The following is a 57,671-nucleotide window of genomic DNA, read 5'->3' as shown; positions in this document are numbered from 1 at the left end:
TCTGCCGCCTTGCGCACCGACAGGCGCTGGCTGCGCAGATCATCGGCCACGCGATCCGCAAGGTCCGGAAAATCCAGTGATTTCCCCTTCGCTTCGATCCCCTTGCGGATGTTCGAATCCTGATAGAGCGTGAACTTGTCTGCAGTGCCGAAGTAGGCGTTGCGCACCACGTGAGTGGTCGCATCGGGAAACGTCGCGCCGAACTCGCGCAGCAGTTCCAGACTGTCGCGCTGCCGGTTGATGACCCAGAACACAACGAGCCGCCGCGCCAGTTCATCGAGTGTGCTTGCCAGCGTTGCGCCATAGCGCGCCACGCCCGCCTGATTGCGTGCCGCCGTATTGACTATCACCACTGCATCGCGCTTCGCATCGCAGTAGTTGACGAGTCCAATCCAGCCATCCGCCTCGTCAAGGTCGAACGCCGCACATTCGATCTCTGCGTGGATCGCCTTCATGACATCCGGATTTGACGTGTCCGTCTCGATCAGTACGAGGCTCGCATCGCGCCGTTGCAGGTGATCGGCCAGCGCCAGCGCAACGATGCTTTTGCCCACGCCGCCTTTGCTGCCGCCTACCAGATAGATGGGGTTGAGGGTCGTTGTCATTGCCGTCCTTTACAGATCGTCGGTATCGGGTTTGATCGCGAATGCGAGCGAACCCTGTACCGGCATGGGTTGCGGTTTGACTTCTGCTTTCCCCCCATGCGGACGCCCTTCAGCGCGTCCGTCTGTACGCCCCTCAGGGCGAAGGCTGTTCGCGCGTGACGCGCCGCCCTGCGCTGCCGCATGCGCGCGGGACAGTGTTGCGACAGTTCCCGTTGCTGGCGCTCCGGTCAACGGACGTGCCGTGTTGCCTGCGCTGTTTCTCTTCCCGGTGCTGTTTCTCTTCCCTTCAGGACGCAGTGCATACCGGATCGTGCCAGCCGTAATATCGATGCCTGCCCGTTTTGCCTGCTCCGCGATCTGCTCCAGCGTGTACCCCTTGCCTTGCGCATGGCGGATAGGGGCACGCACCTCCTTCATCGCTTCGCGAACACTCAAACCGCGTTCGGCCTCCGGTTTTTCCGGCAGCGCATCGAGCGTCCGGGCAAACGCATCCCATTGCGATTTTGTATAGATCCTGGCAACAGGCATCGCCACCTCCAGCGCACATCTGTATACACCGCCTGCGCACCATCCTGCTCACGCGTAACGCACCTGTCAACGCCGTCCTTTTGCGCCGCGCGGCACCGTGGGAACTCCAGGGAACGCATGGGAACCCGGGGGAACAGCGCACTTTTTTTCACGTGTCGTACGCTCGCAACATTTCCACCCTGACGCATTCCCATTCACCGCCGTTGCGCATTGCGTTCCCGCTGAACACGGACACCTTGACGCCGCAACATCACCGCCGTTGACGCAACCGGTTTGCACATCCTTGTGAACCCTCAATCTGTGAGGTTTGCCAGCCGTTCGCCATTTCTGCGCACACAGCACGCTCACCTTGCGCCTTGTGTTACGCACCGCACCGGGCAGGCCCTGTATCCGCCGTGCGCGGACGATGGGCTTTCGCCCGTTTTCCGCGACGCAGTCGGAACGCATTGTATTGTTCCGCCAAAGCGCACTTTTAACGCACGCGGCTTGCGCCTTGAGTGATCACCTTGACGCACGCCGGTACACACCTTTGTATGCACGAGGTTTAACCTGAAACGGGAGACCATGACGCACGGGGTTACGCATTTTTTGCGCGCCCGAAAGCGCACGGCATTTACGCTTTCACGCCGACCGTTACGCCATTTCTTCGCACGGAGTTACGCAGCGTTTCTATAGCGCCTGACCTGTCATTTTCGTGAAAGCCGCTACCTCTGCGCAAAACGTTCACCCCGGGCGAAAAAAGGCGCAATGAAAACGAGTGATTGCAGGATAGGCTACCGCCGGTTTTGGGTGCCATGTGCAACGCACTTCCACTAGATAAACATGGTCCCTTGCGCTTGCCAACGAGCGCTCTCGTGTCGACCGGGATCCTGCTGCGTGTTCCGGTAATGTGATCGCTCAGATCAACGAGAATATGGCGAACTTTGTTCGTGGTCGGCGGAATGTTTGGAACTGTCGCGTTTTTGGGCATCCTGCGACTGCAGCTCAAGGCTTCCAGCCGGATTCTGCGCAACAGAATCGGCCACGCATGCGACGCAGCGGTCCCGGTTGGTTTTTTTCTTGCAAAACATTCGTCAGGCGTCGATAACCGCTGACATCGGCCATTCCCTTTGTTGCGCAACGCCTCGCCGTAGGCACCAAGAATCAACGATTGAACGCTCGTACTTTTTCTGCGTTTATCAGACGCACGTCGACGCGACAGGCATGTCAGCGAACTTAAAAAGTCAGCGCAGACCTCGCGCAACTTGGCCAAGGTTGCGGAAGCGGGAAATCTGAACGGCGCCAGGACAAAGACTGCGACGCCAGAACAGATGAAACTGTCGCGCCTGTGAGCAGAAAACAAGCGGCTGCAGACGGAACTTGAAATCGCAAAAAAACGGCGGCGCTCTTCGCGAAGGACCTCCTGTGAAGTACGCCTGGATTGATGTACAGTCCCGGCACTTTCCGTTGTCGGCGCTGTGCCTGGTCCTGTCGGTCAGTGTTAGCGGCTACCGTGCGTGGAAGCGTGGCGGCATGCGTGGGCGCAAGCGCCTGAGCGACGAACAACTGCTGACGCTGATCCGCACGATCCACGTGGAGGTCAAGGGCGCCTATGGTTCATCACGGATGATCAAAGAGATTCGCGCACAGGGCTCTCCGGCCAGCAAGCAGCGGGTTAAGCGGCTCATGCACGACAATGGAGTCCGGGCTCGTCACAAGCGACGTTACCGGGCACAAAGGCAGAAGCTGCACTCGCGTTCTCGCGGCTTCTGACCATCGAAGCATGAATATCGACCGAGATGCCATCGGCTCCTGAGCCCAAAGACCGTGCACAATTACGCGACGGGTTGGTTCAAATCGTCACCTCGACCAGATTGCCGTCCGGATCCGAAACAACGGCTTCAAAATAGCCGTCGCCCGTCCAGCGAGGACCCGATACCAGGGTCCCGTTGGACTCCGTCCGCCTCGCGACGGCGATCACGGCATCCTCAGTGCCGAGTGAAATCGCAATATGCGCCCAGCCGACTCGAGGGCCGTCCACCGAACGCGGCGCCAGCTTCGGCAAATGCATGAGTTCGATTGCCGGCCCCTCCGGCAAGCGCGCAAAGCGCGAACTGAATCCCCGCGTTCGTTCACTTGTGTATATCTCGCCGATCTCGGCCCCGAACATGTCGCGATAAAAGTCGGAGGCGCGATCGAGGTCATTCGTCCAGAGCGCAACGTGAGCGATTTTCATAAAACGATCTTCCGGAAAAAAGGAGCTGGAAACGCCGAACGGCGCATGAAGGTCCGGTGAGCCGGACGCGTTACCACCGGCCTAAGCCAAAGGCCTTCACGCAACACGGAATATCGCGACCTCGCCGCGCAAAGTCGAAGCCTGCCGCTCCATTGCGGAGGCCGCGCCAGCCGCCTGCTCCACCAATGCTGCGTTTTGTTGAGTCGTGCCATCCATCTGCGAGACCGCCTCATTGATCTGTTCGATGCCTCGCGCCTGCTCGCCGGACGCGGTGGCGATTGCTTCGACGATGTCGGTGACGCGTTGAATTGCGGAGCTAATCTGGGTCATGGTGCCGCCGGCACGCCCGACCAACTCGCTGCCAGACCGCACTCGCATGCTGGACTCGTCGATCAACTCTTTTATTTCTTTTGCGGCGCTAGACGAGCGCTGCGCAAGCGCACGCACCTCGCTTGCGACCACCGCAAAACCACGCCCCTGTTCGCCCGCTCGCGCCGCCTCTACCGCGGCGTTCAGCGCGAGAATGTTGGTCTGAAACGCGATGCTATCTATGACGCCGATGATTTCTCCAATCCGCCCGGAGCTTTGCTCGATATCACCCATTGTTTCGACTACCCGCTCGACAATCTGCGAACCCTCGAGCGCAACTTCCCGCGCGTTGCCGGCAAGGCCGGTTGCCCGGCTCGCACTTTCGGAATTCTGCTTCACGGAAACCGTCAGTTGCTCCAGGCTCGCGGCAGTCTCCTGTAGCGATGCCGCCTGCTCTTCCGTACGCGATGACAAGTCGGCGTTGCCTGTAGCAATTTGTTTGCTCGCGGCGGCGATCGCTTCGGCATTCAACCGAACGTTTCCGACCGTACTCGCGAGCTTGTGTTGCATACCGGCAATGCCCTGCATCAACTTCGACATCTCGTCCTTGCCACGAATGGCAATTGCGCGAGAGAGGTCGCCGTTCGCGATCTCCTGAAGCGAGTCCAATGCCTCGTCTAATGGTTTGACGATCGCTCGCCGAAGAAAGATCCAGCCCGCTGCGGCCGCAGCAACGCCGATCAGCATCAGGCCGGCGCCCACCATCTGCTGTATCCGGTAACGACGGGCATTCGCGGCGTTCTGCCGTTTGGCCTTCTGCAACTGGGATTGCTTCAGGCGGCTCGACGCGTCGGCCGCCATGCTGTACGCCTTCGGCAACGCGTCGAGTGAAATACGATTGACCTCGCCCTGGTTGTAGTTCTCGACGGCAATTCCGAAGTCCGCGATAACTTTCCTGAGTTCCGCGCGCGACTGTCGCAACGCCAGTGCAAGACGCTCGTCTTCAGCGTCGCACGGTAGCGCTTCGTATTTCCTGAACCAGTCATCGGATTGGTCCAATAGTGCGCTTGCCTGCTTGCGCAATTCGGCGTTCCCCGGCGCGGTCGGCTGCAATGCGATCTTGTCATACACGAACCGGCTGCGTCCGATATCGATTTCGGCATTACCCAGCGCATCGATCGCAGGTATCGTCACCTCGCTCGCTTCGTTCATCGAACGGTTAATGCTGCTCATGCCGTATAGACCGAACCCAATGGCCAATGCCAGAAGGAAACCCATAAACGCCATGCTAAGCCCGACACGGTCTCGAATCGTCATAGTGTTCATTGATATCGCGATCACTCTGCCGGTCGAACCAGCGTCTCCATCAGCGACTTCAGCTCACGGGCAACTAGATAGCCGTTCTGTTGCTGCTGGCGCTTGCAGAACAGTTCACAGCTCCACCATCCTTTGTATCCCGTCGCCTTCACCGCATCGGTCCATTCCTGAAGATTGAGTACTCCGGCGCCTGTCGGCACATCACGGAGCACGCTCTCGTCGGGAATGCCGCCGTCGAAACGAAGCGAATCGCAGACATGGACTCCGTAGATCAAATCTTTGTCCAGTCTGGCGACATCTTCAGGTGTGACGCCGGACGTGTAGCAATGCCAGTAGTCGATCACGACTTTCACGTTGCTGCGCCCGGCACGCTCGATCAATCGAAGCGATTTTTCAAGTCCGTTCACCGGCGACCATGAAAGCGTCTCCAGATACAACAACAGCCCTGCCTCCTGCGCCATATCGGCGAGCACAGCGAGATTCTTTGCGGTTATCGCAATCTGCTCGTCTTCTGGATAACCGAGAACACCAGCGTAGAGGTCCGTACGTCCCGATGAGGACCACTCGATCACGGCCTGAACGTTAACTGGCCCCGTCAGAACCTGAACGCCTTTTGCACCCGCCGTCGCCGCGAGACAGAAGATTTCCCGCGCTCTGCTCCAGAGCGCTTCGGCGTCCTCCCCCTGTCGCTCGATGTCGATGAGGAACCCCATGCCCGGTACGTACACGTCGGCAAGAAGCTGCTTCAGGTCGCCGCTCGAATAGCCCGCGCCGAGATAGCTCTCCATCTTGCTGCTGGATAGCTCGACACCGTCGAAGCCTACGGATCTCATGATGTCGATGTCCGTAACCAAGTTCGAGTATTTCGTTACGGTCGCGTGTAGGACGAGTGTGTCTTCCTTCCCAGGCATCTCCGATTCCTCTGGTCTATTGCCACGATAAGGCGCCACTCGTCCGTTTTATCGGGCCAATGACGACGATCGGCGACCAGTTTGACCACCCAATATTCGCATAGCAATTTCGCAACCGCATCATTCGCAGACGCAACACGACGCACTTATCCCGACGAAGCAACTCGACGCGAGGCGCGCGTCAGTTAGCGTCGCAAAACTCAAAGTAGCGAAATTGCATACGTTAATTTGCCCTCGAATACTCGGGACTGCGCTCACCCATCGGAAGTGGTGAATGTCAGCGATGAATATCGAAACCTATGAGGAGATTGTGCTGTGAAACTGAAATCGAAGCAGGGGCAAGTATTGGCGCGTGTTGTCGCATCCACGGTGGCAGGCCTCGCTATTAGCGGCATCGCTACTGCGCAGACCCAACAGGTCGAAGTGGTTCACCAATGGACCTCGAGCAGCGAGTCGTACGCACTTCAAGCCCTCAAGGATGGCCTGCAAAAAAAGGGAATGGGCTGGAAAGATAGCGCTATCGCCGGCGACGACGGAGCAAACCAGCAGCAAGCGCTTCAGGCCCGTCTGGCTGCCGGCAACGCCCCTGCAGCCGCTCAGGCGCAACCTCAACTGCTGTATGCCTACGCTGAGCAGAACGAGCTTGCGAGCCTCGACAGCTATGCGAAAGCCGGCAACTGGGACCACCTCCTTACGCCGGAGCTGATTCCCTATCTGAAGTACAAGGGTACCTGGTACGGTGTGCCGATGGATGAACACCGCGAGAACATGTTCTGGATCAACAAGAAGATCCTTCAGAAATACGGCGATAAAGTCCCGACCACGTGGGACGAATTCAATACTCTCGCCGAAAAGATGAAGAAGGACGGCATCATTCCTGTGGCGCTCGGCGGAGAAGACTGGCAGGAAGCTGAGATCTTCAGCGATCTCGTTCTCGGAATGGGCGGCCCGGCGTTCTACAAGAAGGCGATCATCAATCATGACCCGGCCACCGTTCAAAGTCCGACGATGGTCAAGGTCTTCGACGAACTCCGGAAGATCATTAGCTACACCGATCCGAATAGGGCGGGTCGCGACTGGAACGTCGCCACGCAGATGGTCATCGACGGCAAGGCCGGCATGCAGATTCACGCGGACTGGGCAAAGGGTGAATTCCTTCGCGCAGGCAAGAAGCCCGGCGTCGACTTCGTCTGCGCCGCAACGCCCGGAAGCGGTCATGCGTTTATCTGGGTTCTGGACTCGTTCGCGTTCTTCAAGCAGAAGAACCCGGCTGCGCAAGCGAATCAGGCATTGTTGGCGAATACCGTGATGGACCCGGACGTGCAGCAGAACTTCAACCTGCGCAAGGGCTCCTTGCCGCCGCGGATCGACGTCGCGCAGGACAAGTTCGACGACTGCGCAAAAACGAACTTCGCGGACCGTGCCGCGGGCAATAAAGCAGGCGAGGTCATACCGTCGTTCATCGAAAACGCGGCACTCGAACGCGATATCCGTGCGGCTTACGTCGATGTCGTCACGCAGTTTGTGAACACCCCTTCAATGACGTCAGCCGACGCCGTCAAGAAGCTCGTCGCGGCCGCTAAAAACACCTGATTGCGACGCGTACCGGCTCCCCTTTCGATAGAATGGGGAGCGGGCAGAACAACCTTAAAACACGCGCTCCGTGCGAGCGTCAGACCAGACTGATCACTTTGCCGCTCGGCCGATTCGCTTCAGCTTTTGCCTTAGCGCCAATGTCACGGCCACGAATCAGGTCAGAGACTTTCTCGCCGATCATGATGCAGACAGCGTTCGGATTGCCTGAAATGAGATTCGGCATAACCGACGCATCCGCGACCCGCAAGCCTTCAATACCGCGCACACGGAGTTCCGGGTCCACTACGGCAAGATCATCGGTGCCCATCCGGCACGTACCCGCGGGATGGAGCGCGGCGTGCGCCTCCTGCTGGCAGAAGCGGCGTAGTTCTTCGCGGTCCAGCACGGGCTGAAATGGCACGAAACGCCGCTCGATATATTTCCCTATAGCCCGCTGAGCCATGATGTCCATCGCCTTCGCGCATCCCTCCACCACGGCGTCGAGATCATAGGGGTCGCTGAAATACATCGGAGCGACGCGCGGAACGTCTAAAGGATCGCGACTGTTCAACGTGACGAACCCACGCGAGCGCGGTCTGATTTGTCCGAGATTGACGGTGCAGCCGTTACCTCCCGGCACGCCGTCGACACCTTCTTCAATCCCTGCTCCCACTACCAGGAAATACTGGATGTCAGGTGTCAGTTCCGAGCGATTTCCCCACCAGAACGCGCCGCCCTCGATCAGATTGGATGCCGCCGGCCCGCTCTTGAAAAGCGCGTATTGCAGACCCGCCATGGCCTTCCAGCGCAGCTTCTTGTATTTATCGTAGCTGTACGGCCCTTTCAGCTGATACACAAGGGAGATCTCGATATGGTCCTGCAGATTCTCTCCAACACCCGCGAGGTCGGCATTGACCTCAATCCCGTGCTTCGCGAGCTCCTCTTTCGGTCCAATGCCTGACAGCATCAGGAGCTTGGGCGAATTGATCGCGCCGGCGCAGAGAATGACTTCGCGCTGTGCCCGCAACTGCTTTGGCTTGCCGTCCTCGACGAATTCGACGCCGACCGCGCGGCCCCGCTCGATGAGAATCCGCGTCACGCGGATGCCCGTGCGCACTGTCAGGTTGCGTCGCCCTTCGGCGGGGCGAATATAGGCAACCGCCGAGCTGCTCCGTTTGCCGTCGCGCGCGGTGATCTGATAAAGCCCGCATCCCGTTGGGTCGCCCGAGTTGAAGTCCTCGTTATAGGGGAGACCGGCTTGCTGACACGCTTTCAACCATGCTTTTGTGAGAGGGTGAATATGGCTGATATCGGACACGCCGAGCGGCCCACCTACACCGTGATTTTCACTGCTGAAGCGCTCGTTGTCTTCCGCCCGAAGAAAATACGGCAGGACATCCTCATATCCCCAGCCGGTGGCGCCGGAGTCGCGCCACTGGTCGTAATCCGACGGCACGCCGCGAATGTAGATCATCGCGTTAACCGAGCTTCCTCCGCCGAGCACGCTCGCCTGCACCATCGTCGGCATTTCCTTGCGGCCCTGCTCGGCCATCGGCACCCACGGAATGCGCTTCAGCCACGGGCCTTGCGCCGTCTTGTAGTAAGCGCCGGGAATGTGAATATAAGGGCTGCGATCGCGCGGCCCTTCCTCGAGCAGCGTCACCGTCGAGCCGCTGTCTTCGCTTAGGCGAGATGCAATGACGCACCCTGTCGATCCGCCGCCCACCACAATATAGTCAACCATCGCAATGCCCATCCTTTCCTGTTTCTAACTTCCCGTTCCGGCTACGCATTCACGAATGCGAGCGCCTGTCGTTCTCGAAGGCCACGCGCTCTTCTTGCGTCAGCGGCAATGTCGTGGAGCGGCCCTCTGTTGCTGAAATCGCCGCGGCTTCCAGAAGAGCGATGAGCGCAACCGCTTCAGCCGGTGCGACCGGGTTCGGGCCTTCACCGCGTATCGCGCGTTCCAGTTGGACGTAGAACTGTGACTGGTCACCTCGCGTTGCCGGTACCGCACGTCGTTGCGCCGAAGCGTCAGCCGCGTCGAACACATACACATCGTCCGGGTCGACTCCGTACGACGGGTCGCCCGGTAGCAGACCTGCAATCAACTGGTGCTCCTGAATGTCCTGCGCCTGCTTCATCACCGAACGCTTCGTGCCGTGGACAAGGAAGCGCATGCCGAATCCCGGCACCACTTGAGCACCGCGCAGAACAACTCTCATGCGACCGTACTCGAGGATGACCGTGAACCAGTCGTCGGTCCTCGCCCCCGCTCGCTGCTGCGCGAACGATGCGGTCACGCGCTCCGGCAACCCGAATTGCAACAGCACCTGATCGGCAACATGAGGGCCGAGGTCGAACCATGTCCCACCGGCAGGCACGGGTTCTTCGCGCCAGGCTTGCGGGACGTTCGGCGCGTACCGGTCGATGTGCGATTCGAAATGGACAATATCGCCGAGACTCTCGTTGCGGATCGCATCGCGCACGGTCAGATAGTCGCTGTCCCAGCGGCGATTCTGGAAAACGGCCAGATGTCTGCCGACACGTTTTGCCAACACCGCCAGTTCTCGCGCTTCGTTGAGCGTCGGCGTGAACGGCTTTTCAACGACCACATGTTTACCGGCCTCGAGCGCGAGCTTCGCGAACCGATAATGACTTTCGTTGACGCTCGCGACGATCACGAGGTCCACCGACTCGGCAACGGCCGCGCGTTCCGGGCTGATAATCTCGATAGACGGATCGTCGAGCTCGACCTGATCCGGGCGCTGAGTGCCGATGGCGACCAGTTGCATACCCGGCACGCTGGAGATCAGCGGCATATGAAAGTGACGGGTAACGAATCCATAGCCGATGATCGACACCCTGATCTTTTTGTCTTGCACAGCACGTCTCCTCTGAATTGCGCGGCAGCACGCAACATGCGCGTCCATACCCTATCGTCTGCGACTAATAACGCGGCATCAATTTCGCGAGCACTGCATTCCTGACGCAAGCCGGCGCGCGGATTGCGTCACGGTGCGTCCTACCAGTCAGAACTTCGCGCACGTCGTTCATCGCGTCACGGTGCGTCATCAAAAGTCGGTTTGCGAAGTTACATCCACGCAAGGCGCTCATTACACTCGAAGGCCGGCGCCCTCAAGGCGCGTGCCTGAATTCACTCAGCCATTACCCAAAGATCACATGGCCACCACAAGCGTCAGCCGAAGCTTTGCGTCTTCCTCGTCCGCGCGCGCTTCCACCCGTGCCGGCTTCTTCTCCTTCGGATTGTTCCTTTCCGCGTGGGCGCCTCTAGCGCCGCTGGCCAAACTACGTCTGCATCTGTCCGATAGTCATTTCGGCCTCGCGCTCCTCTGCTTCGGCCTCGGTTGTCTCGTCGCGATGCCTGTCGGGACCGCTCTCGCGGCGCGCTTTGGATGCAGGAAAGTCATCCTGTCGGCGGGTCCCGTGGTGTGCGCGTGTCTCTATCTGCTGGCGACTACTGAAAATCCCGCGGTTCTCGTCGCCAGCCTGCTGGTTTTCGGATCGGGACTGGGGGTCACCGAGTCGGCGATGAATCTCCAATCCGCCGTCGTACAACGATCGCATGATGAACCGCTGATGTCCGGTTTCCATGCGTGGTTCAGTATCGGCTGCATTGCCGGCGCAACCGGCGTGAGTACATTGCTCTCAGCGGGTTTGAGCGCCGAGTTCGCTGTCGGCTGTATCAGCGCGATCCTCATCTTCATCTGGAGCTACTACGGTAAAAACTTTCTCGCGGCCACGAGTGACGGTTCGAAGTTCGCTCTGACACTCCCCAAAGGACGTGTTCTCTGGATCGGCGTGCTTTGCTTCATCTCGTTTCTTGCAGAGGGCGCAATGCTCGACTGGAGCGGCGTGTTCCTCACTACGGTGAAAGACTTCGATCCTTCTCGCGCGGGCTATGGTTATGCCGGCTTCGCGGTGGCCATGACCGCGGGACGTCTATCGGGCGATTTCCTTTCCAGGTCGCTGCAACCCCGGCGTGTTCTCTGGGCAGGCGCGCTACTCGCGGCGCTCGGCATCGCGTCGCTCGTGGCATCGAACCATTGGCTGCTCCTGATGCTGTCATTCGCCTTCGTGGGATTCGGGCTGGCTAACATCGTACCGAGCCTCTTTCTGGTCGTCGCACGACAACACGTGATGCCGATCGCGGTTGCGATGCCTGTCGTCGCCACCATCGGCTACGCAGGCATGCTGACCGGGCCCGCCTTTCTCGGCAACATCGCCGAGCACGCCAGCCTGCAGACGGCGTTTCTCACCATCGCCGCGATGCTCTTCGTGATCATCGCAACCGCGAAGGTCGCAGATTGATCCGGCTGACTACGCTTCGCGAAGAACCGTTCGCGCACTCGCCCCGATAACAGCAAGCAGAACGACGACCGCGAGAAACGCCGAGGCCAGCGTGGTATAGCGTGCAATCGCGCCGATGAGCGCGGGTCCGACGAAGATCCCGCAATAGCCGATCGTGGTCATCGCCGCGACGGCGGCGCTCGTCGGCATCCGCTTCTGCTTGCCGACCGACGAAAACAACACCGGCGCGATGTTCGAACAACCCGCGCCGACCAGCGCGTATCCCAACAGGTCCACCGCCCAAGACGTCGCGAAGGCCGTGAGCGCAAAGCCGGCCGCGGCACATAAGCTGCCTGCGATCACGATACGGGTTCTACCGAGACGACCGACCATCCTGTCACCCATCAGTCGGCCCGCTGTCATCGTTGCCGCAAACGCGGCGTATCCGTATCCAGCGTACGCGTGGGACATGCCACGCTCCGCCGTCAGGAATACGCCGCTCCAATCCAGCACGGCGCTCTCAGCCAGAAAGACAATGAACGTGAAGACACTCAGCACCAGCACGATTCCGCGCGGCACGGCGAAAAGCGTTGCCTGACTCGTCTGCGGTTCCGCTATGAGCGCGGGGTATGCGTAGCACAGCGCGACGACCATCAGCAGCGTGGCGACGATCGTCGATGCACTGTGCGATAGACCAGCGGTAAGGAGCAGGCTCGCACCCGCTGCGCCGCCAATTCCGCCGACACTGTAGAACGCGTGAAATCCCGACATGATCGATCGCCCGCTCTCACGCTCGACTTCGATCGCCTGGAAGTTCATCGCGACATCGACCACGCCTGCCGACATGCCGAACAGCGTCAGCGCACAGATCTCGGATCGCACATCGTCGACGAACGCAAGCGCGGGAAGCGTTGCGCAAAGCACCACGGTCGCAAGCGTGATCACCGCGCGGCAGCCGAATCTCGCCGCGAGGCCGCCGGCAAATGGCATCGCCGCCATGGAACCCGCACCTAGGCAAAGCAATAGAAGCCCGAGTTGGCCATCGTCAAGTCCGATTCTGGCTTTGACGAATGGCACGAGCGGGGCCCACGACGCTCTTCCGTAACCGGCTACGAGGAAGATTGCGCGCGTCGCGGTCTGGCGAGTGCTGAACGAAGTCCTGCGTAAAGCGAGATCAGAAGGCATGAACTGATTTGGAGTCGTTTAGCGCGCGGTCTTGACCGGCACATAGCCGGGGTTGGAAACCTCGCTATCGCGCGATGTCTGGCTCGTGATCGGCGGTCCCGGAAAACGTCTTTTTTCGAGGCCGAACCACGCAACGACAATGATGATAAAGAAGGCGATGAAATAGTGGATCAGGATATCTGTCGGTGGTTGCAAGCCGACCCAGATAATAAAAATCCCGCCGATGATCGCGACCGCGCCATACGGCTTCGACAAAGCGCCGAGCCGATACGGGCCATAAGTACGATTGCGGGCAAACATTGCGGCGCCGATCGCCATGCCGTAGGCCAGTTGATAAAAGAGCGCGGTGCCTGCAACGAGTGCGTTGAATGCCGACGAATACAAGGTCACGGTGATGCCGGCGATCGCGCCGGCCCAGATCCCCGTGACCGGCGTGTAAAAGCGCGGCGATACGCGTCTGAAGTACTTCGGCAGGCCCTGATCGCGAGCAAACGAATAGACCGCACGCGACAGCCCGGTCAGCGCGCTGGCGCCGCAAACGTAAGCCGAGATCGTCAGCGAAACGATGATGGCGTCTTTCAGCAGACGCGGTGCGCGGATCTGCTCGAACAGCATCGAAAAGCCATCACCGCCTTTTTTCGCGATGGCGGCCGGATCGCTCATCGCCATGTAGAAAAGCACGAGAAGCGCTGCGCCCATCACCACCGACAGGATCACCGAATTGCGCATCGCCTTCGGAACGGCGCGCGCGGCGTCGACCGTTTCCTCCGACACGTGAGCCGCCGCGTCGTAACTGGTCACGATCCACATCGGCAAAAGCAATGCATACCCGAAGGTCAGAAACACGTTCTCCGTGCGCGGCACCACGCCGCCTCCGGCGTCGCCCGTATTGTTTGTGAACGAGAAGATGTGTGCGAGGTTCGTCAGATGAAGGTTGTAGAGCATTACGCCGATCAAGGCGATAGCGCCGAGGAAAGTCACATAAGCGCCTACGGTTACGAACCACGCCAATGTCCGCACACCCACGTGATTGAGAATCGCCCAGCTGGACATGATGACGACCACGCCGACGACCTGCTGCCAGTATCCCCAGTGCGAGGTGTCAATATGCAGCATGCCGCTCAGAATCAACTGATTGAACAGCAGGTAGAACGCAACGGATGTTCCGCCCGCAGAGAACACGTAGCCGATCAGGTTGATCCAGGCGGTGGCCCAGCCCCACGCTCTGCCGCCAAGTACCGACGACCAGTGATAAAGCCCACCCGCGGTAGGAATGGCCGAGCTGATCTCGCCCAACGAGGCGGCAGTTGCATATGCGAGTCCGCCGCCGATCAGCCATGTCACCGTAATGCCGAAGGCGCCCGCAGTGCCGAGGCCCTGCTGCATGTTTGCCCCGAGCGCCCAGAACAGTCCAATCGCCATGAACGACATTGCAAAGTTGCCAAAGCCCGACATCCCGCGTGAGAGTTCCTGCTTGTAGCCGAATTTTTCCAACAGGTCGGCGTCCTGCTGTCCGATATCGATGGGTGCGCGGTCATTCATCACAATTCTCCGACAGCATCTGCTCCATGAGGAGACAGACGATCAAAACTGCAAAAGAGATATCGGCGTTTGTCGCAAGGTCATACCATGCGCAATTTCACGCCGCTTAACTTATACGTATAAGTATCATGGTGGCGCACTAAAATTTTGAAGTCAACAACGGCCTAACTCCCTGTTTACCCTAGGATTTATTCGACGCAAATCGACGCGCCCGGTGCGCCACATTGCGTCGCGCCGGTGTCGGTAGCGGCGGTAAGCCAAGTAGTCGAGCCTGCTTTTTCTAATAAGACGAAAGCGGGCCCGCATGTGAGTCCAAGGGGAGCGCGCTGACGATGCGCAGGCAGAGACCTTCATAGCCATCCAGATGAAGCCGGAGTTGGCCGTGTTCGTCCAGATCGTCTTCCACTCGCTCGTTGAGCATGTCGACGACCGGGCCCGCCGATATGCCGGGCAAGGAGAGGGTTTCGTCGATCGAAGTGGGGCCGAAGTTCAGCGCGGTGACCTGGGTTCCGCGGCCGCCGGGCAGTTCGTGCACCATCACGAGCAACCCGGGGTTGCTTACTTCAGGAATGGCGATCTGCCGGCTCGACGAAATACAGTAAGCGTTTCGCACAGTGAGTACGCGCTTCAACTGGCTGGCAAATGAGTCGGGATTCTCAAGTTGTTCCGTCACGGGGCCGTATAGGCATACGGCTTTCGGAATACCCTCCTGCGAGTACTGCGCCGATTCGTGCATGCCGGCGAGATCGTACGCGCCGCGCTGAATCCAGCGGGTGTCGCCGTCGCCCATCCAGTCCTCGACGCTTGCCATCGGCAGAGGAAGCGCGCCGACCAGATCCCAACCGGAAATCGCGAAGATGCCCGGTTGCAACGCGTTGTACATGGACAGCAAGAGGTGGATTTTCTGTATCCGGTGTTTGTCTTCGTCGGTCATCGCGTCCAGTTCGCGAATCCCCAATGCGGCGGCAATGACGTTTGCGGTCGTGCAGGCGACGCCATTGGTGACGAAGCGCAAGTTGTAAGGGGCGTGCTCGCCGCACAGACGCTCGCACATCGTCTCCCGGATATGCTCGCGCAAAATGGCGCCAGGCCACGTTTGTCCCTGAAACACGAATGTGGTGTTCGCGTGCAGCGTCCAGAAATGAACGAGTTCGAGCGTCAGCTCGTCGTGGTTCTGAAGCGCATGGATCAGCGAGGCAGGATCGATGCCATACTGATGCACTGTGCGCAACATCAGACGGAGAAATTCGATATCGCCGGTCAGGATCGCGTGATGGTACGCGGGCCGGGTAATAAAGTCGTAGGACAGATCCGCGCCGCCTTTCGACATCACGGCGATGTCGTCCACGGTCAGGTTCAGTTCCTGAAAGCTGAACCCTCCCGCTTTCCAGATCGCACCGCCGAGCAATTGATTCCCAGTAACAGATAACGGATGACTTTCGGACCATGGATTGCCGTACGAGCGCCGCTCAACGCCGAGGAATCCATTCGCGTCCAGTCTCAATCCACGAGCGCCCAGCACGTCCAGCGAATGCAGTGCGTAGCCGATGATCAACAGTTGCGCAGAAAAGGTCGGATCGAGCCAATTCAACGAAGGCTGGCCCTCCTTGAAATAGTGGAGATAGACCCAGCGCCGCGCGACGCCACCCACGCCGATCACGGTTCCCGTCACACTCCAGTCGGTTTCTTTGATGCCGGGTTCGAAGAAGATCACGCGCTGCAGTTGCCCGACGATATAGCACTTGTCCTTGAGACAATCGACGAGCTCCGGCGTCAGATTGATCGCGTCCCGACCTGCGGGGACATCGGGCAGGAGATGCCCGTCGTCCGGCTTGATCTCTACCATGTGGTACAGCCCCGGATAGTCGCCATAACCCATTTCGGCGCGCCGGAAATCGGCGCCTTTTCCGGTGTGCGCCGGGACGACATCATCGATCACGATTGCGTTGTGTGCCGCGGCGGTGCGGCTCATCGAAATGAACTCGGCATTCGTGCCGGGACGCTCGTCTATCTGGAAACTGACACGATCGAAGTCGCCATCCACCGACGGCGTGTACGACCGCCCTTTAATGCCGCCCGCGCCTTTAGTCGGTCCCGGATGCACGGCCTGCACGCCGATTGTCGCCAAAGCGCACCACAGCCGGCCGAGCCCAACGTGGCAAGCACGGATTCACCTGGTGCGCAGATCACCGAGGCGGGATAAGCGGTGAACCAGACAGAAGACACTTCCGATGCCACCCGTGGACGCGCTTCCACATAAGGATGCATCCACAGACGTGCTTGTCCTGAGTAGGTCTTTGCCCGCTCCGTCGCGTGCTTGAGCATGGATTCTTCGACGAGCCACTCGACGTATTCGGGATCAGGAAGGGACACGAAATCTCCAGAGGAAGCGGACAGGCGGGAATTGTTCAAACAGAGACTCGATCGGCTTCGCTCTATTTCGGCTCCTCACCGATTCGATGCAGCACGTAGTCCGCGAGCAGCTCGTTCGCACGCGTCGTCAGGTGTTCTCCGGCAGCGAAGAAATAGGTTTGATCGGCATGGGGTTCGGCTAGCGTCGACGCATCGCAATAGTCCTGATCGGGCTTGGCGCACGCGTCTGCGTGAGCGGCATGGGTAAATCCGTGACTTGCCGGATCGGAGAGCAACGAATCGAAGAACTGCCCTGTTTCGACGAGAACAATTCTGGAATCTTTCGGAAGATCGGATTGAAGCTGAAGATCGTAGACAGCGCTCAGTTCACGGACGAACTTCTGGCTAGCCCGGCTATGAAACCACGGCAACACGCTCATATCCGGCAGCTTGAAAATGACGAGCCGGCGCGCGCCATGAGCAAGGATGGTTCTCGCGGTGTGCGCTTCCGATTGCGCCGCGACGACAGCTCGCGCCCGCTCCCGGCGCATGATGCTTTCGTCAGGATCCTCGTTGTCACGCAGCGTTTTCGCCAATGCCGGATCGTTTCCCGGGTCGTAGTTATAGGCGACATCATTGGTGCCGATCCACAGGAACACAATCTGATCTTCCTTGAACGATCCGTGCGTCTTCAGAAATCGCAGCACCTGTGTCGATACCGGAACAGGCATGCCTTCGGGATCGCGGGAGACGGTCGAATAGGGCAATTCCGCGCGTGCGCCGCCCTCTGCGTAATTCAGCCCGTCAGGTCCGGGCAGTCCCTTCATGCCCTTGTAGACGTTGTCGTAGCTATCGGTATGTTCATTCGACGTAGCGGCCTGACCGAAATGATCGGCGACAATTTGCGCCCACGTTCTTCCCGGATTAGTCGTGAAGCGGAATCCGTAAGTACCGGCATCGGTCAGGCTGTCGCCGAAGAAAACCGCCTGTTTGTAGCTGCTCTGCGCATCTGCGATATACGGACAAAGACATACGGCGACCGCAAGTAAAGCGAGTCGGACGAACTGGGGCATTGTATAGCTCCCGGCGCACTGCAACAGATTGAAAAAGGACGCCCACGGCTGGAGTCGACCGCGGGCGCCAAATCGCACTACTCTCGCTAAAACTTAGAACTTGTGACGCAGTCCGACGATCGCAAGCAACTGCGATTGCTTGCCTGCGTCGACGTCATACGATCCGACCACGGCCTGAGCGTCACCCGCTCCGTTCTGCCCATTGGCATGCGTATAAGCACCCGCCAGGTAGACGTCGGTACGCTTGCTCAGCAGATAGTCGACGCCGAGATTCGCCTGGTGATAGGTCGCCGATGAATTGCCGCCCGACTTCGTGTAGTTGTATCCGCCGATCAACTCGAATGCCGGCGTCACCATCCAGCTGGCGAACACCGAGCCGTTCTGGAAATGCTCCGATCCGGTGAACAACGAAGAAGCGTCCGCGGTGTATTGCGTGTACGAATAGGCGGCGCCGGCCGTCACGGAGCCGACTACGTACTGTCCGCCGACGCGCGCAATGTTGATCGAGCGCGCCGATGCATAGGCAGCATTCACCGAGCTGTTGAAGAAGCTGTCCGCCGTCGTCGTGCCACGCTTCGACAGTCCGGTATTGCCGTTATCCGCGTGCAGGAACCCGCCTGCAACACTCAGCGCCGCGCCGCTGTATGCAGCGGCAGCCGACCACGTCTGTCCCGAACCCGTAGAACCTGCGATCCCGCCCGGCGCGTACATCGCCTCGACCACCACGCCGCCCCACGACGGGCTCGTCCACTTGACGGCGTTGTTGAAGCGCGCGCTGTCGTCGTAGTTATCGATGTCGCCCGGCGGTGCGAACAGACCGCTGTAGTTGTCGGCGGTGAGCGGCTGCAGCAGGTCGGTGACCGGGTCGTACTGGCGGCCGAGCGTCAACGCGCCGTACCTGGTGCTGGCGAGACCGACGAATGCCTGGCGGCCGAACTCACGCCCATTGTTTTGCAATTGCCCGGACCCGAGATCGAATCCACTCTCCAGCTGGAAGTTGGCCGTGAGGCCGCCGCCCAGATCTTCCGTGCCTTTCAGGCCCCACTGGTTGCCCGACAGGTTGCCGGAAGACATCTTCCATTGCGAACTCTGGCCGCCGCTATTGTGAATGTACGCGATCCCCGTATCGACGACGCCGTAAAGGGTGACCGAGCTTTGAGCATGAGCTCCCGTGACGTAGGCAGCAGCACCAAGAGCGACTACGGAGATAATCTGACGTTTCATTGACTCACCCTGCTGGATGTTTGTATTGAGGAACAATTCCGGCGTGTACCGTTGGCTACTCTCCCGCTGCACGGCCGGAAATATCGCTTACGCACTACTTGCCTTGCAAAGAATCGTGGGGAGTCGAGTCTCCTCATTTTTAATTCGTCATACTGAATTAATGGATGAGTGGCTGATCGGTCGCTGCTCTGCAAACTCGAAGTACTCGTTCAAGAATCGCCGAACGCTTCGAATCCAGAGTCACTTTCCTGACACATCAGTGTGTGATGTCTCCTCACTTGCGTCGCAGTATTGAAGCCCAATAATCAACGCTCAATTTCGCAAACAGCCTATTTGTGGCGCATATCGACGCACAAACTGCGTCACCGCCGATTTCGGGCGAAAAAAAACGGCACTCTCGCGAGTGCCGACTTTCGGACAAAACTCAAACCGGGATGAGCTACGCCGGCTTGCTGAACCGGCGAACGCGAATGTCCGCCTGCTCCTTGTGACCTGCGAAGCCTTCCATCGCGCAAAGCCTCGAACAGTACTCGCCTACGAGCACGGAGGCTTCGTCGGTCAGCACGCGCTGATAGGTACAGGTCTTGATGAATTTCCCGACCCACAGGCCGCCGGTATAGCGCGCTGATTTCATCGTCGGCAGCGTGTGGTTGGTGCCGATCACCTTGTCGCCATACGACACATTGGTCCGGTCGCCGAGGAACAGTGCGCCGTAGTTGGTCATGTGTTCGAGGAAATACAACGGATCGCGAGTCATCACCTGAACGTGTTCCGACGCGATGCGATCGGCCTCTTCCACCATCTCGTCGACGGTGTCGCACAGAATGATCTCGCCGTAATCGTGCCACGCGACCGAAGCAACCGCTGCGGTCGGCAGAATCGCAAGCTGACGCTCGATTTCGGCGGGCAGTGCTTCAGCAAGCGCTCGGGAATTCGTCAGGAACACTGCGGGCGAATTGACGCCGTGCTCGGCCTGTCCCAGCAAGTCCGTGGCGACGATTTCTGCATCCGACCATTCGTCCGCGATCACCAGGGTTTCCGTCGGTCCGGCAATCAGGTCGATACCGATCTTGCCGAACAACTGACGCTTGGCTTCGGCAACGTACGCGTTGCCCGGGCCGACGATCATGTCGACCGGTGCGAACTGCTCCGTGCCGAGCGCCAGCGCGGCAACCGCCTGCACGCCGCCGACGCAGTAGATTTCGTCGGCGCCGGCCAGATGCATCGCCGTCACGATAGCGGGGTGCGGCTTGCCGTCGAACGGCGGCGCCACTGCCACAACTCGTTTGACGCCGGCCACCTTGGCGGTCAGCACGCTCATATGCGCCGAGGCAAGCAGCGGGTATTTGCCGCCGGGGATATAGCAACCCACAGAGTTCACCGGCACGTTCTTATGGCCCAGGATGACGCCCGGCAGCGTTTCGACTTCCACGTCCCTCAGCGCCGACTTCTGAACTTCGGCAAAGCGGCGCACCTGCTGCTGCGCGAACTTGATATCCGCGATTTCGAGTTCCGACAACGTAGCGACACACGCGGCAACTTCCTCGTCGGTCAAACGGAATGACGTGGGCGCCCAGTTGTCGAATTTCTTCGAATATTCACGCACCGCCGAATCGCCGTTGGCGGCTACATCGGCAATGATCTTTTCCACGGTGCTGCGAACCTGGGCCGCGATCTCCGTCTGAACTTCCAGGGGTTTGCTCTTCTTAAGATACTCGATCACAACTGACCTCCAAGGGTATTTCGAGTGCCATCTCGCATCACCATGCATTTGGGCTTCAATGCGATACGGCGGACATTTCAATCAATATTCAACGGGACCGCTAAATTTTCGGTGCGCGCCGGAGCAAAGGCAATTTCGCACCGGCATTCGAAGTGACGCACTGTGGCGCACCCACGCGACGCAGCGCCTGCAAGCACGATCGGATCGACGCCTGACATCCGCGATTTGCGCTCGCATGACAGTCAGTATTTGGAATCAAATTTCCGAATTCAATTTCGCGGATTGCAAAAGCTCGACGCCATGTGACGCACGCGCTGCGTCGCTCCGCGCCGCTCTCGTCCGATAAATGGGAAACGGCGCCAAACCCAGGTCTCCACCCACTTGACACCGGCAATTTGAAGTCGCAGCATTCACGAACTTATACGTATAAGCTAATCTGCGTTGCCTCACAGGAGTTTGAACATGACACGCGTTTTTCATCTATACGGCGGTTGGCCGGGACACTTTCCCTACGAGGTCGCGGCATGGACTCGCGAGCTATTCAGGGAGCTCGACTGGGACGTCGAGGAATCGACGGACATCTTCTCGCTGGACCGCGATCTCACCCAGTTCGACCTGATCGTGATCGGCTGGAATAACGCCGTCACGACCGAGACGCTGACCACCTCGCAGGAAAATCGTCTGCTCGAGGCGATCGAGAAGGGGACCGGCCTTGCGGCGTGGCATGGCGCCGGCGCGGCGTTTCGCGCAAGCCTTCGATATCACATGGTACTCGGTGGATCGTTCGTCGAACATCCGACCGGCGAAGGTTACCCGCACCCCTACATGGTCAACGTGACGGATCGCTCGCATCCGGTCATGCACGGTGTGGAGGACTTCGAGGTCCGCTCGGAGCAGTACTACATGCAGGTCGACCCGAATAACCACGTGCTAGCGGACACGACCTTCGACGGCAATCCGTTCCCCTGGCTCAAAGGCAACAAGTGTCCGGCAGCGTGGGTGAAGCAATGGGGCGAAGGGCGGGTCTTCTATCACTCGATCGGACACGACACCGGCAATCTGTCGGACCCCAACGTGCGCAGGATGACGCGGCAAGGTCTCCAGTGGGCGGCACGCAGCTGACTGCGGCGTTCGCATCAGGCACATCTGATTCGTTTTAGCGAAAGCGCAGTGTTCCGCCCGGGTGTGTGATCCCGCGCGGCTATTTATCTCACCTTTGCAGGATCTGGAAATGGCAAAGCTCACAGGCAGTCAAATCGTCGCTCAGACGTTAAAGAACTACGGCGTTGAATACGTTGCCGGAATCCCCGGTCACGGAATCTGGACGCTCACTGACGCATTTCTCGAGAAGGATTCGGAAATTCATTTCATACAGGTTTTTCACGAACAAAGCGCGGTCCATCTGGCAGACGGCTACTACCGGGTTGCCGGCAAGCCGATGGCCGCGGTCACGTCGATCGGCGCGGGCGCCAGCAATACCGTGATCGGTATGGCGACCGCCTTCACCGATTCGACCAGCGTGATGCTGATCACCGGCGGGCCGCCGACGCACATGCGCGGACACGGTCTGCTGCAGGAACTCGAACGCTACACAGATAACGATTTTCCGAAGATCGCCGAGGCAGTGTCGAAACGTCATTGGGTGGTACAGCGCGTCGAGGAACTGCCGTTCGTCATGCATCGAGCGTTCAGTGCGATGGTGACGGGTCGCCCGGGTCCGGTTCACATCGAAATTCCGATGGACACACAGGCAGAGGCCGCTGAAGTCACGCTTCACGACCTCGAAGAGCGCGTGCCGGTGGGCAAGGTGTTCCCCGACCCGGCCGCCGTGAGCAAAGCCGCGGACGTGCTGCGCAGCGCAAAGCGCCCGGTCATCGTGATCGGCGGCGGCGTGATTACCGGCGAAGCCTCGGCCGAAGTGCTGGCGCTCGCCGAGAAATGGAAGATTCCTGTTGTCACCACGTGGAACGGCAAGAGCGGCTTCCCTGAAGATCACGAACTCTTCGCCGGTAGCGTCGGCCAGACCGGTACGTTGTGCGGTAACAAGGTTGCGTCCACAGCGGATGTGATTCTGGCCGTGGGCTGTCGTTTCACCGACTGGTCGTCGTCGAGCTACGCAAAGGGCGTCACGTTCTCGATTCCGCCGGGCCGTCTGATCCATATCGACATCGATCCGCACGAAATCGGCAAGAACTATCCGGTCGCGGTAGGCATCGTCGCCGACGCGAAATATGCGCTCGCGCATATCGTCGACGAACTGAAGAACGACTCGGTCGACCGCGCCGACTACCTCGATCAGGTCGCCGGCTACAAAGCCGAATGGGAAGCCAAGCTCTCGACCCGCCGCGATTCGGATCGTTTCCCGTTCACGTCGCAGCGTCCGCTCGGCGCATTGCGCAAGATCTTCCCGCGCGACACGATCGTGGTGGTCGGCTCGGGCAACACCCAGGGTGCGGTCAAGCAGACCTTCCCGGTGTATGAACCGCGCACTCACCTCACGTCGGGCGGATTCTCGTCGATGGGCTGGGCCGTACCAGCAGCGATCGGCGCCAAACTCGCTGCGCCTCATCGGCCGGTGGTCTGCGTGCTCGGCGACGGCGACTTCCTGATGACGTCGCAGGAAATCGCAATCTGCGTGACGAACAACATTCCGGTGGTGTTCATCGTGCAGAACAACGCCGGCTATATGTCGATTCGCGGCGGCCAACGCAAGCAGACGAACCGTCATATCGGCACCGAGTTCAATCATCCGGACGGCACGCCGTATTCACCCGATTTCGAAGCACTCGGCAAGGCATTCGGTCTGAAGTCGTTCCGCGTGAACAGCAACGACGAACTCGAACCTATCCTGCAGGAAGCGCTCGACTCGAACGCGCCGGTGCTGATCGAAATCCCCACTGACCGCGACGCGGCCGGTCCGTGGGTGCCGGGCTGGTGGGACTTTCCGATTCCGGCGTACATCACCGATGAACGTCAGGACGAGTACACGCAGTTCCGTCAATCGGAACAACATCTGTGAGACGAAGAGGCAGTATGAGCGATGCAACGATTGTTCATCGCGCGGTGTCCGACTTTGATGCCTTCGCGCCGATTCCCCGGCGCGAAGTGCCGACGGTCGTTCCCGGCGACGATGGCGTGATGACCTGCGACGTAGCAATCATCGGCTCGGGTATGGGCGGGTCCACCTTCGCCCACACTCTGGCCGGACAAAACCTCGATGTACTGGTTGTGGAGCGAGGCGACTTTCTGCCGAGAGAGATTCAGAACTGGACGACCGAATCTGTGTTCGGCGAGGGCCGCTACCGCAACGCCGAAGATTGGATCGACGACAGCGGCAAGCCGTTTACGCCCGGCGTTTTCTACTATGTCGGCGGCAATACCAAGGTATTCGGCGCAATGCTGCCGCGCTTCCGTGAAGCCGACTTCGGCGCGATCAAGCACGCTGAGGGCGTGTCTCCTGCGTGGCCGATCGCGTATGCCGATATGGAGCCTCACTACGCAGCGGCAGAGCGTCTGTACAAGGTCCACGGCCAGCGAGGCAGCGATCCGACCGAACCCTGGCGCTCCGGCGACTATCCGTTTGCCGCGCTGGAGCATGATCCGGCGCTGCATCGGCTGCACGCTTCAATGCGGGCTCAAGGCTTGCAGCCTTTTGCAATGCCCGCCGCGGTCGATTACGGTAATGGCCGCCCCTGCGTACTCTGCTCGACATGCGACGGCTATCCTTGCATGGTCGATGCCAAGGCGGACGCGGAAGTCTCGGCGCTGCGTCCGACAGTCGGCAGCGGCCGTGCGCGCCTGATGGTTCAGACGAAGATCGACCGCCTCATCATGTCGTCCGACGGCAGCAGGATCGAAGAGGCTTGCGGCACCCGAAACGGCATGCCGGTTCGCATCAGAGCGAATCGCTTCGTGCTGGCATGCGGCGCAGTCAATTCGTCGGCGCTGCTATTGCGATCCGCGGACAAGAACCACCCGGAAGGAATCGGCAATAGCTCGGGACTTCTGGGCCGCAACTACATGGTTCACAACAGCACCTTCATGATCGCGGTCGACCCACGCCGCTTCAACAAGGTTTTCTTCCAGAAGACTCTCGCGATCAACGACTGGTATCTCCAGTCGAAGTGGAATGACTTTCCGCTCGGCAACGTTCAGATGCTCGGCAAGATTCGCGAGCCGATGGTGACCGGCATGTATCCGTGGTTGCCCAAGGCTGTCTCACGCTATGTCACCGACCATAGCGTCGATCTGTATCTCACCAGCGAAGACCTGCCCGATCCGGAAAACCGCGTGACGTTCAATGCGCAGCAAGGCCGGATTCAGGTGCGCTGGCGCCCGAACAATTTGCGAGCTCACGAAGAGCTCGTGAAAAAGACGCTCGCCATGATGCGCAAGGCCGGGTATCCGTTCGTCTTCACCAAGCGTATGGGTATCGCGACCAACTCGCACCAGTGCGGCACAGCATTGATGGGCACTGATCCCGCGAAAAGCGTTCTCGACACGAACTGCAAATTGCACGACGTCGACAACGCGTGGATCGTGGATAGTTCGTGGTTCCCTTCGTCCGCCGCAGTCAACCCCGCGTTGACGATTGCCGCCAACGCGATTCGCGTCGCGCAGACGTTTCGTTGAACAAGAAGACCGGCGTGGCCGACTGGCCCGCCGGTTTTTTAGCTGCGCTTTTTCCACCGGGCTTTTGTTGTCGAGCGAACAACTAACTCGGTCGGCAGGATGATCCTGGTTGCGGGCGGCTTTTTCGAAGGCGGCGCATTCAGAAGTTCTGTCAACAAGCGGGCCGCGTGGCGCCCCTTTTCGATGAGCGGCTGACGAATCGTCGTGAGACCAGCACCCGCCGCTTCGGGAATATCGTCGAATCCGATTACAGAGAGTTGGTCTGGAACGGACACGCCTCGCTCATTGGCGATCTTCAGGAAAGACAGGGCCATCACGTCGGACGTGGCGGCCACTGCCGTCAAGTCCTTGTTCGCCAGCATTTGTTCGGCCGCCCAGTCGCCGGCAGCGTGATCGAAGCCTCCTGCCTCGATGATCACCATGTCGTCAAAGGACAGACCCGCAGCTTTCCCCGCCGATAGATAGCCCTCCAGCCGGGCCCTCACCACATTTTCCGTGCACTGCTGGAAGCGCTTTTGCGTGACGGGTCCTCTCAATCCATCAGGTTTCAGACGGTCGGCGATAATGCCGATCTTGCTATGACCGAGGTCGAGAAGATGCTTCATCTGAATCTCGCCCGACCCGAAGTCGTCGATTCCGACGAACGGTGTGCCTTCAATGATCGGTGCGTCGACTACGACGAACGGAATGTTCTGCTTACGCGCCATGGCGACGACCGAATAGTCGTCCGGCAGGTTGTACGCAATAAGACCGTCGACAAAACCTCGCACTGCCAGGCTGACGCTACCAGGTTCTCCAGACTGATTGACGAGGTCTTTTTGCAGCGGAAATAATGCGAGAGCAACGTTCGATAGCTCGCCGATTTCGCCGATACCGCGCAGGAGCCCGGTAGTGGACGGATCGATGAACGCATAGGGAAGCTCGTCGGAAATCATCAGGCCGATTGCGCCGACGCGCCCCGAGCGAAGACTGCCCCCTCGAACATTCGGCCCCGGATAACCGAGCTTCTTCGCGACCTTCAGAATATGCTCACGCTGAGCCTCGGATATCTCAGACGGCTTGTTATAAGCGTATGAGACGGCAGGCTGCGAAACCCCCGCGGCGAGCGCAACATCCTTCATCGACACTGTTCGTTTCATTTCGAAAGAGGGCATCCAGTCCTTGTACCGCCGAGAAGGACATTGTACAGGCAGTCTCGCACGCGCCTTCAGCCATCGTAGGCGACTGCAAGCGTTTGGAGTGCCTGAAAATGCAGAGCGGGAGTCGAGGCGGCGAGCACCTTGCCCGCCGAGTTTTCGGTCAACACTTGCCCCTGCCAATCGGTCATCTCGCCGCCGGCTTGTTGAACAATCGGAACGATCGGCAGGAAATCGTGGGGCGCGAGGCCGGCCTCGACGACGAGATCGCACTGCCCGGTGGCAAGCGCCGCATAGTTGAAACAGTCGCCGCCATAGCGATGGACCGCAACCGATTTAGATAGTCGATCGAAGCCGCTTTGTTCGACGGATGTGAATTTGTCGGGTGTCGTCGTGCAAAGCCGGGCTGCGGTAAGGTCCGAACACGGGCTTGTCCGAATCGAATCATCTTCGCGCACAGCTTCGATGTCGAATGAAAAAAGCCGCCGGTGTAGCGCGGGCATTTCTATTGCGCCCAGCCACGGCTTTCCGTCGTTCAACACGCCGATTAGCGTTCCCCACAGCGGACTTCCGGTGACAAAAGCCTTCGTGCCATCCAGAGGATCGATGACCCACCTTCGGGCTGATGAGCGGCCTTGCGCGCCCTCCAGCAAGCCGAATTCTTCGCCGATGATCGAATCGTCCGGATGTCGCGAATTGATGCACGCGCGCAATGCGAGTTCTATCTCCCGGTCCAGTTCCGTGACCGGCGATCGGTCTTCCTTGCGCACGAACTGAAACGATTGCCCGGCGTGCGATGAACAGATGGAACGGGCCAGTTCGCACAATTGGCGAACCGTTTGTTCGTAGTATTGCCCGTCCCGCCTTTCGAACTTCACGCCACGCGCTCTTCCGTGACTGCGTCGAATATCAGCACCTTAGCCGTATTCGCGTTGAGCCGCACGGTCTCGCCCACTTTCCCCACGCCGGGCGCGAAGCGGGTCATCAACGGCTCGCCCGCTGCGGACACCAGCACGAAGTTGTCGGCGCCGGTAGGCTCGACCACATCGACGACTGCCTCGAAGCCATCGTCGCCGGCGCCGAGCGCAAACCACTCAGGCCGGACGCCAAGTACGATCTCGCGACCGATATGACGTTGCTGTGCAATCGACAACGGCCCCAGCGAGATTTTCAACGGACGCTTCTTGTCCGGTCCGCCGACAAAAGTCGCCGAATTCCCATCGCCCTGAAGCTTGCCCTCGATGCAGTTCATCGCGGGAGAGCCGATGAAGCGCGCGACAAACAGATTGTTGGGCCGGTCGTACACATCTTCGGGCGTTCCGGTCTGCTGAACTTCTCCGCCCTTCATCACAACGATCTTGGTGGCGAGCGTCATCGCCTCGATCTGGTCGTGTGTCACGTAGACCGTGGTGGTGCCCACCCGCTGATGCAGCTTCTTGATCTCGGCGCGCATATCCGTGCGCAGCTTGGCATCGAGGTTCGACAGTGGTTCGTCGAAGAGGAAGATCTTGGGCTCCCGAACCATCGCGCGGCCCATCGCGACACGTTGCCGCTGACCGCCCGACAACTGACTCGGCTTGCGGTCGAGCAACTGGTCGAGTTGCAGGATCGACGCGACCCGCTGCACCGCGGCGTCCTGTTCGCTTTTCGAAGCGCCGCGCACGCGCATGCCGAATGTCAGGTTCTTTCGCACCGTCATCGTCGGATAAAGCGCGTACGACTGGAAGACCATCGCGATGTCGCGTTTGGCGGACTCGATATCGTTCACGACGGTGCCGTCGATGATGATTTCGCCGTCGGAAACCGGTTCGAGGCCCGCGATCGCGTTCAGCAACGTCGACTTGCCGCAGCCCGAGGGCCCGAGAAGAACCAGGAATTCCCCGTCGTCCGCATCGATGTTGATGGCTTTCAGACAGGCCACGTTGCCGTAGTTTTTACGAACATCCCGAATATGCAAAGAAGCCATCATTACCCCTTGACCGCGCCGGCCATCAGCCCGCGCACAAAATATTTACCAGCCAGAACATAAATGACCAACGTGGGCAACGCGGCCAGCAATGCCGCCGCCATATGCACGTCGTACGGACGCTCCCCTGCGCTCGCGCTCACCATGTTGTTGAGCGCGACCATGATCGGCGTGTTCTGCCCGCTCGTGAACGACACGCCGAACAGGAAGTCATTCCAGATTCCGGTGAACTGCCAGATCACGGTGACAACGATCATCGGCACCGAAAGCGGCAGGATGATATGACCGAAGGTCGTCCAGAAACCCGCTCCGTCGACGCGCGCGGCTTTAATCAGGTCCTGCGGCACCGTCATGAAGTAGTTGCGAAAGAACATCGTCGTAAACGGAAGTCCATAGACCGTGTGCACAAGAATGAGTCCGCCGATGTTTCCCGAGAGCCCGAGCGCCCCCAACGTCTTTGCAAGTGGAATCAGAACGGCCTGATACGGCGTGAAACTGCCGAACAGAATCACACCGTAGACGAACCGCGAACCCCTGAAATTGAACTTGGTCAGCGCGTAGCCATTGAGCGCGCCGAACAGCGCGGAAAGCACGACGGCCGGTACCACCATCAATACGGTCTTGAGATAGAAGCCGCGCAAGCCCACGCAATCGACGCCGACACACGCGTTTTGCCACGCGTCTACCCAGGGCTGCACGGTCGGCCTGAGTGGCACGGAGAGTATCGAGGTCGAGCGGATTTCCGCCATGTCCTTCAACGATGCGAACACCATCACGATCAGCGGCATGATGAAGAACGCGGCGAAGCCGATCAGTACCGCGTAAAGAACGACGCGGCTGACCGTTCGGGTAATGGTCCGGCGGCAATTTTTCGGGCGTGCCGGACGATGTGCGAGATTAGAGGCTATCGTGGTGCTCACGCTTAAACTCCGAAAAGAGATACGGAACAATAATGACGACCACGACCAGCAGAATCATCACGGAACTCGCCGCGCCTTGGGCCAGTTGACCGCGGCTGAAGGTGAGGTTGTACATGAACGTGGTCGGGAGATCGCTTGAGAAACCCGGGCCGCCGTTCGTCAGCGCAACGACCAGATCGAATGAGCGCACCGCCTGATAGATGAGAATGACGATCACGCTGAACACGGACGAGCGGAGCATCGGAATGATGATCGTAGAGTAGATGCGGAACACGCCCGCCCCTTCCATCTGCGCCGCTTTGACAATTTCGCCGTCGACGCCCCGCAGCCCCGCGAGAAAGATCGCCATCACAAAACCGGCCGTCTGCCAGACCGCGGCGATCACCAGCGTATAGACCGCCATTTGCGGATCGATAAGCCAGTTGATGTGAATGCTGGTCCAGCCGATGTTGTGGAAAAGCATTTCGAGTCCGAGCCCCGGATTCAAAATCCACTTCCACGCAGTGCCGGTCACGATCAACGAGACCGCCATCGGATACAGATAGATCATCCGGAGTGTGCCTTCGGCGCGTACCTTCTGATCGAGGAAGATCGCGAGCAGCAGGCCGATGACAAGCGAGATGACCATGAATGCCATGGAAAAGAGACCGAGATTGACGACGGCCACATTCCAGCGATCGGAGTTCCACAAGCGCACGTACTGCGCGAGTCCGACGAAATCGTAGTTCGGCGCGAACTTCGAATTCGTGAATGAGATCAGCACCGACCAGCCGATAAAAACGTAGACCGCGATAGTCAGCACGACGATGCTCGGCGTCAACGTGATGACTGCGGGATTGAAGAACTGCTTGCGCCGCGGCGAGCGTGACGTTGCACGTCCGCTCGCATCTCCGGACTTCAGAGATACGTTCAGTCTGCGACTCGTATCCACTTCCATAACCTTGCCTCTGTAGTAAGACATCAACCAAAAACGGAACGCGGCGGGCTTGACCCAGGCATTGCCAAAGTGCTCGATAGGTTCACTCGACAGCACTCCCCTCTGGACGGCGTGTCGAACTCTTTTCCGCCGGATACCCAGGACCTCCGCAAAAGCCTGCTAGCGCCGCGTAGTCCTCACGGGCGGTCAGAATTTCCACGAGAGCCGGTCCGCCACTCGACAGCGCTCCCCTCAATGCTCTTTCGAGTTGAGATTCATGTTCTACGCGCCAGGCCTCCAGTCCGAAGCTTCGGGCGATGTCGGAGAAGTCCGGTGAATAGGGCCTTCCGTTGGGCATGTTGAATTCAGACCCGACATGACGCCCCAGAAGCTTCTGCTGAAGAAATCGAGTCGACATGTGCCCGCAGTTGTTCAGAACGACGAACACCAGCGGCAAACCATGCATCACGCAAACGGCCATCTCGGGAAGAGACTGGAGAAAGTCTCCGTCACCGACCACGCATACGACATCCTTTGCCGGTACCGCCAGTTTTGCGCCGATGGCAGCCGGAACCGCCCAACCGACCACGGGCGAGTTCGCGCAGGTGAGTTGAGTACGCGGCTGGTATGCGCGGAATACCTGCTGAACGGCCATCAATGCCGTCCCTGGTCCCGCCACGAGAACCCCGTCCCGCTCCATGACCTGCTGAAGCACGCTGATAGGCCGTTGAGCCGAAAACGGCATTTTGAGAACAGCCGAGCGGTCAGCGACGAGTTGCAGCCAGTGTGTCTTCAGCTTCTCTATCGTCGCGAGCCAACTCTCGTGTCGCGACAGCGCGCGCCGCGATCGCTGAGGCGACATGGCGGCAGACATGTCGCGAAGCGCGCCGGATACATCTGCGTGAATGTCCAACTCCCAGCCCTGATCATCCTGCAAAAGTTCGAGCGAAACGCGGATCAGCGTGCGCTCGTCCGAGCTCCCGCCCGCACGCAACACATCTGGAAGGCCGGCCCAATCGGCGTCCTTGCAGCCCACGACGAGAAGCAGGTCCGCACGCGCCAGAATCGAATTGCCGACCGCTGTGCCGAATCTCCCAGCGGACAGGCCGCTGATCGGATGGTCTTCCGGTACGACGCCTTTAGCGCTGGCCGACGCCACAACCGGTGCGCCGAGCTTGGTTGCCAGTTCGAGAATCGCGTCTTTCGCATCCATCGTTTCGGTCCCGATGCCGATCCCGACGAAGATCGCCGGCCGCATTGACGACAGAAGGAGTGCCACCGCCTTTTCGATCAATCGACGATCCGCTGTCGGCGGCTCTGCCAACTGCTGCGCATGGAGCGCATCCATATCGATCTCGAGCGGCTCGCACTGAACATCGAGAGGCACTTCCATCTGCACAGGCTTCGGCTGACTCGCCAGCAGCACACTACACGCAGACTGCAAAACATCCGGCAACTGGGCTGCGTTCTGCAAGCTCCAGCGCCTGACAGCGCTACCGCTGACTTGCGCGCCTCGGTGGCCGCCCGCGTCGCCGCGTTCGGAGGAGGCGTACTGCACCGGGTCGGCAGCGGCACGGCCACCTATCATCAGCGCCGCGCTGGAATGCGCTTCCATGACGTTCATGTCTGTCGGCATCGGCACGTCATTGCCGCTTTCCCCTCCTATGAGCGCCATAGGCCGGCCGCATGCACGATGGAAACCATCAGCGAGATGGACGGCGCTTCTCGATTGCATCACCTGAATGAACGGAATTTCCCTACCGGCATCAAGGAAGGCGTCCAGCAACGACAGGCAGTCTCTTCCGGGAACACCCGCGACGTACTGGACGCCGAAGTTCTTCATTGCTTGCGCAATGACCTGTGCGCCCGTTAGCTTCAATCTCGTCTCCTTCGGAGTTAGCGTCCCGTGCAGGGATCTGCTTAAGGACACTGCCTGTTCATTGGAGAGGAGTATTTGCCACTAAAAAAGCGCACTCAATTTCGCAGACGGCGCAATTGAGACGCACTGTGACGCACAGAAAGCAGTACACTGCATCACAGCACGCTCCGTTGTTCCGTGGCGGCGCCAGTCGGCTTAAACGGCTCGGCTTTCGCCGGATTTTTATCAGTTGGCATAGGGCCAACGGGCGCGTACCATCCGGCGATTCACGGCGTGGCCAACGTGGCTTGCTTAATTTCTCACTAAACAATTCGGCACAGTCCGAAGCTTTTCCCCATACAAAGACATGGACCGACAGCAAGACCTCGCAAATCTCGCCACCAACCTGTCTCTGCTGGTGGCTTCGTTCGATTCGGTCGCGGATTTCTGCCGCAAGCTCAACGTAAATCGTCAGCAGTTCAACAAGTATCTCGCCGGCTACCATGTCCCTTCGCAGAAAGTACTTCTCAAGATAGCGAAGTTCTTTCTGATGGAGCCAGGTGATCTGTTTCGGTCGCCGGCAGAATTCCGGAGCTTCTACGAGGGTCTTGAATACGAGCTTCCTCTGGATCTCAAATCCGCGCCGCAGTTTGTGCGATTTTTGCCGCTGATTAAGTCCTCGGTCGCGCCACTGCAAGACTTTCTCGGCGTCTACCACCGGTACCACAACTCGTCGATCTATAAAGGGCGCATCCTCCGTTCCGTCACTTGTATATACGAGCACGATTCCTCGGTGCGATACGTGACTATCGAACGATTCCCACAACTGGACAGCACGAACAAGGTGGCGTACTCGTTCACTTACCACGGATTCTGCTTTTTGCTGGGCGACCGGATATTTATGATCGACTTTGAAGGGCGTCAAAAGAACGAGATGACGTTTTCCGTCCTCACACCGCAGCACAGGCGACCGATCCGCTTTCTTTACGGCGTCGTCACGGGGGTAGCCTCTTCGTCCTTCAGGCAACCCTTCTCGACACGCCTTGCCCTGTGCTTCGTCGATCGTGGTTCGCTTCGAAAAAAACATCTTCGCGAGGCGACGGTCCTCCTTCCGAGCGACCAATCGTTACCGCTCGAGATACGGGAGTACATGACTGGCGACCAGTCAACAATGGTGTGGGGTGGTGAGGGCTGACGGGAACTACCACATGCACGCTTAATTTTTTCAACTAAACTGATTCGTATAAGGTAGACGCGGTTAGCCGAAGATTGCGAGCTAAGACCGCCCGCACCTGCTCATTTGTATGAGGAGTTCCACCATGCCAGGAAGCCTTTATCTGAATGGGTCCGCCATAGCCATCCTGTTTAAATCACTGCCCGCCGCAATTGAAATTCCAGTTTGCATCGGTGCCTGTGCTGTGCTCGTCGGCTTGACGGTGACACTCGTTCGATTCATACGATTGGAAACGAAGCAGATTTAATTTCAGGCAAACTCCGAGCGCTCTAAAAAAAAGAGAAGCGGCTATCGCTCGGCCTCTCTGCCATACACCGAGTGATAGCTCGTTGGCGCGTGCACCTCGGCAGCCCCGTTGAATGCACTGACGTGAAATGATGCAGCTCTCGCAAGGACGTCGTTCTGCCTGGTTAAAACCTCCTGGCCCGTCCGAGAACAGTCTTCGAGCGCTTGCATCGAGCCAAAGGTAACCCATGTTGGGATTGGGCGATCGCGAGATTTCGCCCTATAATGCGCGTTATTGCTCACTATGGTTTGTTCATCGGAATAGCCAATGCTCACTTACGAGGCACTTCCCGACGAGCGTCAGCGGCACATATGCACATTGCTCGCATCTAAGGGAAAAGTATTCGCCGCCGACCTTGCCGCAGAGTTCGGTGTTTCGGAACATACTATTCGACGCGACCTCACAGATCTCGCAAAAGGCGGGGCATGCCGAAGGGTCTATGGTGGCGCAGTCGCCATTCCGCCCAATGGCGGAAGCCTGCAGCATCGGATGGAGCGGGAACCGGAACGGAAAGGCGCTCTCGCGATTGCGGCAGTGTCGCTGTTGGGTGACAACCAATGCATATTCATTGACACCGGCAGCACCAACCTGTCCATAGCGCGCGCGATTCCTCCAGATCTCAACCTTACGGTGGTCACCAATTCGCCGGTCATTGCATCCGCGCTTCTTGAAAAAGATAACGTGACTTTGATCACGCTAGGAGGACAAATCGACAAGGCGATAGGTGGCACAGTCGGCGTGCTTGCAGTCGAGGCAATTCAGAGGCTGACATTCGATCTTGCGTTTCTTGGCGCCTGTGCAATCGATCCGCAGGAAGGGCTAACCGCCTTCAGTCTCGAAGACGCGTCATTCAAGCGGGCGGTTCTGGCCAGAAGCGGGACGATCGCGATAGCCGTCACCAAGGAGAAGTTGCTCAGCGTTGCGACGCATAACGTTATGTCCGTTGACGCCATCGCGACAATCATCGTCGAAAATGACGCACCCAAAAAGCAGGTCAAAGCTTTCGCCGGTAGTGGGCTGCAGGTACTGGTCGCGTCCCGGTAGGCATTCCGCGTAATAAGTGACTGCTTATTCGGAGAGCGATGCGATAGATCTTTGGCAAGCCGGGGAATTCTAGTGGCGGGATTCCCCGCACTACCATTTAGACAGAGCGATAGCCGGCCAGTTGATATACCGTGCGGGCTGCTGTATTAAGTCGCGACGGATCAAGCTTTCCGCCTTCAACAGCCTTGACGATGGCGGCCGCTACCTCATCAATATGAGGCACAGCTTTCGGTGATAACAGAAGCAGATCCGCACCGGCCGCCAGCGCGTCAACAGCGGTGTCGCCGACGGACCTGTCTCCGATAGTGGCCCTATGATCCAGATCACAGGTCATCACCAGTCCTTTGAACTCCAGTTCCCCGCGTAGGAGCGCAATAAGTTCAGCCGACAGCGATCCGGCTGTCACTGGTTTAAACGCCTCGAAGCGCGCTGGTCCCATCATCACTGCGCTAACGCCCTCTTCGATTCCTGCCCGGAATGCACCCCATTGAGCGCGCAGTTCGTCCAGCGACGAAGGCACCGTCGCCTCGTCTTTCGCCGGATGGCCTCGCAAGACCGGATGTCCTGGGAAGTGTTTCAGCGTGGTCTTGAGACCCGCACGGCGCGCACCACGTATGTAAGACCGTACCATTCGCGAGGCCGTCTGCGGATCGTCGGCCAACGTGCGCCCCTCCAGCCACTGGTTGCTACCTGTCAGCACCTCTGCCGTAGGGGAAAGTGCAAGATTGATACCGGCATCAACGACTCCACGTGCCGTCTCAAAACAGGCTTGCTCCAGTTCAGACTCTGACATTCTTTGTGCGGCGTCGCGAGCCGGCAACTTTGCCGAAACCCCTTGCAAGCGATGTACGGCTGCGATATCGGCGTCCGCTGCCAGGATCAGCTTGCCGGCGCGTGCCGTCACTATTTCGATCGCACCATGCCAGGCTTCAAGTGTTTCCCGACTGAGTCGTTGCTGACTCATGCGGCCGGAGACATATTCCTCACCTGTCTCACCAAACAAAAGACTCCGGCCACCGTTATCCAGAAAACGAGAAATATGGACGTCGATTTCGAGTGTCTCCAGTACCGGAAACAGCACTGCATGTGCGTGGCGGGATAGTTCGCTCATAGTGATTAGCCCCCTCTGTTGCTGTTAAGGCCAACATCACGTCCAATTTCAAGCTCCAGCGCCAACGACCGCACTCTCTGAGCCGCCTCAGCAAGTCGCTCTTGTGCAAGCGCTCCGCTCTTCACCGCCTCAACTATCGTCCGGACGATTACCTCGAGACCTGATTGGCTCGAGACCAGCAGCAAGTCGACGCCCGCGACCAGGGATGCCACTGCTGCCGCCTCGACTGTTCGTCCGCGCAGAATGCCCGGTGCGTCAAGATCATCCGAAATGACCAGCCCGTTGAAAGCAAGCTGCCCACGCAGGAAGGACAACGTTTTAGGAGAAGTACTGGACGGTTCTTCGGCGTCAACAGCAGAGACCAACGCGGGGCCTGCCATCACGGCCCTGACACCAGCGCCAATAACATCCCTGAACACTCCAATTCCTGGCATCAGCTCGTCCAGAGTGGCATTGACTACCGCCGCATGAAGCGCCGGATCGAGCTCGGTCACCGGGTGGCCAGGAAAGTGTTTCGCGGTAGCGGCAACACCACCGGCCTGAACGCCACGCACAAACGCGCATGTGATCCGGCTCACTTCAGCCGGATCGACGCCGAGATTGCGCCGCACAAGCCATGGGTTGATGCCGGTCACAACGTCGACGATTGGTGCCAGAAACAGATTGACGCCCAGACCGCGTGCCGCCTTTGCTACCTCGGCCGACTGCCTCGTGATTTCATCCGTTGACAGGGCATGGGCCTTTTCAAAGTCCGGTAACGCGGGAGCGAGCTGATGAAGACGCTGAATGCCGCCGAGCTCCTGGTCGATGGCGACGATGACACCTCCGCCCGCGTGCCGCCGAGCAAGCTCGGTGATGCCTTCGAATTGCCCGGCGGATTCACTCGCGCGCCGCTCGTCGCTCATAGCGCGAGAGACATACTCGTCCCGGCTTTCGCCCAGAAGGATGGAAACGCCGCCGTTGTCCAGATAGCGCAACACGACGTCGTCAAGTTCAAGGCCGCCAAACGCTGGGAGTAGGACCGCGTGAGCGTCCTGAATTAGATCGTTCAAGGAAATATCTCCTATTGGGTGAGAGGGCGCCAGCGACACGCCGATATGGCGCTCGGTTCAGTCAGAGCTTGTTATAGCACCTTATAGCTCAATATAGCTCGTTTACATGATCAAGAAAGTCAATACCGGCTAATCTCGTGCGCGAACATGAACGTTTTGAGCGTTCCGGCCAAATGCCGACGATGGCTGAACTGCTACTCGTTGGAGCGCGCGCATCGCATCCGCTGCCAAAGATCATGAACACGATATCCATAACGCCCGTCCCTCAAACCCCGTTTACACGGGATCCAAATTCAACAGCCTGTTAGAAGTCTTACTGTGTCGTAAATTTACGGGCTACTGCTTTAATGGCTCGTGCAGGCGTTGCGTGAGGCGCCTTGTGTGTTGCCCTTGAAGGGACGTGACAGGCGCATCCATTTGCGTGCTCCTTTCGAAAAAACGGGTGCCGGAATCCTCCGTTTTACTCCAGGGGCTTACTCTCGCTGACCTTCCATAGTATCTAGGAGACGGTCAGGTGGCTGATGATGGATGCGGGGCTATGGGTGCCGCACCGGCAGCGGCCGCCGAAGTGCTGCTGCCGGATGACAAGTCTCTTCCTTTCGAGGTGCGGGAATATATGACCGGCGAAGGGTTCGACGATAGTTTTTTTGGAGGGGCGAAGGTTAATCGCGCCTGAGATCAAGATCAACATCCCATCTCGCTTTCAATGAGGGGGAAAGCGTCGAAATCCTAATGGAATAACGTTGAATAGTTTTCACGATCGCTCCCCTATGTCACCAGGCTTGGCAGACGCGCGACCACGACGAGACCACCGCCTTCTCGCGGCGTTGCGCGGATATCGCCACCGTGCAGCGCCAGCGCGCGACGGGCAATGGCCAGCCCCAGACCGGTGCCGGGCACTACATGCATCGTGCCATCGTGCTGGTACGGCTCGAGGCGCCGGAACGGTTCAAAGATCTCTTCGCACGACTCCGCCGGCACGCCCGGACCTCTGTCGCTCACGCTGATTTCGAGCCACCCGGCCCCGTCACCTGCTGCCTGGGACGAATTAGACGTAAGCGCGCGAACCTCCACAGTTGTGTGGGGAGCGGTGTACTTGATGGCATTGCGCACGACGTTCTCGAAAGCGCGGTAAAGTGGTTCTCCGACGACTTCCGTCACAAAACTGCCCGGCGCGTCCAATGTCACCGCGCAGCCACGCGCCTGCGCCTCGAAGGCAGCGTCCTGCACGATGTCGGCCAGCAACTCCATGACATCCACGCGTTCGCGCGCCGGGTTCATGGCACCCGCCTCCAGTTTATGCAGAGTCAGAAGTTCCTCAATGAACTGGTCCAGCCGCTCCGCCTCACGCGCGATGCGCTCGGCCATCGCTGCTGCCGACTGGGGGTCTTGCTGCATGAGCCCGATCGCAGCCTGAATACGCGCCAACGGTGACCGCAGTTCGTGCGAAACGTCATGAAAGAGCTGGCGCTGCTGCATCGCGGCCTGCTGGAGACGCGCGGCCATGTCGTCGAACTCTCGCGCCAGATCGGCGAATTCATCGCGGCGCGAGCCGAGTGCCGGTGAGACACGTACTTCAAAGCGCGCGCGCGCCGCATCGCGCAGCGCCTGGCTTAGATGTCGTAGCGGTTTGGACAGATACCAGGCCAGCGCGAAGGCCACTGGCAGCCCCACCGCGGCCCCTGACAGCCCCGGGATGAGTAGAACCCAAGGCATCGCACCGGGCGGAGGTGGGTTATGCCCAGTCGCATACAAATAGAAGCCAGCGCACGCGAATGCCGCCACCATGGCGAGCCACAGTAGGACGAAACATCTCCAGAACAGGCGTCCAAGCGGCAATTGCATGGTTCAGTCCGTCAGCAGCTGGTAGCCCATGCCGCGCACGCTGACGATCCACGGCTGCCCGTCGGGACGTTGGCCCAGCTTCTGGCGGATGCTGCTGATGTGTACATCGATGCGCCGGTCGAAGCGTGCCAGCGGCCGGTCGAAAGCCTGCAGCGAGATATCCTCCTTGCTGACCAGCCGCCCTGCGTGACGGACCAGGATTTCGAGCAGGCTAAATTCCGTGCCAGTCAATTCGAGCGGATCTCCTTGCCAGGTGGCGCGCCGGCTGGAAGGCCACAGCACGAGCGGCCCGGCGTGGATCGGGCTGCTGGCGCCGGCCGCACTCGTGCCGGACGCACGGCGCAGGATGGCTCGTAGCCGGGCGACCAGTTCGCCTGGCGTACAAGGCTTCGGGACATAGTCGTCGGCGCCGAGATTGAGGCCGGAGATGCGGTCGATGTCGTCGCCGCGGGCTGTCAGCATCAGCACCGGCACGCGACTGGCCGAGCGAATGCGGCGCAGCGCCTCGATGCCCGACAGGCGCGGCATCATCACGTCGAGCACCACGATGGCAAAACGCCCGGACAGCGCGCTGGCCACGCCGGCCTCCCCATCGTGCGCCACCTCGGCAGCAAAACCTTCGTGAGCAAGATATTGCACCAGCATGCCGGTCAGTTCGGCGTCGTCGTCGACTAGCAGCACCGACGTCATCGAGGATGGATCGAGGTTCATCATGAAGCCAGTATGGCGCAGCCGGTATTGCACGAGAAAGTCTTTCCCACCGAATTTTACGCAACTTAACCTGGCCATACCGCGCTAGATCATGCGCTCTGGACAATAGCGCTCGTCGGCCCGGCGCGGGCCAAGGAGCGTGCATTGAATGAATTGGAGCAAAATCGTCGCCATCGGGCATGGCTGGCCGCGATCGCGAGCAGCCTTGCGTTGTGCGCCTGCGCATTGCAGCCGCCTTACCAGGCGCCACGGGTCGTCGAGGCCACCGGCTGGCAGGCCGAACTGCCGCACGGTGGAAGTGTGGAGAACCTTGTTGAGTGGTGGCGCGGCTTCGACGACCCAGCGGTTTCCGAATTGATCCGCACGGCCGAAGCCGACAGCCCGACGCTCGCGAAGGCAGTGGCCCGCATCAACGAGGCTCGCGCCACACTGGCGTCCAGCAACGCCGAGGCCGGGCCGACATTAACAGGCAGCGGGTCAGTCATGCGGGAAAAGTCCGTCGTCAATGTAGGCAGCACCGTCGCCTCGAGCCTGACGACCACGCGCAGCGGCACGCTGGACGCCTCCTGGGAACTCGACCTGTTCGGCAAGGTGCGCTCAGGGCGCGAATCGTCACAAGCGCAACTGGAAGCCCGCATCGACGACTGGCATGACGCGCGTGTTTCGCTGGCCGCCGAGGTTGCCGACGATTACGTGCAGTACCGGGCCTGCCGCTGGCTTGCCCACGCCTATGAAGAGTCCGCGGCGTCGTACGCGAAAACCGAAAAAACAACGCTTGCGGCCGTCGGTGCCGGTATGACGCCTTCCTCTGACGGCTACCTTGCGCAAGCCAGCACGGCCAGCGCCAACGCAACGGCCACGCAGCAGCGCGTCACCTGCGAAGAACTGATCAAGTCGCTGGTGGCGCTCACAGGTGCCGACGAGCGGACACTGCGTGACGTCGTCGACCGGCCACAAGCGCCCAATCTGCCCCGGCCGGGGGCATTCCGCGTGCAAACCGCCCCTGCCGACCTCGTTCGCCAGCGGCCCGATCTGGCATCGTCCGAGCGCGCGCTGGCCGCGGCCTATGCCTCGATCGGGCAAGCCCGCGCAGATCGCTTCCCGAGCCTGTCGCTGTCAGGCTCGGTTGGCCTCTCGGCCACCAATCTGACCACCCCGATGTCCGCCTGGTCGGTCGGGCCGAGCCTGTCGGTTCCGTTGTTCGATGCGGGCAAGCGCAAGGCTGCCGTGGATTCGGCACAGGCCAGCTATGCCGCGCAGCTGGCCGCCTACCGTAGTGCGGTGCGGACGGCGATCAAGGAGGTCGAGGTGGCGCTCACCGACCTGGACGGAGCCGCGCGCCGCAGCGACGATGCGCGCCGTGCTGCCGAACAATACCGCCGCTATGAGAGTGCCATGGAAACCAACTGGCGCGCAGGCTTCGACACGTTGCTGACGCTGGAACAGGCGCGCCGCTCTCTGACCAGCGCCGAAATTACGTACATCGAACTGCAGCGAGACCGTGTCCGTAGCTGGATCTCACTCTACAAGGCCCTAGGCGGTGGCTGGCAGGGCAACGACGCCGTGATATCGACTGCCCGTCCCACGCCCACTACACCCGCCACCTCGCAAGGAACTACACAGTGAAGCTGATTCACCGCAAGGCCGCATTGGCAGCCTTCATCATCGTTGCCTTAGTCGCCGCTTGGCGGCTGACATCTGGTTTTCGAGTCCACGCAGAGACGCAAACGCCGCCCGCCGCACTGACCGTCAGTGTGGTCGAGCCGCAGTACCTGCAATGGCCCGACACCATTGAGGCCAATGGCAGCACCGCTGCCTGGCAGGAAGCGGTGATCGGCGCCGAGACAGGCAGCTTGCGTATTACCGAACTACTGGCCGACGTAGGCAGTGAGGTAAAGCGCGGTCAGTTGCTCGCGCGGCTTGCCGATGCCACTGCGTCGGCGGACCTGCGCAAACAGGAGGCCGCGGTAACGCAGGCACGCGCCAACCTGGAGCAGGCCGAGGCTGACGTGAAGCGTTCTAGGCTGGCCGCCGACAGCGGTGCATTATCAGCGCAGAAGCTCGATGAGTACCGCATCACGGAAATCGTTGATCGTGCGGCGCTTGCCTCGGCTGAAGCCGACTTGCAGAATAGGCGTATCGCCCTGTCGCAAACGCGCATCGTCGCGGTAGACGACGGCATCATATCGTCGCGCTCGGCATTGCTTGGCAACGTGGTGGGCGCCGGCACAGAGCTATTCCGGCTCATTCGCCAAGGGAGAATCGAATGGCAGGCGGAAGTCGATGCCCAGCAGTTGCCGCGGATTCGTGCGGATCAATCAGCGCGCGCGACGTTGCCGGATGGAAGGCTGGTCGACGGCAAGGTGCGTCTGGTGTCGCCCACGCTATCGACGAATACCGGTCGCGCGATCGTCTACGTGGCACTGAGCGGACATGACGCCCAACCCGGCATGTTCGCCAGCGGCTACATCGAACTGGGAAAGGCACGGGTATGGACGTTGCCGGAATCCGCGCTGGTGCCGCGCGACGGCCGCACCGATGTGTACGTGCTGAACCCCGACGGTGCGACTGTCGCACGCCGCACCGTGATAGCGGGACGCCACCGCGACGGCCGCTGCGAAATCATCTCCGGGCTTCAATTCGGTACGCGCGTGGTGGCCAGCGGCGGCGGCTTCCTGTCGGATGGTGCGCTCGTGAAGGTGGTGCAGAACAAGGGCCTCGCGGGCATGGCCGCGGCAACCGGCATTACAGGGGAGGGGCTGTGAACATTTCCTCCTGGTCGATCCGCAATCCCGTCCCAGCGGTGCTGTGCTTCATTCTGCTGACTGTCTTCGGACTGGTCGGCTTTCACAAGCTGCAGGTGCAGGATTTTCCGGAGATGGATCTGCCGACCATCAACATCTCCGCATTGCTAGAGGGCGCGGCTCCGTCCCAATTGGAAACCGAGGTGGCCCGCAAGATCGAAGACAAACTGACCTCGCTGTCGAAACTGGACCACATCACGACGAAGATTACCGACGGCGCGGTAAGCATCAGCGTCACCTTCAAGCTGGAAAAAGACCCGCAGGCCGCGCTCAGCGAGGTGCGCAACGCCGTGGACAGCGCGCGTGCCGAGTTGCCGGGCGAGATGGTGGCCCCCACCGTGTCGAAAGTTGACGCTGCGGGCGCCCCGCTCCTCACCTACACGGCCAGTTCTGCGGTGCTCGATGAGCAGGACCTGTCCTGGTTCGTCGACAACGATCTGACCAAGGCACTGCTCTCCGTGAAGGGGGTTTCGAAGGTCGAGCGGATTGGCGGCATCGACCGCGAAGTGCGTGTCGAGCTGAACCCGGCACTGATGTCTGGCCTCGGCTTGACGGCAGAAACCGTCTCGAATCAGATCAAGGCCATGCAGCGTGACCGCTCGGGGGGCCAGGGCGATATCGGCGGCGAGCGGCAATCGTCACGCACCCTGATCGGCGTGGGTTCTGTACAAGACGTGGCAGCACTGACCATTGCCACCGGCGATGGCCGGCGTGTGCGCCTCGATCAGATCGCCCTCGTCTCCGACGGCGCCGCGGAGCGCACGACTTACGCATACCGGAACGGCAAGCCGATCATCGGCGTGCAAATCACGCGTGCAAAGGGCAATTCGGACGTGACCATGCTGCACGATGCGCGCCGTGCCGTAACCGCCTTTACCGCCGCGCATCCGCAGGTGCGTCTGGTTGAGGCAAGCAATACTGTCACGCCCGTCGAAGACAACTATGAAGGCTCGATGAGCATGCTGATCGAGGGAGCACTGCTCGCCATCGTGGTGGTCTGGTGGTTCTTGCGGGATGGCCGGGCCACACTGGTTTCCGCAGCGGCACTGCCATTGTCGATCATCCCGACGTTTGGCTTCATGTACCTGGCCGGCTATTCACTGAACACGATTACCCTGCTCGCTCTTTCGCTTGTGGTCGGGATACTCGTCGACGACGCGATCGTCGAAATCGAAAACATCGAGCGGCATTTGCGCATGGGCAAGTCCCCTTTCCAGGCCGCGATGGAAGCGGCCGACGAGATCGGCCTGGCCGTGATCGCCACCACGTTTACGCTCGTGGCAGTGTTCCTGCCGACGGCGTTCATGGCAGGCATACCTGGGCTGATTTTCCGTCAGTTCGGGGTGACCGCGTCGGTGGCTGTGTTGATGTCACTGCTGGTCGCCCGATTGCTCACGCCAATGATGGCCGCTTACCTGATGAAGGCTGCCAGTCATGCCGGGCACGACAGTCCGCTGATGACCCGCTATCTGCGCTGGGTCCGTACATGCCTCGACAGGCGACGCCGTACGATGACGGCTGTCGGTGTGTTCCTGCTGATCTCCTTCGCGGCGATCGCCGCGTTGAAGACCGGCTTCCTTCCGCTACAAGACAAATCGCAAACGCAGGTCAAGCTCGAACTGGCGCCTGGCAGCACGCTGGAATCGAGTCGAACCACCGTGCTTCAGGCTGAAGCGCTGATCCGTCGAGTGCCCGAGGTAGAAAGCGTCTTTGCCTCCGTGGGTCGCGCTAGCGGCGGCGGCGATCCGCTCGAGGGCGCCAGCAGCACACCCGACGCGCGCAGTTCGACACTCATCGTCGATCTGGTTCCGCGCGGCGAACGCAGGCGAAAGCAGCCGGTGGTGGAGGACGCGATTCGCGCGCAGTTGCGCGAGTTGCCGGGTGTGCGGGTGTCGGTGAATAACGGCGGCAACGGCGAGAAGCTTCAGATCACGCTGGCCGGCAGCGATGCGGTTTCGCTGGAGGCCGCAGCGTCCGAACTGGAAAAGCAGTTGCGAACGCTGCATGGCATTGGCAACGTCACGTCCAGCGCAGCACTGCAACGCCCTGAAGTGCAGTTCCACATCGACCCCGCGCGGGCTGCCGCCTTGGGCGTGACGGCCGAGGCTGCTGCGAACGCCGTTCGCATCGGTACCTACGGCGACTACTCCACGACGCTGCCCAAGCTGAACCTTCCCGGACGCCAGATCGCCATACGTGCCCGTCTCGATCCCGCGTTGCGGCAGGATCTGGATGCCATTGGTCAACTGCGCGTGGCAGGCAGCCATGGGAGCGTCACATTGGCTTCGGTCGGCTCGCTCTCTATCGGAAGCGGCCCTTCGCAGATCGACCGTATGGACCGGGATCGCAACATCGCATTGTCCGTCGAACTCAACGGACGCACGCTCGGTGAGGTCAACAACGAAGCACAGCACTTGCCGGCGCTTCAGCATCTGCCGCCCGGCGTCCATCAGGTTCAGCAAGGCGAAGTCGAGCGCATGGGCGAGTTGTTCGGAAGCTTTGGCCTTGCCATGGCAATCGGCATCTTCTGCGTATACGCGGTCCTCGTACTCCTGTTTCACGATTTCCTGCAGCCGGTCACCATCCTTTGCGCGTTGCCGCTATCGATCGGCGGAGCGATGTTCTCGCTGCTGGCTACCCGCATGAGCTTTTCCATGCCGGCGCTGATCGGCCTGCTGATGCTGATGGGCATCGTGACCAAGAATTCGATCCTGCTGGTCGAGTACGCCGTGATTGCACGGCGCGAGCGCGGCATGAGCCGGCTGGAAGCATTGATGGACGCCTGCCACAAGCGGGCTCGGCCGATTTTGATGACGACTATCGCGATGGGAGCGGGCATGCTGCCCAACGCGCTTGGCCTGGGGGCGGAGCCCAGCTTCCGCCAACCGATGGCAATCGTGGTGATCGGGGGCTTGCTCGCTTCCACGTTCCTGAGCCTGATTGTGATTCCGGTGATGTTTACCTATGTGGATGATCTGGAACAATGGCTGCGCCGCCGGTTCAGCCGCACGCCCAGCGTGGAGCACGCCGGTCTGGCGAAGGACGCGGCATCCTAATGAAGACTTATTCCGACCTGATCGTTTGCAACGGATGCGACACGGTCTACCGACGCCCTTCCCTGGCACGAGGCGAAACGGCGCGCTGCGACGAATGCCACGCCACGTTACATGGCGCAATCCGTCTTGACGTCGATCGCTGGTTGGCCCTGACTGTAGCTGCGGCCATCGTCTACCTGATCGCCAATGTTTGTCCGGTCATTCGCATCGGATTGCGCAGCCAGCATAATGAAGCGACTCTCTGGCAGTCTGCCGCGGCGCTCGCGCACAGCGCGGCAGCGCCCATCGCAGTGCCGATAGCGATGTCCGTGATCGTAGTGCCTCTTTTGCAGATCGCGCTCCTCGGATGGACGCTGGCCTATGCGCGGGCCGGTCGCCGCGCACCCGGGTTCGCTACCGCGATGAGGCTTCTCGTCGCATTGGGGCCGTGGAACATGATCGAGGTTGCGTTGCTTGGCGTCCTCGTATCCGTCGTCAAGCTCTCCGGTTTTATGGAAGTCACGCCGGCCATCGGCCTCTGGGCCATGGCGGCATTGATGATGTTGATCACGCTGATCACCCAACGCGACGTCCGGCACTTGTGGGATCTGGATCTGATAGACAGCGGTACGCAAGCATGAGTCCACGCCCCCGTGCACATGAACTTGGCGTGCTTGGCTGTCATGTATGCAGTCTGGTTTGCGAAGCCTTGGCCGACGGCAGCGGACAGACACGGTGTCCTCGCTGCTACGCCAGGTTGCATCGCCGGCGGCCCGACAGCATCGCGCGCGCCTTCGCCTTCCTGCTGGCGGGAATTATCTTCTACGTCCCCGCCAACGTAATGCCAGTGATGTTCACGGCCAAGCTGGGCAATGGTAGCGACAGCACCATACTGCAAGGCGTCTTCGCGTTCTGGAGGTCCGGCTCCTACGGGATCGCGCTCGTGATCTTCATCGCCAGCGTAGCCGTGCCCTGCGCGAAGTTCCTGATCCTCGGCCTGCTGCTTCTCGCCGCCCGGCGCGGCAGCCGCTGGGCACGCCGCGAGCGCGCCAGGCTCTATCGCATGGTCGAGCTGATCGGCTACTGGTCGATGCTCGACGTGCTCGTGGTCGCAATCGTCACCGCGCTGGTCAGGTTTCAGGGGCTGGCCACCGTCGAGCCGCGCCCAGGCATTCTCTTCTTCGGCGGCATGGTGATCCTGACCATGCTTTCAGCCATGCAATTCGATCCCCGTTTGACTTGGGACGGCGAGAAAACATGAGCGACATCCGTGAGCAAAAACCCGAGCCGGGCCTCCCTGTTGTAATCCGGCGTCGACAACACATTTCCCTCGTCTGGCTGGTGCCGACGATCGCGACGCTGATCGGATTCTCGCTGCTGCTCCATACGTGGCTGTCGACGGGGCCGACGATATCCGTCTCCTTCCAGACTGCGACAGGCCTCGAAGCCGGCAAAACGCCAGTGAAGTACAAAGACGTGTCGATTGGAACGGTGTCCTCCATTACTCTGAGCGAGGACGGTTCGCATGTGGTCGCGGCCGTGTCTCTGAACAAAAGCGCTGAAAACGTAGCGCGCGCTGATACGCGGTTCTGGGTGGTACGCCCCCGCATCGGCCTCGGCGGCGTGTCGGGCATCGATACGCTGCTGTCTGGCGCCTACATTGGTGTGGACAAAGGTACCTCACAGCAATCCTCTCGGGTCTTCACGGGGCTTGAGACCCCGCCGACGGTCATTAACGGGATGCCCGGCAAAAGCTTCATGATCCACGCCGATGATCTCGGCTCCCTCGATATTGGCTCCCCCGTCTACTATCGCCGCATCCAGGTAGGTCGCGTCGCCTCCTATCGGCTAGGAGCCGATGGTCGCGGTATCGAGCTTCAAGTCTTCGTCGATTCGCCGTACGACCGCTTCGTCACGATAGGCACGCGTTTCTGGAACGCCAGCGGTGTCGACGTTTCGCTAGGCGCCGATGGCCTGAAGCTCAACACCCAGTCGATGGCCACTGTCATGGCGGGCGGCATCGCTTTCGCCACACCACTCGGCAGCAGACAGGACCGCGCCCCGGCCCAGACACACTTCGAGCTGGCAAAAGACGAACAGACCGCGATGGCTCCGCCAGACGGTCCGGGCCAGTACATACAGTTGCGCTTCGAACAGTCCCTACGTGGCCTCGCGGTGGGCGCGCCCGTGGAATTCTCCGGACTCAACATCGGCCAGGTGGTATCGATCTCGCTCGATTACGACGCCGCCAAACATCGGTTCCCGTCGATCGTCGGCATCTTGGTGTATCCGAGCCGCGTGGGGAACGTGCTCGAGCAGTTGCCGAAGTACGGGGGCGATTCCGGGCAGCAGGCGGCCCAGTTCCTTGCCAGCATGGTCCAACACGGCTTGCGGGCTCAGGCACGCTCAGGAAACCTGCTCACCGGTCAGCTCTACATCTCGCTCGAATTCGTGCCCAACGCGTCAGCAGTCGCCTTTGACATTCATGCGCGCCCCCTAACGCTTCCCACCGTTAGCGGAAGCTTCGACCACATGCAGGAACAAATCGCCAGCATAGTCGCCAAGATCGAGAAAATGCCGCTGGACTCCATCGGCGAGCGCGTCGACGCTTCATTAGCGGATTTGCACGAGACACTACGGCAGGTCAATGGCCAGATCTTGCCAGCCGCAACGCAAACCCTGCAGCAAACGAACCAGGCGCTTGGAGCGGTGCAAAGCACGTTCGCCGCCGATGCGCCATTGCAGCAGAACCTTCAACAGTCATTGCAGGAGGTGCAGCGTACCGCCGGTTCGCTGCGCACACTCATTGACCTGCTCAGCCGTCATCCCGAAGCGCTACTGCGCGGAATGTCGAGCGATTCGCATCCCACCTCGAACGCCAATCCTGCCGCAACCGGAAACTGACATGAATGCCCTCCTCCGCCTAGGCCCGGTTGCGCTGCTACTCAGTCTCGTTGCCTGCGCTTCCGAACCCGTCCACTACCACACGCTACTTGCGCCGTCGCCTAGTACGGCGTCGCCGCCGCAGCAGCCTGTCGACTTTCTGATCGAGGTTATGCCCGTGGGCATTCCCTCCAACCTCGATCAGGTGCAACTGGTCGTGCGACAGGGCACGAATGGCGTAGCTGTGCTCGACGGCGAACGCTGGGCAAGTCCATTCGGTGACGAGGTGCGCGGTGCGCTATCTGCAGAGCTGACTCAGCGGCTCGGCACGCAGAACATAGCGGGCCTGCCTCAGCCTTCCGGCAAGCCACTTCTGAGGATCAAGCTGCAGATTCGTCGGTTCGATGCATGGCCCGGGCAGCGAGTTCAGCTGGACGCCAACTGGAGCTTGGGTTTCGCGAACGACTTCACAAACAGCCGGTTACTATGCTCAGGTCATTTCGACGAGCCCGCTGATGGCGGCTACTCCGGGATGGTTACGGCGCAACAGCGCGTGATCGCAACGCTCGCTGCCCGGATCGATACCGACGCGCGACATTGGGTTCGCTCGCAGAGCATGGGTTGCCCCCTGGAGGCCAGCATCAACGAGGCGCAACATTGAGCGTCAAGTTGCATTCAGGGGATACTCCCAGATCGTCCGGCCGTGAGGTCAGCATGTAGTCCAATGCATTCACTTTGGGCGGCAAAGCCCAGCCTCCGCTATCTCCTGGCAACCGTCGTGATCGATGGCTTGCCCCCCATTCTCGGACGACGTGACGAGCCTCGGCGGCCAGCGAACGCACTCGGGAATCCACGGCTGCGACCTGCTCATTGGCGAGTCGCTCTCGGCCAGACAAGCTATTTGGCAACTGCATGGAAGCTCAACTCGCCCAGCTTCTGTGCGACGGATTCAATACCAAAGAAAGGGATACGGTAGTGGTACTCCAGCGGCACCTGTTTTCCATTGACCAATGCGTCGGCCTTTATCTCATCCTTCGCCACAAGCGCGATTGGTGGGATGAAGAAGGATGCGACGATGGTAACGGATCGAACCGCGAGGCCGCGCTCCGTGTAGTCCTTGATCGTCAGCATCATTGTCTTGTCGCTCTCGATCTGGACACCGGCTTTGGCCGCCGCCGCTGCGTAGCCCTTATGGATCAACTCTGGAACAGTGGGGCGTACCTGACAGTCCCCGCAATCGATCAGGACAGAAATATCCGGCACGCTCTTCGCTAGGGCCGTGGGGCCCGCTGGGGCCGTTGGCCCTGTAGCCGTGCACCCTGCCATGAGCGAGGCGATTGAAATCGAACCGAGTGTCAAAAGTCTAGTGAAATAGTTCATGTTGCTGCCGTTGGTATGGGTGATTGCCCGGCATTGGTACGCCGAAGAGGGTTGCCTGGGATCCCGCAAGCGAGCGTTCCGCTTGAGGCGGCGAGTGACACGATTTACGCGCTGGTCCCCAAACTCTGTTGCACGAGGTCAAGTCGTAAGCCATTTGACGACGACATGTGGTGTCGACGGTTGCGCCACGATCCATACTGTGACTTCGCCGTCGTCGCCACGCCACTCGCGCGAGAGACGGACTGTGACGTTAGCCCCGCGTGCGTCACATGCCGTCACGTTCCTAGCATTGTCAGAGGTGTGTCGAATCCTACAATCCCTAGTTCTTGAACTACGGGGTGATGTCATGGCATTGCACAGAGCGCGATCAGTCTTCTGGATGCTAATCGCTATACATTCGAGCGCATTTGCGAAGCCGCCGGTGGAACCAGGAAAATGGGAACTGACAGGTGTCTTCAAAGGCCTGCCCTTTGGCGACGCTGCCGAGCGCATTCGGACGGTGTGCATTTCGGAGGCAGCACTTGGCTTGATCCCGGAGAAAGCGCTAATGGCTGCTGCACCCCAGCCGAGCGACGATGACTCCAAGCCGCCCCCGAAATGTGAGTACTCCAATGTCCGCCGTGAGGGCGCGCAGTCTTCGTGGGAACTGGCGTGCGAACGTCCTACAATGTCCGGAATCGGAAAGGCGACATCCGCGCCCAATCAGGTGTCTCTGCTGGAGACATTCGAGCTGAAAATGCCTTTCGGTTCCCGCTCCATTCAGCACATCGTGCAGGCACGCCGCCTGGGAGACTGTCCTTGAATGCCGGGTTCATTGCAGATACTGTCACCTGCGCGTTAGCCTCGTTTGCCGCACTTCAATACTCAGCCGCCGAGGAGTCAGGATTGCATGCTGACGAATCCATTCGCGGGACTGAGTCGACATCCCAGCATCGCCGCCTTCGGCATTAACAATTTACTAAGCGATCTGATGATCAAGCGTTTGCCTGAGCAACTGGAGACTCACCCTAACTAAGCTGACCGCCAGAGACAGGTCGATCCACATTCGGCGCATGCGCAACAAGCGGTCTGGTACCCCCAGAACCTTATGGAAAATCAATTTTTATCACCGCCATTCCAGCCTCGTCAGAGCGGCGATGGTCGTTTCAAAATATAAAAATCTGGCGGCATTGAGACTGTCACGGAAACTACAACATAGGACTCCTGAAATTTGTGGTAACACATGCCAATTATGCGCCGCTATTCCCCGCATCGCGAGGTTTCGCAATGGAGAATAATATGGCCCGACAGCGCTTCATCTCGAAAACTGGTCATGCACTCTCTGCCTGGTTCGGTCCGTTACCGTCGATGCGCTACGACGTCCGATTTGACGAAAGTAACGCGCCTCCGCGCATTGCGCAAATCCGCAGATCCATTGTTTTATTGTAGATAAATTAATGATGAGCGACAGAATGCGACGATCCATTTCCCTAATCGCGATAGTCTTCATGTTGTGCACGACGGGATGTACCAATCTACCATTCCTTTCCGGCATCGTTGTGGGTACGGCGATTGGTGTCGGTGGAATCGTCACCCTATCGATGTCCCACTAGTTTCCGTCCAATGCGTAAGACATTATCCATTTCGGAAAACCATTTCATCTTATCGGATATCTACCATGTACTTCTTCGCAATTGGTCACCGGGATGCAATCCTCGCTCGCCACGTCGTGCGAATGATCGGCGTAACTGCCACTGTGCTTGGCACGCTCTTCGCCGCGTCCCGACCTGCGCAAGCCGCCAGTTTTCCATGTCGCTACAGCGTATCCGCCTCCGAGAAGCTGGTCTGCGAGGACCCTGAGCTGTCTTTGCTTGATGACAAGCTTGCTGCGCTCTATAGCCACGCCAAATACCTCGCACCAGACATCGAGGCACTCGAAGCCGACCGCATCAGTCAATGGTCTTGGCGACAGCGTCAATGCAAGGACAAGGCGTGCGTTATCAATTGGTACATCCGCCGCATCGCCGAACTCAATGCCGATATTCAACAGGGACAGCAAGCGCAGATTCTCTCCCTCAAGGCAAACCTGACCGCTCAAGGCCTCTTCCCCGACGCTCAGAATGCCGTGCTGGAACTCAAGGGAGTGCGTCCGCCCTCCGATACAGGAAAGCAGTAAGCGACGCGCGATCGAAGGGGAGATTGTGCCTATTCGGTCAGGATCAGCTCATCTCAATCACGGAATGTGGGTAGTGTTGTGCTGATCGCTTTTTTATTTGTCGCGCCGATCGCGATCCTCGGCCTGTTCTGGATCGGGTCAAGGATAGATCCGCAGACGGGTCAGTGGCGACCGGGACGCCATGCAAAGACGGATACGACAACGCTCGTTCTCCAAAGTACGCGGAAAGAATATTACGCTTTACCGCACTCCGAATATCTCGAGCGTTTCAGTTCGTCGGCCGCTGGAAATACCATGTTGGAAAGCGTTGCCCATTCCGACCCGAAATCACTGAGCGTGCGAAAATTCGGCTCGATATAGTTGTCGAGCGAGTTCGAGATTCCGCAGCCCAAGCACATAATTCGGCTGCCAACATCAGGGATAGAGCGGAAGAGAACTCTTCGAGGGCGCGAGGTTCAGCGGTCAAACAATCCTATCGGCGATGCTATCGGGAATCGTATCCGGTCAATTAACGACCCTGCTCAAGCGGTCCGATTCGTTATCGCGCGGATGGCCGTGTAAGGCGCTCTCACAAATGCCATATCAGCCTCGCGTCGACTGACGTTTCCGTGCCGAGTTTGAAGCCGAGTCGTTCGTAGAGTCGACGCGCAGGATTCCCATGAAGGACAGTTAGAGAGACAGGCACACCTTCGCGCTTTGCTGCGGCCAGCACCGCACGCAGAACGTTTTCGCCAATACCTTTGCCTTGATGGCTGGGCAATACCTGGATCTGGTGTAGATGCCAATCGTGATTCGTTCGACTCAGCTTTAAAAGCCCCACCCTGGCAAACCCCTCGCAGATGATCTTGGCGTCTTCGAAGTTCGACAAAATGCGCTGGTAGTGTGCCTCATCGTTCGTAGGTAGGCAGCCCAGTTGCGAGTGCTCGGTCATCGTGAGCTTGCGAAGCCTGAAGAGAAACGGTACGTCAGCCGTTGACGCCGCGCGCAATATGATTAGTTGGTTCATTGTTAGTAATCGCTTATCTTTGCTTGACGAATTCACAGTAAGGCGTGGATCCCCATGTTCAGTTGCACTCGTCACGATCCGAGACAAATCACCCACGCCACTTCGAAACCGTTTGCTGCGTGACCTGCGGTTTCGCTGCGACCGCGTTGTTGGCGGTCCCTTCGGCACAGGCCGGCGCGATAGGCACTCTCAACGCCAACGGCTGAGCGGTCTTGCATCGCATAGTGAGCGCCATCAGTTGATCGCGCTCCGATTAGCTGAGTACGGGGTTGTCTCTTGGGACGTCTATTCATCGCCGTCTCCTCTCATGACGTCACACACTGGACACCGCTATCGGATGCGGCGACAATTATTGAACGAATTTTGACTCGCGACACTGGTCGGCATACCACGTTCCCGTTCAGCTCGCGCGCCCGTAATATCGTTACGAATGTTCCCTGGTGGTCGCGAGGGCAATGCACTGCAGAAGCGTTAAGTACTTGCGCCTCTCGATGCTGCAGTAGCCACGGGAATGAGCGCCGACGGAAACTGTTCCAACGACGCTTTGCGTATCGGCGAGCTCGAAATGTCGACCGACATCCCTCCGATCAACTCGATCGCACGTCGTGAGTGCGACTCGGCTTTGCCAATTTGAGATCTCGAATTCGTTCAACGGCCACGGCGCAACTTACATCAGTGCATCATGGAACACTTGGCCAATTAACTGGTCAGGTCATGGATCAGTTCACCACGCGTTACACACGGTATCGGCGCACAACAGCAATGTTATGAAGCTAGCCGGCAGCCTTGTAAGCCGGCGCAAACGCAGAAAGACACGCCATTCGCTGATATCATCTCGGTTTCGACGGGCACAAAAACATAGCCATGTCCACGGACTGTCTGAATGTACCGATGCACTGTGGGATCGGGTTCTAGTAGTTTGCGCAACCGAACCACTGCGGCATCCACGGCACGCAACGAAACGGTATCGTCGCGCGTATGGGACGCAGCCATCAAACGCTCCCGCGATACTGTGACGCCAGGATTTTTTGTCAGCTCAGCAAGCATCGCATATTCGACGGTATTGAGAACGCGCACCTTGTCGCCGAGGTGCAGACTTCGGGCAGCAACATCGAATACAAATTGGCCAATTTGTATTGGAGCACTTGAATCGCGTGGTGCCCCTGGTGTAACGCCAGTACGCCGCAAAACGGCTCGCACACGAGCGAGCAGCTCCCGTTGCTGATACGGTTTGCTCAAACAGTCATCCGCACCCATCTCCAGCCCGATCACACGTTCGATCTCCTCGCTGTGCGCGGTCAGCAAGATGATGGGAACTGAATCGCCCTCGGCGCGTAACTTGCGACAAGCGACAAGTCCCGACATCGCCGCCAACCTCGCATCGAGCACGATCAGATCGGGACGTACACGGTGCACGCGACGCAGCATCTCTTCTGCAGTGGCCATGGGCGTGATAACGAGTCCATGATTCTCAAGGTAGTTGCAAAGCATGTCCCTTAGCTTTACATCACCCTTCACGACGAAGAGATGATAGGGGCGCCCGCAATCCATAAATTCGACGTCTATCATTGATCTATCACGCAATCGTGGCCAACAGGCCGTTGCAGCACTCTAATGACACGGCAGCCGGCAAAGCCGCTGACAGTCGGCAGCCTTGCGGCGAAAATAATGTCCCGGGAAGCGCACGACATCCTCCGATGTGCGCTGGACGCAACCTGCAAGCACACGGCTCGCAAGGTCCGAAGTTTGCGCAGCAACAAGATAGGAGACCTGGAAGAACTCATGACATCGCTGAAATTTCGGGCATCGTAGACGCGCTTTTGGTTCAACGCCGTTCGGCAGCGTTAAGCTGGGTAAAAATCCGGGTACAAGGTATGTCTGACCGGGTACACCGGAGCCGCCAGTGGCACGCTGCGATATGGTTCTTGGTTCTGAGCCGAATCGCCGCCGGTCTGCAACGCGTAACCCATCCTCGCGAATGAAAGAACCAGTCGGGCATCGATCTCATCCCGCAAATGATGTGCCGCTGTTCCCCAGATGACTGCAGGATCTTCAGACTCCACTGACGACACTGAAATTTGCCGCAGCACCCGCGTGTGGAAGCACGCTTGCCGCGCAATCCAGGCGCTGCGTCAAGGTCTTGTTGTGCGCGCAGGACAACTGGAGTGCCGGATACCGCAGCATTGACATGCTAGTCATTGATCGTAGTCCGTTCCGACATTAGTCCACTGCCAACGTGGCGTCGGCCACCGCCCTGAGTCTGATGCGACATGGCTGTTCGATAGCGATAGATTAAACCTCTTGCCGAGATTGGCTGCATCCTCATTTCGAGAGTTTTACCCAGCTTAACGCTGCCGAACCGCGTTGAACCAAAGGCGCGCCTACGATGCTAGAAACGCCCAATGGCATCGCGAGCTCGCTCACGTCGCCACACATTCCCGCTATCTTTGGCAGGTTTCCAGTGTCGGGCAACGTGTGCCGTTGCCCGTTCGCACAGCCGAGATCAGCTTTTACAGATAATGGTTACCACATCCGACGACGACAATCTGCCCGCACAGTCGAAGGTCTTTATCTATCGCTACGCCGTGGGCTGATCGCCCCGCCAGTCCGATTTATCCTATTTACCAACCAGGAACTCGCAGATGTCACTCTCGCTTGAGCAAACCAACCTTATTATCGCCACCGAGTTGGAACGATCGAAGAAGCCTGTCTTGCCAATAACGCACCAAATTTCCCTGAAGATCGCTGCCACGGCGTTGGTTTCGTCGTTGCTGCTGTCCGCCTGCGTACCTTTCGCACCTGCGCCTCCCCCACCGGCCGTCCCTCTCTTGGCACCCGTGCCACTTGGACCAGGTCCAGGTCCAGGTCCAGGACGCTTCTGAGGTCAAGGCGTGGAGATCCGCGATGCACTTGGGACTGTGCCATATGACAATGTCGGTCATGTATAGCCTTCGGTGGTCAACTTGTTGTATGGCCCCCAATGGATGCACACATTCCAAGTGCTCTCGCCGCCTCCTACCCCGTCCACCGGCTCAGTCACGCGGCATCCGCCAGCATCAACTGACGGCGGCAGCCAGCAGCTGCACAACGGCACGCCTACTGGCGTCGAAGGTCCTCATCCGAGGGATCATCAACCATCAGGAGGCATTCAATAGAGAGTACTTATCTTTTGAGGCCGTTGACCGCATGTACGGGTGATGACGTAAATCTCCGGGAGCAGGCAAAGCCGGTGAAAAGATTCGCGAAATAGTGAACTGTCATCGGCGGTACTCACCCAAGACGCCGGCAGTAGTTCGGGACCACGGACGATAACCCGCGTCATCGCCGCAACCCATCTCGACACATCTCCTGCGCGGGAATTAGATGGCCAGCGGCCGCCTCCTCCGGCCTCAAGGGCTCGAGATAGACTCATTGTGAATACTCGCTTTTCGATAGCCGCCATTCACTTGTGTGTACGCGGTGCATCACGACCATGGTTGACAGCGATGTGCGGCGTGTGGCTGCGTCAGGGTGACGTCGGATGCAGCGAAGCAGCAACACGTCGACGGCCGAGGTCGACAGCGTGGACAGCGTGGACAGCTCGCAACATTCGATCATCTGATGCCGCTACCATCGCGATCCTTGCGGCGTGGTGATTTGTGCACGGTCTCATACGTCGACGTTTGAAAGATTCCCTAGCCTGCATCTTTCTGCAGATATGCCGCAACACGGCTCCTTCTCCACGCAGGAAACATCTCGCGTGCATTCGTAAGCACCTCAGAAATGTGTATTTTTCTCAGCGCATCATTGGGCAAGACCTTGCGCGATCATTCACTACGCCACACGACGGCGTGTGCGTCGAGCCACAGTAGCACACCGCAAAGCGGTGTTCCCGAAGACTTTCGTACTTCATGAGGTTTGTCATGACTATCCAGAACAATCAATTCAGGCGATCACAGAACAATAACCGGCCCGCCAAGGTTGAAAAGCCCGTCGCGCACAGCATGTCGATGACTTCCGCGTCGACAAACGACAAAGCGGGCACCGCGCAAACGTCCGTCCCACCCGTTGACTTCGGCGGCAAACACATCATCACAACGGCCTGATATATGGAGGTTACTGTGTCGAAATTCCGCAATTTCAACGGTACGCGGCGCGTTGCCGCGCGGTTCGCAATGTGGCTGTTGACGGGTGCAATGCTGCTGCCACTCAATGGTTGTGGGGTTGTCGCACTGCCATGCCGGGTGACTTCAGCGGTGCTGAAGATTGTCCCCGTAGTCGGCCACTCAGCCGCGACGCCGCTCGACGCCTGTGCCGCTGCCATCGACTAAGCAAGTCGAGCCATGAAACTCATCCGGATCAGGCATGCCGTGCTGGCTTGCGCCGTTGCATCGTTGCGCGTTAATCAGGTGTCGGCGCAACAGACTACCGTGACGTCCGTACCGCTCATCGGTACAGAGAAGCATCGGAATAGATGTACTACGCTGTCTCGGGGTGGGTCAAATTTAGATGAAAACGGTGGGGGTGCGGCTAAAATCTTGGACCGGTTTATGCTGCGATTCGAAGACTCTCCCGGTATTCGAGCGGGCTGAGAGAGCCGAGCGAGATCTTAATCCGCTTTGCGTTATACCAGCGGATGTAAGAGTCGACTGCCTCAATGAATTGCTCAACGGTCGTAGCCCGCCAATCACGAGGATAGAACAACTCCGTCTTCAGCCGCCCGAATAAACCCATCTCGTTATACACAAATCGACGCTTCCAGAAACGATGGTGGAATAGCAAAGCAGCCAGAAGGGGGTTGTTAACAATGCGGATTTCGCGTTTACTCTCGGATTTTCGGCATGAAGA

46 protein-coding genes and 1 pseudogene (1 of these 47 running past the window's edge) are annotated in these 57,671 nt (G+C 59.3%); 20 read left to right on the top strand and 27 right to left on the bottom strand.

The features are described from left to right. Window positions 1–605 carry the 5' portion of a nucleotide-binding protein gene (locus tag DLM46_RS33485; RefSeq protein ID WP_115108187.1) on the bottom strand. Its footprint begins 88 nt before the window's first position, so 605 of the gene's 693 nt are visible here — the first part of the coding sequence; its start codon is at window positions 603–605; its stop codon lies off the left edge, out of view. 9 nt (window positions 606–614) lie between these two features. Continuing rightward, window positions 615–1,133 carry a hypothetical protein gene (locus DLM46_RS33480; protein WP_115108185.1) on the bottom strand — a complete coding sequence of 173 codons (519 nt, stop codon included), beginning with the start codon at window positions 1,131–1,133 and terminating at the stop codon, window positions 615–617. A gap of 1,211 nt (window positions 1,134–2,344) precedes the next feature. Between DLM46_RS33480 and DLM46_RS33475 the strand changes: the two are divergent. Beyond that, window positions 2,345–2,864: pseudogene (locus DLM46_RS33475) on the top strand (IS3 family transposase); the annotation flags it as partial. 100 nt (window positions 2,865–2,964) lie between these two features. On the opposite strand, the gene DLM46_RS33470 reads toward DLM46_RS33475, so the two are convergent. From DLM46_RS33470 to DLM46_RS33460, 3 genes are all read right to left on the bottom strand, one after another. Next, entirely contained in the window at window positions 2,965–3,348 is a 384-nt protein-coding gene (locus DLM46_RS33470) for a VOC family protein (RefSeq protein ID WP_115108183.1), read from the bottom strand. 96 nt (window positions 3,349–3,444) lie between these two features. Further along, window positions 3,445–4,974: a methyl-accepting chemotaxis protein gene (locus DLM46_RS41025; RefSeq protein WP_279635254.1), complete on the bottom strand. Its 1,530-nt coding sequence runs from the start codon at window positions 4,972–4,974 to the stop codon at window positions 3,445–3,447. 20 nt (window positions 4,975–4,994) lie between these two features. After that, window positions 4,995–5,807, bottom strand: a complete 813-nt coding sequence (locus DLM46_RS33460; RefSeq protein ID WP_244306462.1) for a sugar phosphate isomerase/epimerase family protein — start codon at window positions 5,805–5,807, stop codon at window positions 4,995–4,997. A gap of 393 nt (window positions 5,808–6,200) precedes the next feature. Between DLM46_RS33460 and DLM46_RS33455 the strand changes: the two genes are divergently transcribed. After that, entirely contained in the window at window positions 6,201–7,478 is a 1,278-nt protein-coding gene (locus DLM46_RS33455) for an ABC transporter substrate-binding protein (RefSeq protein WP_115108176.1), read from the top strand. Between the two features lie 79 nt (window positions 7,479–7,557). On the opposite strand, the gene DLM46_RS33450 is transcribed toward DLM46_RS33455, so the two are convergent. Further along, window positions 7,558–9,204: a GMC family oxidoreductase gene (locus tag DLM46_RS33450; RefSeq protein ID WP_115108174.1), complete on the bottom strand. Its 1,647-nt coding sequence runs from the start codon at window positions 9,202–9,204 to the stop codon at window positions 7,558–7,560. Between the two features lie 49 nt (window positions 9,205–9,253). Further along, window positions 9,254–10,345: a Gfo/Idh/MocA family oxidoreductase gene (locus tag DLM46_RS33445; protein ID WP_208866380.1), complete on the bottom strand. Its 1,092-nt coding sequence runs from the start codon at window positions 10,343–10,345 to the stop codon at window positions 9,254–9,256. A gap of 298 nt (window positions 10,346–10,643) precedes the next feature. Here DLM46_RS33445 and DLM46_RS33440 point away from each other — a divergent pair, with 298 nt between their 5' ends. Further along, on the top strand, window positions 10,644–11,792 hold the full coding sequence (locus DLM46_RS33440; protein ID WP_115108170.1) for an MFS transporter: 1,149 nt from the start codon (window positions 10,644–10,646) through the stop codon (window positions 11,790–11,792). A gap of 9 nt (window positions 11,793–11,801) precedes the next feature. Here the strand turns inward: DLM46_RS33440 and DLM46_RS33435 are convergent, their stop codons facing one another. From DLM46_RS33435 to hisD, 6 genes are all read right to left on the bottom strand, one after another. Further along, on the bottom strand, window positions 11,802–12,956 hold the full coding sequence (locus DLM46_RS33435; RefSeq protein WP_115108167.1) for an MFS transporter: 1,155 nt from the start codon (window positions 12,954–12,956) through the stop codon (window positions 11,802–11,804). 18 nt (window positions 12,957–12,974) lie between these two features. Then, window positions 12,975–14,498 carry an APC family permease gene (locus DLM46_RS33430; protein WP_115108165.1) on the bottom strand — a complete coding sequence of 508 codons (1,524 nt, stop codon included), beginning with the start codon at window positions 14,496–14,498 and terminating at the stop codon, window positions 12,975–12,977. Between the two features lie 280 nt (window positions 14,499–14,778). Then, window positions 14,779–16,626, bottom strand: coding sequence for a maltose alpha-D-glucosyltransferase (treS, locus tag DLM46_RS33425; protein ID WP_244306461.1), 1,848 nt, complete (start codon window positions 16,624–16,626; stop codon window positions 14,779–14,781). A gap of 307 nt (window positions 16,627–16,933) precedes the next feature. After that, on the bottom strand, window positions 16,934–17,923 hold the full coding sequence (locus tag DLM46_RS33420) for an SGNH/GDSL hydrolase family protein (RefSeq protein WP_115108163.1): 990 nt from the start codon (window positions 17,921–17,923) through the stop codon (window positions 16,934–16,936). 93 nt (window positions 17,924–18,016) lie between these two features. Then, window positions 18,017–19,147, bottom strand: coding sequence for a porin (locus DLM46_RS33415; protein WP_115108160.1), 1,131 nt, complete (start codon window positions 19,145–19,147; stop codon window positions 18,017–18,019). Window positions 19,148–19,586: 439 nt separating this feature from the next. Beyond that, window positions 19,587–20,870: a histidinol dehydrogenase gene (gene hisD / locus DLM46_RS33410; RefSeq protein WP_115108158.1), complete on the bottom strand. Its 1,284-nt coding sequence runs from the start codon at window positions 20,868–20,870 to the stop codon at window positions 19,587–19,589. A gap of 462 nt (window positions 20,871–21,332) precedes the next feature. On the opposite strand from hisD, the gene DLM46_RS33405 reads away from it, so the two are divergent. The 3 genes from DLM46_RS33405 (at window position 21,333) to DLM46_RS33395 (ending at window position 25,502) form a co-directional block, all read left to right on the top strand. Further along, window positions 21,333–21,992 carry a ThuA domain-containing protein gene (locus DLM46_RS33405; protein WP_115108156.1) on the top strand — a complete coding sequence of 220 codons (660 nt, stop codon included), beginning with the start codon at window positions 21,333–21,335 and terminating at the stop codon, window positions 21,990–21,992. 109 nt (window positions 21,993–22,101) lie between these two features. Then, on the top strand, window positions 22,102–23,889 hold the full coding sequence (locus tag DLM46_RS33400) for a thiamine pyrophosphate-binding protein (RefSeq protein WP_115108154.1): 1,788 nt from the start codon (window positions 22,102–22,104) through the stop codon (window positions 23,887–23,889). A 14-nt stretch (window positions 23,890–23,903) separates the two neighbouring features. Beyond that, window positions 23,904–25,502 (top strand): GMC oxidoreductase, encoded by a 1,599-nt coding sequence (locus tag DLM46_RS33395; RefSeq protein ID WP_115108152.1) that lies wholly within the window; start codon window positions 23,904–23,906, stop codon window positions 25,500–25,502. Between the two features lie 38 nt (window positions 25,503–25,540). Here DLM46_RS33395 and DLM46_RS33390 read toward each other — a convergent pair whose 3' ends face one another. The 6 genes from DLM46_RS33390 to DLM46_RS33365 form a co-directional block, all read right to left on the bottom strand. Next, window positions 25,541–26,623, bottom strand: a complete 1,083-nt coding sequence (locus DLM46_RS33390; RefSeq protein WP_244306460.1) for a LacI family DNA-binding transcriptional regulator — start codon at window positions 26,621–26,623, stop codon at window positions 25,541–25,543. 86 nt (window positions 26,624–26,709) lie between these two features. Then, window positions 26,710–27,516, bottom strand: a complete 807-nt coding sequence (locus DLM46_RS33385; protein ID WP_279635253.1) for an inositol monophosphatase family protein — start codon at window positions 27,514–27,516, stop codon at window positions 26,710–26,712. Next, window positions 27,513–28,604, bottom strand: coding sequence for an ABC transporter ATP-binding protein (locus DLM46_RS33380; protein WP_115108220.1), 1,092 nt, complete (start codon window positions 28,602–28,604; stop codon window positions 27,513–27,515). The genes DLM46_RS33385 and DLM46_RS33380 overlap by 4 nt, the downstream gene beginning before the upstream one ends. Window positions 28,605–28,606: 2 nt before the next feature. Next, the gene (locus DLM46_RS33375; protein WP_115108218.1) at window positions 28,607–29,392 is read right to left on the bottom strand and encodes a carbohydrate ABC transporter permease; all 786 of its coding nucleotides are present in this window, start codon (window positions 29,390–29,392) and stop codon (window positions 28,607–28,609) included. A 109-nt stretch (window positions 29,393–29,501) separates the two neighbouring features. Beyond that, window positions 29,502–30,350, bottom strand: coding sequence for a carbohydrate ABC transporter permease (locus tag DLM46_RS33370; protein ID WP_425274038.1), 849 nt, complete (start codon window positions 30,348–30,350; stop codon window positions 29,502–29,504). A 193-nt stretch (window positions 30,351–30,543) separates the two neighbouring features. After that, window positions 30,544–32,319, bottom strand: a complete 1,776-nt coding sequence (locus DLM46_RS33365; protein WP_133300421.1) for a thiamine pyrophosphate-binding protein — start codon at window positions 32,317–32,319, stop codon at window positions 30,544–30,546. 346 nt (window positions 32,320–32,665) lie between these two features. On the opposite strand from DLM46_RS33365, the gene DLM46_RS33360 reads away from it, so the two are divergent. Both DLM46_RS33360 and DLM46_RS33355 read left to right on the top strand, forming a co-directional pair. Beyond that, complete coding sequence (locus DLM46_RS33360) at window positions 32,666–33,493, top strand: helix-turn-helix domain-containing protein (protein WP_115108141.1); 828 nt, start codon at window positions 32,666–32,668, stop codon at window positions 33,491–33,493. Window positions 33,494–34,085: 592 nt separating this feature from the next. Next, window positions 34,086–34,862, top strand: coding sequence for a DeoR/GlpR family DNA-binding transcription regulator (locus tag DLM46_RS33355; RefSeq protein ID WP_115108139.1), 777 nt, complete (start codon window positions 34,086–34,088; stop codon window positions 34,860–34,862). A 97-nt stretch (window positions 34,863–34,959) separates the two neighbouring features. Here the strand turns inward: DLM46_RS33355 and DLM46_RS33350 are convergent, their stop codons facing one another. Together DLM46_RS33350 and DLM46_RS33345 are read right to left on the bottom strand one after the other, a co-directional pair. After that, window positions 34,960–35,973: a glycoside hydrolase family 3 N-terminal domain-containing protein gene (locus DLM46_RS33350; RefSeq protein ID WP_115108137.1), complete on the bottom strand. Its 1,014-nt coding sequence runs from the start codon at window positions 35,971–35,973 to the stop codon at window positions 34,960–34,962. A 5-nt stretch (window positions 35,974–35,978) separates the two neighbouring features. Next, window positions 35,979–37,025, bottom strand: a complete 1,047-nt coding sequence (locus tag DLM46_RS33345; RefSeq protein WP_115108135.1) for a glycoside hydrolase family 3 N-terminal domain-containing protein — start codon at window positions 37,023–37,025, stop codon at window positions 35,979–35,981. 514 nt (window positions 37,026–37,539) lie between these two features. On the opposite strand from DLM46_RS33345, the gene DLM46_RS39705 reads away from it, so the two are divergent. Beyond that, entirely contained in the window at window positions 37,540–37,701 is a 162-nt protein-coding gene (locus DLM46_RS39705) for a hypothetical protein (protein WP_165848112.1), read from the top strand. Window positions 37,702–37,793: 92 nt separating this feature from the next. Here the strand turns inward: DLM46_RS39705 and DLM46_RS33335 are convergent, their stop codons facing one another. Continuing rightward, window positions 37,794–38,870, bottom strand: coding sequence for a HAMP domain-containing sensor histidine kinase (locus DLM46_RS33335; RefSeq protein WP_115108131.1), 1,077 nt, complete (start codon window positions 38,868–38,870; stop codon window positions 37,794–37,796). Window positions 38,871–38,873: 3 nt separating this feature from the next. Further along, complete coding sequence (locus DLM46_RS33330) at window positions 38,874–39,560, bottom strand: response regulator transcription factor (protein ID WP_115108215.1); 687 nt, start codon at window positions 39,558–39,560, stop codon at window positions 38,874–38,876. Window positions 39,561–39,734: 174 nt separating this feature from the next. On the opposite strand from DLM46_RS33330, the gene DLM46_RS33325 reads away from it, so the two are divergent. The 7 genes from DLM46_RS33325 (at window position 39,735) to DLM46_RS33295 (ending at window position 48,964) form a co-directional block, all read left to right on the top strand. After that, entirely contained in the window at window positions 39,735–41,207 is a 1,473-nt protein-coding gene (locus tag DLM46_RS33325) for an efflux transporter outer membrane subunit (protein ID WP_115108129.1), read from the top strand. Beyond that, the gene (locus DLM46_RS33320) at window positions 41,204–42,346 is read left to right on the top strand and encodes an efflux RND transporter periplasmic adaptor subunit (protein ID WP_115108126.1); all 1,143 of its coding nucleotides are present in this window, start codon (window positions 41,204–41,206) and stop codon (window positions 42,344–42,346) included. Before DLM46_RS33325 ends, DLM46_RS33320 begins: the two co-directional genes overlap by 4 nt. Further along, complete coding sequence (locus DLM46_RS33315; protein WP_115108124.1) at window positions 42,343–45,441, top strand: efflux RND transporter permease subunit; 3,099 nt, start codon at window positions 42,343–42,345, stop codon at window positions 45,439–45,441. Before DLM46_RS33320 ends, DLM46_RS33315 begins: the two co-directional genes overlap by 4 nt. Then, window positions 45,441–46,061 (top strand): paraquat-inducible protein A, encoded by a 621-nt coding sequence (locus DLM46_RS33310; protein WP_115108121.1) that lies wholly within the window; start codon window positions 45,441–45,443, stop codon window positions 46,059–46,061. Before DLM46_RS33315 ends, DLM46_RS33310 begins: the two co-directional genes overlap by 1 nt. Window positions 46,062–46,129: 68 nt before the next feature. Next, window positions 46,130–46,681, top strand: coding sequence for a paraquat-inducible protein A (locus tag DLM46_RS33305; protein ID WP_341868617.1), 552 nt, complete (start codon window positions 46,130–46,132; stop codon window positions 46,679–46,681). Beyond that, complete coding sequence (locus DLM46_RS33300; protein WP_115108117.1) at window positions 46,678–48,324, top strand: PqiB family protein; 1,647 nt, start codon at window positions 46,678–46,680, stop codon at window positions 48,322–48,324. The genes DLM46_RS33305 and DLM46_RS33300 overlap by 4 nt, the downstream gene beginning before the upstream one ends. A gap of 1 nt (window position 48,325) precedes the next feature. Next, window positions 48,326–48,964 (top strand): PqiC family protein, encoded by a 639-nt coding sequence (locus tag DLM46_RS33295; RefSeq protein WP_115108115.1) that lies wholly within the window; start codon window positions 48,326–48,328, stop codon window positions 48,962–48,964. A gap of 236 nt (window positions 48,965–49,200) precedes the next feature. On the opposite strand, the gene DLM46_RS33290 is transcribed toward DLM46_RS33295, so the two are convergent. Beyond that, complete coding sequence (locus DLM46_RS33290; protein ID WP_244306459.1) at window positions 49,201–49,683, bottom strand: hypothetical protein; 483 nt, start codon at window positions 49,681–49,683, stop codon at window positions 49,201–49,203. Between DLM46_RS33290 and DLM46_RS41380 the strand changes: the two genes are divergently transcribed. The 3 genes from DLM46_RS41380 (at window position 49,682) to DLM46_RS39195 (ending at window position 52,198) form a co-directional block, all read left to right on the top strand. After that, window positions 49,682–50,485 (top strand): DUF3617 domain-containing protein, encoded by an 804-nt coding sequence (locus tag DLM46_RS41380; protein WP_115108113.1) that lies wholly within the window; start codon window positions 49,682–49,684, stop codon window positions 50,483–50,485. The genes DLM46_RS33290 and DLM46_RS41380 overlap by 2 nt on opposite strands. A gap of 855 nt (window positions 50,486–51,340) precedes the next feature. Beyond that, window positions 51,341–51,838, top strand: a complete 498-nt coding sequence (locus DLM46_RS33280; RefSeq protein WP_115108110.1) for a lysozyme inhibitor LprI family protein — start codon at window positions 51,341–51,343, stop codon at window positions 51,836–51,838. 78 nt (window positions 51,839–51,916) lie between these two features. After that, the gene (locus tag DLM46_RS39195; RefSeq protein ID WP_133300420.1) at window positions 51,917–52,198 is read left to right on the top strand and encodes a hypothetical protein; all 282 of its coding nucleotides are present in this window, start codon (window positions 51,917–51,919) and stop codon (window positions 52,196–52,198) included. A gap of 208 nt (window positions 52,199–52,406) precedes the next feature. On the opposite strand, the gene DLM46_RS33275 is transcribed toward DLM46_RS39195, so the two are convergent. Next, window positions 52,407–52,844: a GNAT family N-acetyltransferase gene (locus DLM46_RS33275; protein WP_115108108.1), complete on the bottom strand. Its 438-nt coding sequence runs from the start codon at window positions 52,842–52,844 to the stop codon at window positions 52,407–52,409. A gap of 765 nt (window positions 52,845–53,609) precedes the next feature. Then, entirely contained in the window at window positions 53,610–54,413 is an 804-nt protein-coding gene (locus tag DLM46_RS33270) for a response regulator (protein WP_115108105.1), read from the bottom strand. A gap of 2,519 nt (window positions 54,414–56,932) precedes the next feature. On the opposite strand from DLM46_RS33270, the gene DLM46_RS41175 reads away from it, so the two are divergent. Further along, entirely contained in the window at window positions 56,933–57,154 is a 222-nt protein-coding gene (locus tag DLM46_RS41175; RefSeq protein WP_341868616.1) for a DUF6726 family protein, read from the top strand. A 217-nt stretch (window positions 57,155–57,371) separates the two neighbouring features. Here the strand turns inward: DLM46_RS41175 and DLM46_RS40675 are convergent. Then, window positions 57,372–57,671: IS3 family transposase (locus tag DLM46_RS40675; RefSeq protein ID WP_244306458.1), on the bottom strand; the 300-nt coding region annotated here is incomplete at its 5' end.

This window comes from Paraburkholderia lacunae (genome assembly GCF_003353175.1).
GTDB lineage: Bacteria > Pseudomonadota > Gammaproteobacteria > Burkholderiales > Burkholderiaceae > Paraburkholderia > Paraburkholderia lacunae.
Note: the sequence above shows the minus strand (reverse complement) of the source record. Positions and strands in the feature narration are given on the sequence as shown.

Bases quoted from the DNA above. Each gene is read 5' to 3' on its own strand.
- DLM46_RS33460 (WP_244306462.1), bottom strand. From the start codon at position 5,807: ATGAGATCCGTAGGCTTCGACGGTGTCGAGCTATCCAGCAGCAAGATG.
- DLM46_RS33435 (WP_115108167.1), bottom strand. From the start codon at position 12,956: ATGCCTTCTGATCTCGCTTTACGCAGGACTTCGTTCAGCACTCGCCAG.
- DLM46_RS33335 (WP_115108131.1), bottom strand. From the start codon at position 38,870: ATGCAATTGCCGCTTGGACGCCTGTTCTGGAGATGTTTCGTCCTACTG.
- DLM46_RS33390 (WP_244306460.1), bottom strand. From the start codon at position 26,623: ATGAAGGATGTTGCGCTCGCCGCGGGGGTTTCGCAGCCTGCCGTCTCA.
- DLM46_RS33420 (WP_115108163.1), bottom strand. From the start codon at position 17,923: ATGCCCCAGTTCGTCCGACTCGCTTTACTTGCGGTCGCCGTATGTCTT.
- DLM46_RS33275 (WP_115108108.1), bottom strand. From the start codon at position 52,844: ATGAACCAACTAATCATATTGCGCGCGGCGTCAACGGCTGACGTACCG.
- DLM46_RS33430 (WP_115108165.1), bottom strand. From the start codon at position 14,498: ATGAATGACCGCGCACCCATCGATATCGGACAGCAGGACGCCGACCTG.
- DLM46_RS33355 (WP_115108139.1), top strand. From the start codon at position 34,086: ATGCTCACTTACGAGGCACTTCCCGACGAGCGTCAGCGGCACATATGC.
- DLM46_RS33350 (WP_115108137.1), bottom strand. From the start codon at position 35,973: ATGAGCGAACTATCCCGCCACGCACATGCAGTGCTGTTTCCGGTACTG.
- DLM46_RS33310 (WP_115108121.1), top strand. From the start codon at position 45,441: ATGAAGACTTATTCCGACCTGATCGTTTGCAACGGATGCGACACGGTC.
- DLM46_RS33415 (WP_115108160.1), bottom strand. From the start codon at position 19,147: ATGAAACGTCAGATTATCTCCGTAGTCGCTCTTGGTGCTGCTGCCTAC.
- DLM46_RS33330 (WP_115108215.1), bottom strand. From the start codon at position 39,560: ATGACGTCGGTGCTGCTAGTCGACGACGACGCCGAACTGACCGGCATG.
- DLM46_RS33480 (WP_115108185.1), bottom strand. From the start codon at position 1,133: ATGCCTGTTGCCAGGATCTATACAAAATCGCAATGGGATGCGTTTGCC.
- DLM46_RS33360 (WP_115108141.1), top strand. From the start codon at position 32,666: ATGGACCGACAGCAAGACCTCGCAAATCTCGCCACCAACCTGTCTCTG.
- DLM46_RS33290 (WP_244306459.1), bottom strand. From the start codon at position 49,683: ATGAACTATTTCACTAGACTTTTGACACTCGGTTCGATTTCAATCGCC.
- DLM46_RS33395 (WP_115108152.1), top strand. From the start codon at position 23,904: ATGAGCGATGCAACGATTGTTCATCGCGCGGTGTCCGACTTTGATGCC.
- DLM46_RS33270 (WP_115108105.1), bottom strand. From the start codon at position 54,413: ATGATAGACGTCGAATTTATGGATTGCGGGCGCCCCTATCATCTCTTC.
- DLM46_RS33405 (WP_115108156.1), top strand. From the start codon at position 21,333: ATGACACGCGTTTTTCATCTATACGGCGGTTGGCCGGGACACTTTCCC.
- DLM46_RS41175 (WP_341868616.1), top strand. From the start codon at position 56,933: ATGGAGGTTACTGTGTCGAAATTCCGCAATTTCAACGGTACGCGGCGC.
- DLM46_RS33295 (WP_115108115.1), top strand. From the start codon at position 48,326: ATGAATGCCCTCCTCCGCCTAGGCCCGGTTGCGCTGCTACTCAGTCTC.
- DLM46_RS33450 (WP_115108174.1), bottom strand. From the start codon at position 9,204: ATGGTTGACTATATTGTGGTGGGCGGCGGATCGACAGGGTGCGTCATT.
- DLM46_RS41380 (WP_115108113.1), top strand. From the start codon at position 49,682: ATGTTGCTGCCGTTGGTATGGGTGATTGCCCGGCATTGGTACGCCGAA.
- DLM46_RS33400 (WP_115108154.1), top strand. From the start codon at position 22,102: ATGGCAAAGCTCACAGGCAGTCAAATCGTCGCTCAGACGTTAAAGAAC.
- DLM46_RS33470 (WP_115108183.1), bottom strand. From the start codon at position 3,348: ATGAAAATCGCTCACGTTGCGCTCTGGACGAATGACCTCGATCGCGCC.
- DLM46_RS33440 (WP_115108170.1), top strand. From the start codon at position 10,644: ATGGCCACCACAAGCGTCAGCCGAAGCTTTGCGTCTTCCTCGTCCGCG.
- DLM46_RS33280 (WP_115108110.1), top strand. From the start codon at position 51,341: ATGTACTTCTTCGCAATTGGTCACCGGGATGCAATCCTCGCTCGCCAC.
- DLM46_RS41025 (WP_279635254.1), bottom strand. From the start codon at position 4,974: ATGACGATTCGAGACCGTGTCGGGCTTAGCATGGCGTTTATGGGTTTC.
- DLM46_RS33375 (WP_115108218.1), bottom strand. From the start codon at position 29,392: ATGCCGCTGATCGTGATGGTGTTCGCATCGTTGAAGGACATGGCGGAA.
- DLM46_RS33380 (WP_115108220.1), bottom strand. From the start codon at position 28,604: ATGGCTTCTTTGCATATTCGGGATGTTCGTAAAAACTACGGCAACGTG.
- DLM46_RS33300 (WP_115108117.1), top strand. From the start codon at position 46,678: ATGAGCGACATCCGTGAGCAAAAACCCGAGCCGGGCCTCCCTGTTGTA.